This window comes from Paraburkholderia youngii (assembly GCF_013366925.1).
Lineage (GTDB): Bacteria > Pseudomonadota > Gammaproteobacteria > Burkholderiales > Burkholderiaceae > Paraburkholderia > Paraburkholderia youngii.
Genome location: NZ_JAALDK010000001.1, coordinates 6,587,332 through 6,643,130, shown reverse-complemented (window position 1 = coordinate 6,643,130; position 55,799 = coordinate 6,587,332). Strand labels below are relative to the sequence as shown.

Sequence of the window (55,799 nt, the reverse complement as noted above, 5' to 3'; positions counted from 1 at the left end):
TCATCTGCGGCCCCGCGCCGATGATGGACGCGGCCGAGGCGGCGCTGAAGGCCGCCGGCGTGCCGCCCGCGAAGGTGCACGTCGAGCGCTTCGGCACGCCGCTGCCGCAGGCGGGCGTGCCGCCCGTCGAGATCACCGCGGACACCCCGGCGGCCGACCTCGAGATCGTGCTCGACGGCAAGCGGCGCAGGCTGCGCCTGCCGTATCAGGGCGTGAGCGTGCTCGACGTCGGGCTGCGCGCCGGTCTCGCGCTGCCGTACGCGTGCAAGGGCGGCGTGTGCTGCACGTGCCGCGCGAAGGTGCTCGAGGGCGAAGTGAAGATGGAAAAGAACTACACGCTCGAAGAACACGAGGTCCGCGACGGGTTCGTGCTGACGTGTCAGTGTCATCCGGTGAGCGAGAAGGTCGTCGTCAGTTACGACGAACGTTGAGTCGGGAGCTTTCGTGGCCTGGGTGTGGAGTCGCTTCGTGTAACGGCCGCCGCCGCTTTCGGCCGTTTCGCGATCCGCTTACACTAGGGGCCGCTCATCGATCGGGACATCGGTTTCCAGTCGGCGAGCGGCCTCTTTTTGTTACAGCTGCAAGCGTCACAGCAAGCCCTTGCCCATGAGCACGATTCATCTCACCAACGGCGACGTCGCCGCCGAGTCGCTACGTACCGCGCTGGCCCAGGCGGGCCGCGACGACCGCGTGCAGCCGTTGCGCGACGATCTGGCGGTCGGCCCGCTACGCGGCGTCGACGACGCTCCGTACGTGCGCGCCGACTTCTGGGAACGCGTCAACGCCGACACGCGACGCGACTTCGTGCGCGAGTTCCGCGAACAGGCCGCAGTGCTCGACGGCCTCTCGAACGACACCGCGAATCTCGTTGTGTGGCACGCCGAAAGCGCGTCCGATCAGCTGATGCTGCGCCGTGTCTGCTACCTGGTGCGCAACAGCCCGCAGCGTTTGAACGAAGTGCGTCTGTCGATCGCCGACCTCGCCGATCCGCAAGCGTGGGCGCATACGCGCAAGGACCGCGCGACATCGGTCGGCATGTTTGCGCCGGACGGATTGCAGGCACATCTGCCGGACGCCGCGCCGATTTCCGTGCTGCGCATCAGCCGGCTTGCGCTCGAATGGCAGGAGGTCAAGCAGGCGAACGGCGAGACGCGGCGCTGGCGTGACAATACCTTCACGAACGGCAGCTTTGCCGAACTCGACACGCTGATCCTCGAACGCGCAAGCGACGACTGGCAGCCCGCCGCGCGCGTCGCCGCCTATGTTATGACCTCCGAACTGTGGTTTCTCGCCAGCGACAGCATCGTGCTGTGGCGCATGCGCGAACTCGCGACGCAACGACGCATCCACCTGCGTGGCGACGCGAACGAATGGCGCTCGCTCGAACTGCGCGCGGCGTCCGCTTCCAGCTCACCCCAATAAGATAAAACAGACAACTATGGCCCGCACCCGAGCCCCCGACCACGAAACCCAGCGCGAGCAGATTCTCGAACTGGCCGCCGCGAAGTTTGCGCAGACCAGCTACCCAAGCACGTCGATGGCCGATCTCGCCGCGGCGAGCGGCACCTCGAAGGCGCGCCTCTATCACTATTACGAGAGCAAGGAAGCCATCCTGTTCGACCTTCTCGATCGCTACACGAAGCGGCTGATGCTGATCATCGCCGAGGTGGAAGGGTCGAGCCAGCGGCGCGAACTGAGCGAGCGCGAAACCTTCGCGGAGCTGATCCGCGCGTTCCTGTCCGAGTATGAGACGTCGCACAGCCGGCACGTCGCGCTGTTGAACGATGTCAAGTATCTGGTCGATTCGCAGCGCGAGATCATCCTGAACCGCCAGCGCGACGTGGTCGCCGCGTTCGCGCGGCAGCTCGCGCGCGCCTACCCCGAACGAGCGACGCGCGACAACCAGACCGCGCTGACGATGATGGTGTTCGGCATGATCAACTGGACCTTCACGTGGCTCAAGCCGGACGGCCGCATGGGTTATAGCGAGTTCGCCGAACAGGTGGTCGGCATGGTCGACCATGGTCTCGGCACCGCGCCGGTCAAGTGAGACGATGGTCCGAACCGGCGCCTTGGATGATGCAAAGCAACAACATTCATACGAAATATATCAGCTCCGGCATGCATGCGGCATCGTGTCCCGAACGTGCGTTCGTTTTTTATTTCCTTTAAAAATCAATTAACTAAATTTAGGGCTCCAGCGTTCCAGGTAATCACCTCAGATTTTGATACGGGTTTTCCCTAGTGAATGGCTTGGGTTTCCGCTAAAATCGGTTTTGCGGTGCACAACACCGCCTGATTAAAAGGAGAACCCGACCATGAACACGCTGAGCCTTCGCACCACCGAGCCGATCGCGCCGAACGACCGCGCGTCGCTGTCTCTTGGACGCGCGCACGTTCTGGTCCGAGAACTCACCGCGATCGATCGCGAACGCCTGCTCACGCACTTCCTCGCGCTCGACGAAGAAGACCGACTGCTGCGCTTCGGCCAGGTTGTGCCGAACCACGTAATCGAAAACTACGTGCGCACGATCGACTTCACGCGCGACACCGTGTTCGGCGTGTTCAACAGCAAGCTGGAACTGAGCGGCGTCGGCCATCTGGCCTACCTGCCGGCCGAAGGCAACAAGCGCACCGCCGAATTCGGCGTCTCGGTGCTCGAAAGCGCGCGTGGCATCGGTATCGGCTCGAAGCTGTTCGAGCGCGCCGCGATCCGCAGCCGCAACACGCATGTGACGACGCTCTACATCCACTGCCTGGCGCGCAACTCGACCATGATGCACATCGCCAAAAAGGCCGGCATGAAGATCGAATACGCGTACGGCGAAGCCGACGCCTATCTGACGCTGTCGCCGGCAGATCAGTCGAGCATCCTGGCGGAAATGCTGCAGGAGCAGGCCGCCGTGTTCGACTACGCACTCAAGCGCCACGCGCGCCAGGCATCGCGACTGTTCGAGTCGTTCATGCCGGTGGCTGTCGCTGCCTGAATAATCGCTACGGGGAAATGAGACTGGGGCGGCCGCAGGGTCGCCCTTTTTCTATCTGTACCAAATCAACGCCATGCGCAGGGCGTGACGCGTGAAGCCTACAAAATGGGCAGCGCTGTCGTTTCCTTGATCTTTTCGAGCGAAAAGCTCGATTTCACATCGATCACCGATGGATGCCGCAGCAATTGATCCTGCACGAAGCGCGAAAAGTGCGCCATGTCCTCGACCTGGACGCGCAGCAGGTAATCCATCTCACCCGTCATCGCGTGACACGCGACCACTTCGGGCCACGTCTGCACGGCCGCGCCGAACAGATCGGCGTGGGTGGCATCGCCATGCGGACTGAACGCGCGACCGCCGCCCTTCTCCAGCCGCACGTTGACATACGCAAGCAGGTCGAGTCCGAGACGCTGCGCGTCGAGTAGCGCGACGTAGCCGCGAATCACGCCGCTTTCCTCGAGCCGGCGAATCCGCCGCAGGCACGGACTCGGCGACAGATTGATCCGCTCCGCTATCTCCTGATTCGACAGCCGGCCATTTTCCTGAAGGATCGCCAGAATGCGTCGATCGATCGCATCTATCTCGCTATTAGCCATGTTCTGCCACGTCTCGCTCGAATCGAGCCATAAAGTAGCTCGAGAATAGCGACGCGCGATTAAGTTCGCAAGTTCTTGCCTCCATCGCAGTTCTACACTTGCCCTATCCGGTCGCGCTCAGCCGACCGTCCCGCGCGCTCACCGCCAGCGCGCCTCGGCAACCCCCTTCCATGGGATTGGAGACAGACAATGCAGGTTTCTACTTGGGAAAATCCGGTCGGCACCGACGGCTTCGAATTCATCGAATACACGGCGCCGGATCCGAAAGCGCTCGGCAAACTGTTCGAACGGATGGGTTTCACCGCCGTCGCGCGACATCGTCACAAGGACGTGACGCTGTATCGTCAGGGCGGCATCAATTTCATCGTCAACGCGGAGAAGCATTCGTTCGCGCAGCGCTTCGCGCGCTTGCATGGCCCGTCGATCTGCGCGATTGCGTTTCGCGTGCAGGACGCCGCGAAGGCTTACGCTCAAGCGCTCGAAAAAGGCGCGTGGGGATTCGACAACAAGACCGGCCCGATGGAGCTGAACATCCCGGCGATCAAAGGCATAGGCGATTCGCTGATCTATTTCGTCGACCGCTGGCGCGGCAAGAACGGCGCGGCACCGAACAGCATCGGTGACATCGACATTTACGACGTCGACTTCGAACCGCTTCCCGGCGCGAACTCCAATCCGGTCGGCCACGGCCTGACCTATATCGATCACCTGACGCACAACGTGCATCGCGGCCGCATGCAGGAATGGGCCGAGTTCTACGAGCGCCTGTTCAACTTCCGCGAGGTGCGCTACTTCGACATCGAGGGCAAGGTGACGGGCGTGAAGTCGAAGGCGATGACTTCGCCGTGCGGCAAGATCCGCATTCCGATCAACGAGGAGGGCTCGGACACGGCCGGCCAGATCCAGGAATATCTGGACGCGTACCACGGCGAAGGCATCCAGCACATCGCGCTCGGCACCAGCGACATCTACCGCACCGTCGACGGCCTGCGCGCGTCGAACATTGCGCTGCTCGACACGATCGACACCTACTACGAACTCGTCGACCGGCGCGTGCCGAATCATGGCGAGCCGCTCGAGGAACTGCGCAAGCGCAAGATTCTGATCGACGGCGCGCCGGACGATCTGCTGCTGCAGATCTTCACCGAAAACCAGATCGGCCCGATCTTCTTCGAAATCATCCAGCGCAAGGGCAATCAGGGCTTCGGCGAGGGCAACTTCAAGGCGCTGTTCGAATCGATCGAACTCGACCAGATTCGCCGTGGCGTTGTGCAGGACAAGACCTGATCGCGGTGACTCGCGCCTGATCGGCGCGCAGAAGAAAAAAGGGCGAGGATTGCAGGATCCTCGCCCTTTCACGTTGCACGCCGCCGCTCTCTTCGAAACGGCGGCCGGTTGTCACAAGACGCGCGCGATGCGGCGCGTCACGAATTCTGCCTGTACTCATTGCTGCCGGTCGCATCGTCGATCGTTCCGACCTGCGCCGGCGCTACCTGCGCCGTGCGAATGATCGCGTTCGACAGCGCCCCCGTACTGCCCGGATTCGAGTGCATCGGCGCGCTCATCGCGAAGAAAGCGGCGGAAACCATCAGGAACGTCTGGATGTTTCTTGTGTTCATGCGTACTCCTTTTCTAACTGCCCTGCTGTCCAGAAGCTGTGCAAAATGCGCAGCGATCGGCATCGCTCGCAGGTCGGGGATTAGACAGTGGTTTTCACTGCGGTTCCGCACATTTGTAGGTTTTACAGCTTGTTACATGCGCAAGCACAACCCAACTCGATTCCGCGGAAAATCCGCGCCAACTGCTGACAACGCGCGGCCAACTCGCAGCGAATCCATCTGAAATCAGACCTCGGCGCGGGCGCTTTCTGATCTGCTGCGGCGGGTTTCCACCAGTGCTACCATCGCTTGAAACCCGTCAATATGACGACCCCGGCCCCAGCATTCACGAGATGCCGGGGGCCAGAAAAGTTTTGGTGATCCCAAGCTGAAGTGGAGGAGTACACATAATGAATGCCCCGCTAGACGCAGGTCAGCGAGCCTCGCTCGAAGCCGCGTTGTCTTCCGTCACGCTCGACGACAAATACACCCTCGATCGCGGCCGCGCTTACATGAGCGGCATCCAGGCGCTGGTGCGTCTGCCGATGCTGCAGCAGGAACGCGACCGCGCCGCTGGCCTCAATACGGCCGGCTTCATCTCCGGCTACCGCGGGTCCCCGCTCGGCGGACTCGACCAGTCGCTGTGGAAAGCCAAAAGGCATCTGTCCGCGCATCAGGTCGTGTTCCAGCCCGGCGTCAACGAAGACCTCGCGGCCACAGCCGTGTGGGGTTCGCAGCAGGTCAACCTGTACCCGAGCGCCAAATACGACGGCGTGTTCTCGATGTGGTACGGCAAGGGCCCCGGCGTCGACCGCTCCGGTGACGTCTTCAAGCACGGCAACTCGGCCGGCTCGTCGCGGCACGGCGGCGTTCTGGTGCTCGCCGGCGACGATCACGCGGCCAAATCCTCGACACTCGCGCACCAGTCCGAACATATCTTCAAGGCATGCGGGCTGCCGGTGCTGTTTCCGTCAAACGTGCAGGAATATCTGGACTTCGGCCTGCACGGCTGGGCGATGAGCCGCTATTCGGGCCTCTGGGTCGCGATGAAGTGCGTGACCGACGTGGTCGAATCGTCCGCATCGGTCGATATCGACCCGCACCGCACCAGCATCATCCTGCCGGAAGACTTCCTGATGCCCGACGGCGGGCTGAACATCCGCTGGCCCGATCCGCCGCTCGTGCAGGAAGCGCGTCTGCTCGACTACAAGTGGTACGCGGGCCTCGCCTACGTGCGCGCGAACAAGCTCGACCGTGTCGAAATCGATTCGCCGCACGCGCGCTTCGGCATCATGACCGGCGGCAAGGCCTATCTCGACGTGCGTCAGGCGCTGACCGACCTCGGTCTCGACGACGAAACCTGCTCGCGCATCGGCATCCGGTTGTACAAGGTCGGCTGCGTGTGGCCGCTCGAAGCGCAAGGCGCGCAGGCCTTCGCGCGCGGTCTCGACGAAATTCTCGTGGTCGAGGAAAAGCGCCAGATCCTCGAATACGCGATCAAGGAAGAGCTGTACAACTGGCCCGACGCGCAGCGCCCGCGCGTGTTCGGCAAGTTCGACGAAAAAGACGGCGCCGGCGGCGAATGGTCGGTGCCGATGGGCAACTGGCTGCTGCCGGCGCACTACGAGCTGTCGCCCGCGATCATCGCGAAGGCAATCGCCACGCGGCTGGACAAGTTCGATCTGCCGTCGGACGTGCGCGCCCGCATCGCCGCGCGCATCGCGGTCATCGAGGCGAAGGAAAAAGCGCTCGCGCGGCCGCGCGTCGAAGTCGAGCGTAAGCCGTGGTTCTGCTCGGGCTGCCCGCACAACACGTCGACCAATGTGCCGGAAGGCTCGCGCGCGATGGCCGGCATCGGCTGTCATTACATGACGGTCTGGATGGACCGCAGCACCAGCACGTTCAGTCAGATGGGCGGCGAAGGCGTCGCGTGGATCGGCCAGGCGCCGTTCACGAACGACAAGCACGTGTTCGCCAATCTCGGCGACGGCACCTACTTCCACTCGGGGCTGCTCGCGATTCGCGCGGCGATCGCGTCGAAGGCGAATATCACCTACAAGCTGCTGTACAACGACGCGGTCGCGATGACGGGCGGCCAGCCGGTCGACGGCGTGCTGACCGTGCCGCAGATCACGCACCAGCTCGCCGCTGAAGGCGCGGCGAAAATTGTTATCGTCACCGATGAGCCGGAGAAATACGCGGCGAACGTCGGCCTCGCGCCCGGCGTCGACATTCATCACCGCGACCAGCTCGACGACGTGCAGCGCCAGTTGCGCGAGATTCCCGGCACCACGATCCTGATCTACGACCAGACCTGCGCGACCGAAAAGCGCCGTCGCCGCAAGCGCGGCGCGTATCCCGATCCGGCACGGCGCGTCGTGATCAACGAGGCGGTGTGCGAAGGCTGCGGCGACTGCTCGGTGAAGTCGAACTGCCTGTCGGTCGAACCGCTCGACACCGAGTACGGCACGAAGCGCCAGATCAACCAGTCGACCTGCAACAAGGACTTCTCGTGCGTGAACGGCTTCTGCCCGAGCTTCGTCTCCGTTGAAGGCGGCCAGTTGCGCAAGCCGAAGGCGGCGTCGGGCGCCGGCGCCGAAATGCCGCCGGTGCCGGACCCCGAGTTACCGTCCATCGAGCGTCCGTACGGCGTGCTGGTGACGGGCGTCGGCGGCACCGGCGTCGTCACGATCGGCGCGCTGCTCGGCATGGCCGCGCATCTCGAGAGCAAGGGCGTCACCGTGCTCGACGTCACCGGCCTCGCGCAGAAAGGCGGCGCCGTGATGAGCCACGTGCAGATCGCGAACCAGCCGGCCGACATCCATGCGACTCGCATCGCGATGGGCGAAGCGAGCCTCGTGATCGGCTGCGACGCGATCGTGACCGCCAGCGACGAATGCGTGTCGCGGATGCATGCGGATCGCACGCGCGTCGTCCTGAACAGCGCGCACACGCCGACCGCCGAGCTGATCAAGAATCCGAACTGGCGCTTCCCCGGCAGCAGCACCGAAGCCGACGTGCGTGCCGCAGCGGGGGACGACAACGTCTCGGCCGTCGACGCGAACCACTTTGCGGTCGCGCTGCTCGGCGACGCGATCTACACGAACCCGTTCGTGCTCGGCTACGCGTGGCAGCGCGGCTGGGTGCCGCTCACGCACGAGTCGCTGATTCGCGCGATCGAGCTGAACGACGTGCAGGTGGAGAAAAACCGCGCCGCGTTCGAATGGGGCCGGCGTGCCGCGCACGATCTGCCCGCGGTACGCAAGCTCGCGCAATCGCAGGGACGCGGCGAGACGGCCGACAACGCAAGCGGCAAGATCATCGCACTGCATACGCCGAAGGCGCTCGACACGCTGATCGACAAGCGCGCCGACTATCTGACCGCCTGGCAGAACCGTGCGTATGCGGACCGTTATCGCGCGCTGGTGTCGCAGGTGCGGGCCGCGGAAGAAGCGCTCGATTCCGCCGACGGCCAAATGCCGCTGACCGAAACGATCGCCAAGAACTTGCACAAGCTGATGGCGTACAAGGACGAATACGAAGTCGCGCGTTTGTACAGCGACCCGGCGTTCATCGAAAAGCTGAACGCGACGTTCGAAGGCGACTGGAAGCTGCATCTGCATCTCGCGCCGCCGACGCTATCGAAGAAGGACGCGCACGGCCATCTGGTGAAGAAGAAGTATGGTCCGTGGATGTTCCGCGCGATGCACGTGCTCGCAAAGCTCAAATTCCTGCGCGGCACCGCGCTCGACGTGTTCGGCAACACCGAGGAGCGACGCACCGAGCGCGCGCTGATCGGCGAATACGAGGCATTGGTGCGTGAATTGATCGGCGGGCTGACTGCGCAGAAGCGCGATCTCGCGGTCGAGCTCGCGAACCTGCCCGACGGCATCCGCGGTTATGGGCACGTGAAGGAGAACAACCTGAAAGGCGTGCGCATCAAGTGGAACGAGCTGCTCACGCGTTGGCGTTCGTCCGATGCAGGCAAGACGACGCAGCACGCGGCCTGATCGACTCTGGCAGTTGAACTGAAATGCGGCGGTCTTCACGGACCGCCGCTTTTTTTCGGGCGCAAAAAAGCGCCACGGAACCGCAATTCCGTAGCGCCTTTACCGAAGCCGTCGCGCGCGCGTAACTGCCTCCCCCGCTTCAACCCCGCGCGATGCACGTTACTTCGCGTTCACCGACTTGCGCGCGTTAGCCGAAGCGACCGCCGTCATGTTGATGATCCGGCGCACGGTCGCGGCCGGCGTCAGGATATGCACCGGCTTTTCCGCGCCGAGCAGGAACGGCCCGACCGTCACGCCCTCGCCGCCCACCACCTTCAGCAGGTTGTACGCGATGTTCGCCGCTTCGACGTTCGGCATGATCAGCAGGTTCGCTTCGCCGGCGAGCGTCGTGCCCGGGAACGCGGCCTTGCGGATGGTCTCCGACAGCGCCGCATCGCCGTGCATTTCACCGTCGATTTCGAGCGACGGCGCGCGTTGCGTGATCAGCTTGCGCGCCGCGGCCATGCGCTGCGACGACGACGACGGCGCGCTGCCAAAGTTCGAGTTCGACAGCAGCGCGACCTTCGGCGTGATACCGAACTTCTCGATTTCGCGCGCGGCGAGCATCGTCATGTCGGCGAGCTGCTCGGCGGTCGGCACTTCGTTCACGTACGTGTCGCAGATGAACAGGTTGCGACCCGGCAGCATCAGCAGGTTCATCGCGGCGAAGTTATCGACGTTGTCGGCCTTGCCGAGCACCTGCTCGATGAAGTTCAGGTGCGTGTGGTACTGGCCGATCATGCCGCAGATCATGCCGTCCGCATCCCCGAGATGCACGAGGATCGCGCCGATCAGCGTGTTGAACTTGCGCATCGCGGCCTTCGCGACGTCGGGCGTCACGCCTTCGCGCGCGCCGATTTCGTGATACGCCTGCCAGCTCTTGTGATAGCGCGGATCGTCTTCCGGATCGACGATTTCGACGTCTTCGCCGCACTTGAGCTTCGAGCCCATCTTCTTCAGACGCATCTCGATCACCGACGGACGGCCGACCAGGATCGGCTTCGCGATCTTTTCAAGTAGCACGAACTGCGCGGCGCGCAGCACGCGCTCGTCTTCGCCTTCCGCGAACACGATGCGCGCCGGTGCCGACTTCGCCGCCGCGAAGACCGGCCGCATCACCATGCCCGAGCGATAGACGGTCGCGCCGAGCTGTTCGCGGTACGCGTCCATGTCCTGGATCGGACGGGTCGCGACGCCCGAATCCATCGCGGCCTGCGCGACGGCCGGCGCGATCTTGATGATCAGACGCGGATCGAACGGCTTCGGAATCAGGTATTCGGGACCGAATTCGAGCGAGTGGCCTTCGTAGGCCTTCGCGACCTCATCGCCCTGGTCGGTTTCCTCGGCCAGTTGGGCGATCGCGCGCACGCACGCGAGCTTCATTTCTTCGGTGATCGTCGTCGCGCCGACGTCGAGCGCGCCGCGGAAGATGAATGGGAAGCACAGCACGTTGTTGACCTGGTTCGGATAGTCCGAACGGCCGGTCGCGATGATGCAGTCCGGGCGGACCTTGCGCGCTTCTTCCGGACGGATCTCCGGCTCGGGGTTCGCGAGCGCGAGAATCAGCGGCTGCGAGCCCATTTCGGCGACCATCTCCGGCTTCAGCACGCCGGCGCTCGAGCAGCCGAGGAACACGTCGGCGCCACGGATCGCGTCGGCGAGCGAGCGCGCTTCGGTGTGCGCCGCATAGCGTTCCTTCGACGGATCGAGGTTGCCGCGCCCTTCGTAGATCACGCCCTTCGAGTCGGCGACGATAATGTTCTTCTTCGACAGACCGAGATTGACGAGCAGATCCAGGCACGCAATGGCGGCGGCGCCCGCGCCAGAACAGACCAGCTTCACTTCGTCGAGCTTCTTGCCGACCACTTTGAGGCCGTTCAGGATCGCCGCCGACGCGATGATCGCGGTGCCGTGCTGATCGTCGTGGAAGACCGGAATCTTCATACGTTCGCGCAGCTTCTTCTCGATGTAGAAGCACTCGGGCGCCTTGATGTCCTCGAGGTTGATGCCGCCGAGCGTGGGCTCGAGCATCGCGATCGCCTCGACGAGCTTGTCCGGATCGGATTCGGAGAGCTCGATGTCGAACACGTCGATGCCGGCGAACTTCTTGAACAGACACCCCTTGCCTTCCATCACCGGCTTCGCGGCGAGCGGGCCGATATTGCCGAGGCCGAGCACCGCTGTACCGTTCGTGATCACGCCGACCAGGTTGCCGCGCGAGGTGTACTTCTGCGCGTCGAGCGGTTCCTCGTGAATCGCCATACAGGCTGCAGCCACGCCCGGCGAATACGCGAGCGACAAATCCAGCTGGTTCGACAGCGGCTTGGTGGGTGTCACCGAAATCTTGCCAGGTTTCGGATTCTGGTGATATGCGAGAGCGCTTTGCTTGAGTTGTTCGTCCATTTCTAGGCCTGCGAGACGTAAGTGATTGGACCCGGCGCCCCACACCGTTGCGGCGTTTTCATCTGTCGAATGGATAGCCGACCGAGGCGGTTTTCGCACGCGCCCGGCAAGGCGCGATGACTTACCTCGACGAAGACGGGACGATGCGGAGTGCTTCGCGGGTCGATCAGTGTACACCCCGGAAGTGTCGATGCACTGAGTGGTTAACAGAACTCGCCATTGGCGAACCAGCCGCTATAAATGCGGAGTCGCTGCACCTGACAGTGTTTTTCCGCCAATTGGCGGCGGGTCGCTCAGTCGAGCTCGGCGCCGCGTCGCTCAGGAATCAGAAGTAGTGTCGCGAAGATGTCGAGCAGGTAAATCGACGCGAGCAGTGCGAGCGCCGCGCCGAACGAGTAGCGCGCCGCCAGCGCGCCCACCGCCACCGGCCCAAAGCCGCCCACCGCGCGGCCGGCGTTGAACAGCACGTTTTGCGCGGTGGCGCGCGCATCGGTTGGATAGAGCTCCGAAATCAGCGCGCCATAGCCGCCGATCATGCCGTTCACGAACACCCCCATCGCCGCGCCGCCGATCAGCAACGCCATCGGCGTCGTCAGTTGCGCATATACGAACACCATCACGACTGCGCCCGCCTGGTAGAACAGGAACGTCGGCTTGCGGCCGAAGCGGTCAGCGGCGATGCCGAATAGCCAGATGCCGGCCGCCATGCCGAGAATCGTCGCGGCAGTCCATAGCCCCGATTTGGTCAGCGAATAGCCGAAGGTCTTCGACAGATAGCTCGGCAGCCAGATCATCAGCCCGTAATAGCCGAAGTTCTGCACCGAGCACAGGATCGTGACGCCGAGGCTCGCGCGCGTCGTGCGCGCATCGACGAACAGCAGTTTCAGCGGCAGCTTGCGCATGCCGCGCGCGACGCGTTGGTTGAAAAGCGCCGGCTCCTCGACGCGGCGCCGCACGAAGAACGACACGACCGCCGGCAACAGCCCGAGCGCGAACATGCCGCGCCAGCCGATCACCGGCAGCAGGAGCGGCGTCAGCAACGCGGCCGCCAGCACGCCGAGCTGCCAGCCAAGACCGACATACGACGACACCCGCGCCCGCTGCGACGCCGGCCACGCTTCGGCGACCAGCGTCATGCCGATGCCGAATTCGCCGCCCAAGCCGATGCCGGCGATGGTCCGGTAGACCAGCAGGTCCGTGTAGCCCTGCGCGAGCGCGCACAGGCCGGTGAACACCGCGAAGATCAGGATCGTCCACGTCAGCATGCGCACGCGGCCGAAATAATCGCTGAGCACGCCGAACAGCACGCCGCCCGCGACCGCGCCGATCAGCGTCCATGTAACCAGCGCGCCGGCCTGCGACGAGCTCAGATGCAGGTCGGCGGCGATCACCGGCAGCATGAAGCCGAGGATCAGCAGATCGAAGCCGTCCATCGCGTAGCCCAGCACCGACGCGAGCAGTGCGCGGCCGGCATGGCCCGGTTTGACGGCCGGTCGGGTTTCGGTGGCGGAGGCTGAGGCGGATGGAGCGGCGTTCATTGAAAGCATTCCGTTGGTCTGGAGGCGGCTGCGTGGGTTGCCACCCGGGAAAGTCGCGTGAGTGTAAAGGCGGCCTCAGTCGGTCACAAGACGATGCGCGCGCCGAAGCGCCCACCGGGGGCGGCGGCGCGTACGACGGCCTCCTCGGTGCGACCCATTTCAGGTAAAATAACGGCCCACGCGCGCAGCAAAAGCCGGTCTTTGCTCTTCCCCCGGCCGCGTATCCCGCCCAGCATGGCGCGGCATACCCCGCTTGCTGCGCCACCGGGCCCGGCGCCCGCTTCTCCCCCGCTCACTCCGAAGGATCCGCCCATGACAGGCTTCGATCGCCAGACGATCTCCGACACCACCGCCAAAATGCTGCTCGAAGTGCAAGCAGTGCATTTCAACGCGGAGAAACCGTATATTTTCACGTCCGGCTGGGCGAGCCCGGTGTATATCGACTGCCGCAAGCTGATCTCGTATCCGCGCGTGCGCCGCGGCCTGATGGAAATGGCCGAAGCGACGATCCTGCGCGACGTCGGCTATGAGCAGATCGACGCGGTCGCCGGCGGCGAAACCGCGGGTATCCCGTTCGCGGCATGGCTGTCCGACCGCCTGATGGTGCCGATGCAGTACGTGCGCAAGAAGCCGAAGGGTTTCGGCCGTAACGCGCAGATCGAAGGTCTGCTGACCGAAGGCCAGCGCGTGCTGCTCGTCGAAGACCTGACGACCGACAGCCGCAGCAAGATCAACTTCATCAACGCACTGCGCACCGCCGGCGCGACGGTGAACCACTGCTTCGTGCTGTTCCACTACAACATCTTCAAGGAAAGCGTGTCGGTGCTGAAAGACATCGACGTCGATCTGCACGCGCTCGCCACGTGGTGGGACGTGCTGCGCGTTGCGAAGCAAAACAACTACTTCGACACGAAGACAATCGACGAAGTGGAGAAATTCCTGCACGCGCCTGCCGAATGGTCCGCGGCCCATGGTGGTGCGACGTCTGCGCCGCAATAAAGCCATCGCGGTAAAGCAGTGACAATAAAAACGTAGCCGCTTTATGCGAATTGAATAAGAAAGCCGCCTGTTGCGAAACAGGCGGCTTTTTTTATCGCCGATTGCATATTGCCGATTACCTTTCGCCGATTACGCGGCGGACGAAACGAGGCGCGATATCAGGAATCGTTCGCGATGTTCCTGGCCGCGTTCGACGACAGATTCAGCAAACCATTGCTCTGTGCATACTGGAATAGTTGGGAGTCTCGATCGATTCCGAGCTTGCGCATGGCTGCATTTTTCTGCGTGCTGATCGTCTTGATGCTGCGATTCAAACGCTCCGAAATTTCCTTGATCGTCATACCCGATACGAACAGCCGCACGACTTCGAGTTCGCGCCTCGACAGCTTCGAGTCGTCGCGCTTGCCGGCCGAATTGACCCGCAACCCTTCGAGCACCGCCTTCACCGACGGACTCATATAGGTCATGCGACGGCCGACGTGCTGTACCGCAAGCGCAATATGGCTTAGATCGTCCGACTTGTTCACGACCGACGTCACGCCAAGCTCCTTGAGCCGTTTCAGTAAGGCGGCGTTCTCGAGCATGGTGAGCACGACAATGGGCAGGTTCGGAAAATTGCGGCGTAAATAGTCGATCAGTTGCAAGCCATCGCCGTACTGACCGCCCGGCATGGCCAGGTCGGTGACGAGCACGTCGCATCCGGTGGATTGCAACAATTTGATGAGTTCAGTCGACTGTCTTGCGCGCCCAACGACTTGCATACCGGGAAATTTGTGAAGCGCATTTTCGGCACCAAACAGAATAACCGGATGATCGTCTGCCACCACGACCCTGAGTGCAATTTGCATCGTCCTCCTCTGGACGGATAAACCGGTCTCCACAACTTCTAACACTTCTTTCGACGCTCGCTATTTAAACGAGATAAATACAGCCAGGGTCGCCCGATAATCCTCTTACTATAGCTGATTTCCTATCTGCTAATTCCGCGGGAAGCGAACAGATTGCGTCGCAGAGCTAATCAGCGCTGGTGTTAGACTTTATTCGACCTTGGGGCACAATTCAGGACAACGACCATCGCGAGGACCCGCGCCTCGCGCCCTGACAGGAGAACCGGCATATGCGCGTGCGTTGCCTGGTTGTTTCGTTGGCTTCATCCCGGTGGCATCGATCGCTCGCCGTCGGTGCGATGCTCGCACTATTGGCGGCGCATAGTGCCGGTGCCCGCGCCGACGAGCCGTTCACGCTGACGAGCGCGAGCGTGCGCGCGGGCGGCGCCGTGCAGAATGCGCAGGTGTTCGACCAGAGCGACTGCAAGGGCGGCAACCGATCACCGCAGCTCTCATGGCGCGCCGCGCCGGCCGGCACGCGCGGCTTCGCGATCACGATGTTCGACGAGGACGCGCCTGGGCGCGGCTGGTGGCACTGGGCGGTCGCGGGCATCCCGGCCACGGTCGACAGCCTGCCCGAGAATGCCAGTTCGTCCGGTTTCCTGCGCAAGCTCGGCGCGGTCGAAGCGCGCAACGACTTCGATACGGACGGCTATGGCGGCCCGTGCCCGCCGCCCGGCAAACCGCATCGCTATATCATCACCGTGTACGCGTTGAACTCGGCCGATCTGCGTCTCGCGCAAGGGCGTCCCGCGTTGATGTTCGATCACGAGATCGGCACGGCCGCGATCGGCAGCGCGAAGCTGGTGGTCAATTACGGGCGCTAGTGGCGGCCAGCGCGGTCGTCATGGCGCGCCGCCGCGCCGCATCGCGTTTCGTCTCCCATCACCTTCCGGGTCGCCTTGCTGGAGCAGTCCATGTCGAAGATCGTCATCGTTTATCACAGCGGCTACGGCCATACGAAGAAGGTCGCCGAAGCCGTGCTCGCGGGCGCGCTCGAAGCCGGTGCGCACGCGAAGTTGACGCCGGTGGGCGACCTCGACGACGCCTCGTGGGACGAACTCGCCGCGGCCGACGCGCTGATCTTCGGCGCGCCGACCTACATGGGCGGCCCGTCGGCCGACTTCAAGAAGTTCGCCGATGCGAGTTCGAAACCGTGGTTCGCGCAGGCGTGGAAAGACAAGATCGCGGCCGGCTTCACGAACTCGGCGACGATGAACGGCGACAAGTTCTCGACGATCCAGTACTTCGTCACGCTGGCGATGCAGCACAGCATGATCTGGGCGGGCACCGGCATGATGCCGTCGAACACGAAGGCCGCGACGCGCAACGATCTGAACTTCGTCGGCGGCTTTACCGGCCTGCTCACGCAATCGGCGGCCGATGCGTCGCCCGACGAAGCGCCGCCGCCGGGCGATCTCGAAACCGCGCGCCTGTTCGGCGCGCGCATCGCGGGCGTCACCGCGCGCTGGATCGCGGCGCGCGCTTGATGGCCAGCGGCCTGAACGGCGCCGAAGGGGCGTCGCGCCGCATCTGTAGTGCATCTTCGGTCATCAGCCCGCATTTGCCGCACAACGGGTCACGCCGATGTCCCGTTGCGCCGGCATCGTCGTTTTTTCGCGCTGCACCGCACGGTCGCGGCGATGACGTCTTAAAATAACGTTCCGGCGCGGCGTCGCGCCCCGTTTCCAGCGAGTGAGAGTGAGATGAGCACGAAAGTTTTTGTCGACGGACAGGAAGGCACGACCGGCCTGAAGATTTTTGAATACCTGTCGCAGCGCGCCGACGTCGAAATCCTGCGTATCGAAGAAGCGAAGCGCAAGGACCTGGACGAGCGCCGTCGTCTCATCAACGCATCGGACGTCTCGTTCCTGTGTCTGCCCGACGTCGCCTCGCGCGAATCCGCTTCGCTCGTCGAGAACGACCGCACAGTGCTGATCGACGCGAGCACCGCATTCCGTACCTCGCCCGACTGGGCCTACGGCCTGCCTGAGTTGGCCCGTTCGCAGCGCGAGAGGCTGCGCACCGCCAAACGCATCGCCGTGCCGGGCTGCCACGCCTCGGCGTTCGTGCTCGCGATGCGCCCGCTCGTCGAAGGCGGCGTCGTCGCGCCCGAGTTCGCCGCGCACGCCTACTCGATCACCGGCTACAGCGGCGGCGGCAAGAAGATGATTGCCGACTACGAAGCCGGCGGCAACGACAGGCTCAAGAGCCCGCGCCCGTACGCGCTCGGCCTCACGCACAAGCATCTGCCGGAAATGGCCGCGCATACGGGCCTGAAGTCGGCGCCGATCTTCACGCCGATCGTTGGCGACTTCTACAAGGGCCTCGCGGTCACCACGTACTTCTCGCCGGGCCAGCTCGCGAAGAAGACGACACCGCAGGACGTGCAGGCTCTGTTCGCCGAGTACTACGCAGGCGAAGCATTCGTGCACGTCGCACCGTTCGACGCCGACGCGAACCTCGACAATGGCTTCTTCGACGTGCAGGCGAACAACGACACCAATCGTGTCGATCTATTCGTGTTCGGCAATGAGGAGCGCTTCGTAACCGTCGCGCGTCTGGACAATCTCGGCAAGGGCGCGTCGGGCGCGGCGATCCAGTGCATGAATCTCGCGATCGGCGCGACCGAAGACAGCGGTTTGAAACGCTAAGCGAGTCGACCCGCGAGCCTCGCTGCGAGCCTACGAAAAAGCCAGCCGGTCTACAAAGACCGGCTTTTTTCGTTTTAATACCGCGAACCTGGTCACTTCCTTCGTGGCCGCGTCGTATAAGTTCTGAGCTTGATTTACCGCGGTCGCGGCGGTGGCGCTTTGCGCACACGCGGCGAATTCCGGGCAAAAAAAAGCCCGCCTAGGTTGGCGGGCTGAATCCATATCAGAGGAGACATGGAGGAGACAAGACGTACTATAGCAAACCGCTTGGTGCGTTGCAACATGCAAATTAGGGTTGACCCTCGATGTTGCAAACATACAACGGTCACACAAATACGCTTCAGTTTCCCCTTGTCTGCGAGCAGGCGCGGTGCTCAGTGCCGCAACAGCGCCATCATCGCGCCGAAACCCACGAATACACCGCCCGTCAGCCGGTTGAACATCCGCGCGACGCTGCGGCTCTTCAGCTTCGCGCCGATGCGTGTACCAAAACCCGCGTACACCAGATACCAGCTGACCTCGATCAACGCGAACGTCGCGAGCAGCACGCCGAACTGCGGCAACTTCGGTTCGGTGGCATCGATGAATTGCGGCAGCAGCGCGGCCGCGAACAGAATCGCCTTCGGATTGCTGCTCGCGACCAGAAAGCCGTTGCGAAACAGCGCGAAGCGCGAGCGCGCGGGCCTGACCGCCAGGTCGTCAACGGTTTGCGCGGCGGCTTCGTCGGCCGGCGCGCGCCATGCCTTGATGCCCAGATACACGAGGTAGGCCGCGCCGATCATGCGCAGTGCGTTGAACATGGTCGGCCATGCCGCCAGAAACACGCCGAGTCCCGCCGCCGAGACCGCCAGCATCAGCACCAGCGCCGACAGACAGCCGGCCATCGTCGCGCTCGCGCGGCGCAGACCGTGCTGGGCGCCGTGCGTCATCACGAGCAGCATGTTGGGACCGGGAATCGCGGAAACGACGAAAACGGTGGCGACGAACAGCCACCAGGTATGCAGAGTCATCGAGGTCGGGTGTAGGGAAATCGGGCGGCCATTATGCCTTGCCGCCCAGCGTGACTCCATGCGGTCACATTGGGTCGATCGCTCGCGTGCGGCGATCGACGGCCACGATCAACGGCCGGCGCGCCGTGCGGCCACCTGGCCCAGCACCGCGAAATCCTTCTCGCCGTCGCCGTGCGCGATCGCCTCGATCAGGCTGTCGCGCACCACGCTTGCGACCGGCATCGGCGTCGTCACCGCATCGGCGGCGGCGAGCGCGAGGCGCACGTCCTTCAGTCCCAGACGCGCCTTGAACAGCGCCGGTTCGAAGCGCTGCTCGGCGATCAGCTTGCCGTAGCCCGAGTACACCGGCCCCGGGAACAGGCCGCTCGTGATCACATCGAGGAAGTCCTGCATTCCGACGCCGTGGCCCGTCACGAGCGCGGCCGCTTCGCCGAGCGACTCGATCGCCGCGCCGAGCATGAAGTTCGCGGCCAGCTTCATCACGTTCGCCTGCTGCGGCAGCGAGCCGATGCGCCAGGTCTTCTGGCCGAGCACGTCGAAAATCGGCTGGATCCGGTCGATCGATTCGGCCGGGCCGCCCGCGACGATCGTCAGCTTGCCCGCGGCCGCTACGTCGGGCCGCCCGAGCACCGGCGCGGCCACATAGTGCACGCCGCGCGACGCGTGCGCGGTCGCCAGTTCCTCGGCGAGCGCCACGGAAATCGTCGCCATGTTCGCGTGGATCAGCCCGCGCGGCGCATGTTCGAGCAGCGACGCGGTGATGACTTCGCGCAGCGCGGCATCGTCGGCGAGCATCGAGAACACGGCGTCGCCCGCAAACGCTTCAGCCGGCGTGGCGACCACTTGCGCGCCCAGCGCGGCCAGCGGCTGAGCCTTCTCCGGCGAGCGGTTCCACACGCGCACCTGGTGCCCGGCTTTCAGAATGTTTGCAACCATCGCGGCGCCCATCTCGCCGAGACCGATAAAACCGATGTCCATCTATCGCTCCGTCTTCTAAAGAAACCGAAGTAAAGCACACTCATGCGACACGCGCAGGACAACACGCCGCCCCGGCGGTGCGATACTGCGGGCATGGTCACCGCGACATTCCGCTTCTACGAGGAGCTGAACGACTTCATCGCCCGGCCGCTGCGCCGGCGCGCGTTCACCTGCGTCTGCGCGCGCGACGCGACGACCAAGCACATGATCGAAGTGCTCGGTGTGCCGCATACCGAGGTCGAGCTGATCCTCGTGAACGGCGAGTCGGTCGGTTTCGATTATCCGCTCGCCGACGGCGACCGCGTCGCGGTCTATCCAAAGTTCGAGGCGCTCGACATCCAGCCGCTGCTGCGTGTGCGCGAGCGTCCGTTGCGCGTGATGCGCTTCATCGCCGACGCGCATCTCGGCGGCCTCGCGCCACTATTGCGGCTCGCGGGCTTCGATACGCTGTACGACAACCACTTTCCCGACGCCGATATCGAGGCGCTCGCCGCCGCGCAACAGCGCATCGTGCTAACGCGCGACCGCGAGCTGCTCAAACGCCGCAACATCACGCATGGCTGCTATGTGCGCGCGCTGCGGCCGCGCGAGCAGTTACGCGAAGTGTTCGAGCGGCTCGATCTCGCGCGCAGCGCGCAACCGTTCCGGCTATGCCTGGTATGCAACGCGCCGCTGCGGCGAATCGGGCGCGAGGAAGCCGGCCCGCGTGTGCCGCACGGCGTGCTGCAGCGGCATAGCCGCTTCGTCACCTGCGATGTATGCGGGCGGGTTTTCTGGGAAGGCACGCATTGGCAGAGGATGCGCGCGTTGATGGACAGCGTCTCCGTCAGCGCGCCGGAGCGAGTCGGCTGACGTCGCGCGCTTGCGTACAATGCGGGTTGATCTATTTGGCAGAGGCCTTTCCGATGGCGATGAAAAAAACCGACCTTGAAAAGAACAAGGCGCTGAAACTGGGCAACGCGATGAAGCAGGCGGCCGCGAACCGCGGCGGCAAGAACGCGGCGACCGAGCCGAAAGTCGACCGGCGCGAACAGCGCAAGCTCGATCAGGCGCAAGGCCTCGTCCCGTTTGCGTGCAAGCTCAATAGCGGGCTGGTGGAAGAATTGAAAACGCGCGCCGCCACGCATCCGGACGGCCTGAACGGGCTGCTCGATGAAGTGATCCGGCGCGGGCTCGCGGGCTGATCTTCCCGCGCGCAATACTCGCCGCAAAAGCAAAAAGGCCAGAGCTCGCGCTCTGGCCTTTTTGCTTGCAACGCATCCGCCTTCACCGGCTGCATCGACCGGCAAGCGGCCCGGTGCAGCGGTATGGCACGCCCGACGAGCGGGCGTCGGCTCAGTTCTGCGTGCCCTTGTCGTTCGTGCCAGCGGCCGAAGCGGCAGCGGAAACGTGTGCCTTCTTGCCGTGGGTCTTCAGTTGCTTGATGTGGTGCTTCTTCGGTGCGCTTGCTGCTTCCGTAGCTGCGGCATCCGATGCCTGTGCGAAAGCCTGAACGGAAACGAGTGCGATCGAAGCGGCTGCGAGCGAGACGATAACTTTCTTCATGTGTTGATCCCCAAACCAGACGACTTAGTCAATGTGAATGAATACAACAGCTGCACGGTAGAGCGGGCCGGACTTCGAGGCGCCTTGTGCTCCCCGCGGGAGAGTATTACCCAAGCGTAGGCGGTTTGTCATGCGCAAAACTCGATATGTATTTTCCGGGAGACAGCCTGCTTTCAGCGTGCTTGCATCGACCTGCAAGTTGCACCAGGGACACTACCAACTCCCCCGTGAAGCCACCTGCCGCGCGCCTCGCCGACCGCTTCGCCGCGCTCAAACAAGGTTCCGCAGCAGGCTCGCGGTCTCCTGCAGCGCCGGCAAAACGCGGTGCAGCGCGGCGTTCGCCGACTCCTCGCCGATCGGCATGCTGACGCTGATCGCCGCGACCACCGTACCGTGCCGGTCGCGCAGCGGCACCGCGACGCCGCGCACCCCGATCTCGAGCTGCTGGTCGGTGACCACGTAGCCGTTGCGGCGGATTTCGCCGAGCACTTCCCTGAGCCGGTCGACCGTCGAATAGGTGTACGGCGTAAAAACCTTGATCGGATACGACGCGAGCCACGGGTCGATGCTGTCGGGCGGCTGAAACGCGAGCAGCACAAGCCCCGCCGACGACAACGGCGCCGGCGCGCGCGAGCCGGTCACGAAGCCGACCGCCATCGCCCGATTCACGCCGTTGCGCGCGACGTAGACGACGTCGTGTTCGTCGAGAATTGCAACCAGCGCGGTTTCCTGCACGGTCGCGGTGATCCGCTGCAGGAACGGCTGCACCGTGCGCGGCAGCCGCGCCGAATCGAGGTAAGACTGGCCGAGCCGCAGCACGCGGGGTGCTAGCCAGAACAGCTTGCCGTCGGTGTCGACGTAGCCGAGCTCGCGCAGCGTCAGCAGATAGCGGCGTGCGGCCGTCCGTGACAGGCCGGCGCGCGCGGCGACCATCGTCGGCGTCATGCGCGCGTGTTCTTCGTCGAATGCTTCGATGATCGCGAGCGCCTTCGCGGCGCCCGCGATCCAGTCCTTGTCGTCCATTTCGTTTGCTCGTGGAAGGAGCCAGTAATCGCGGTCCGGTTTGCAAGTCGCGTGATCACACCGGTCCGCACGGCGGCGACCGCGCCCGTTGCGCGATTATCGCGCGGCTCGCGGGCTTTGCCTGCCCGGCGCGCGAGGCCCGCGTATCATGTGAGCGATTCCTTACGGGCTGCGCACCGCGTGGCGCGCCCTTGCGGCTTCCCAGCCCGATCCACACGACAAAACAGAACAAACCTTGAATCCCGACACCCGCCAACACCTGCGCGCGAACGTGCTGATGCTGATCGCCGCGATGATCTGGGGCTCCGCGTTCGTCGCGCAGCGACTGAGCCTCGATACGATCGGCCCGTTCCTGTTCACCGGCTTGCGCTTTTTGCTCGGCGCGCTCGTCGTGCTGACGATGATCGTCTGCGTGCGTCGCCCGGCGCTCGCCGAACTGACGAAGCGCGCGCCTGGCGGCGCCCGCGAACTGCTTGGCGCGGGCGGGCTGCTCGGTGTCGTGCTGGCCGTGTCGATCTCGCTGCAGCAGATCGGCCTGCAGTACACGAAGATCGCGAACGCGGGCTTCATCAGTTCGCTGTATGTGGTGATCGTGCCGCTGCTCGGCGTGCTGTTTCGCCACCGGACCGGCCTCGGTACATGGCTTGGCGCGCTGCTCGCGGCCGTTGGCATGTACTTCCTGAGCGTCGACGAGCACTTCTCGATGCTGTATGGCGACTGGTATCAGCTCGCCGGGGCGCTGGTGATTTCCGCGCAGATGATGCTGGTCGGCCGCTTCGCGGCGCGCCACGACACGCTGATGCTCGCGCTCGTGCAGTTCGTGACCTGTGGGCTCGTGTGTCTGTCGATTGGCCTCGTCGTCGAGCCCGTTAGCGCCGCGGTCATTGTGCGAGCCGCGCCGACGATCGCGTACGGCGGTGCATTATCGGTGGGTGTCGCGTATACGATCCAGGTGGTCGCGCAGCGCTATGCGGCGCCTTCGCACGCGGCGGTGATTTTCAGCATGGAAGGCGTGTTCGCGGCGTTCGCGGGATGGCTCGTGCTCGGTGAGACGCTGACGGCTCGCGCATTGTTCGGCTGTGCGCTGATGCTCGCGGGATTGTTCGTGTGTCAGGTACTGCCGGGCTGGAAACGCGCCCGGCAGCATGCTCCGCAGGGGTTGTGACTGACAGCGGTTAAAACGATTCGACGCCGACGCTCGGTGCGCGACGCGCACCGGCAGGCGTCTTGCCCATTCGCCCAACTATGCCGCGCGCGGATGAGCGAAAAGGCTCGGCGTATCGGCGGTCGGCGGAAACACACACCAGCAGCCGTCGTCGTGCCGAAAGAAGAACAAACCGCGCGCGCCCTCTTCCGACGAAGTTTCCACCCGCACATAACGCCGCCCGCCGGTGCGCGTGCGGCTGAACTCCGTCACGTGAACCGGCTCCGCCGGCGATGGCGAAAGCCACTTGTCGACCAGAAACCGCAACGACTGTTCGCTCGCGGTTCTCATGATCTGCTCCGGAACAGCTTGTCGCGCTGCGCATTGCGCGTGGACTCGGGACCGTCGTCGTCGCGAGCGGTGTCGCCGTTCTCGGCAGCCTCGGCGGCTGCCAGCGCCATCATCCGATTGGTTGCGGCCGCCCGCAACGATCTGCAATGGGCCGCATGTCGAAGGTCCGACAGAAGACGGACTAGCTGTCCTGCTGATCTGCGTTTCATACATCCCCCGCACTGCACCAGAAACCTCACAAAGCACTTTAACTCTATGCCGGATTGTTCGCTGGGCAAATGGTTTTTGACGAAATAGCAACAGTTGCGCTTGCAATAAGAAGGCGCGCAATCTTCGTACCGCGTCATCAATGTGCGCGTTCGGTGGCCGAAACTCTGTGCGTTGGCGTGCGCTTCGCATCGCGCGAAGCGCACGTGCGGGCAACGGCAAACGTATTTCAGAGGCGATGGTTATCCACAGCGACCTCTGAATAACTTCGGGATAGCACGACGAACAGCCTGTGCGCGAAATCTTGATAAAGGTGGGGGTCGGTTAACGCGTGTTCGAACTTATCCCAGTTATGTAGTTTTTCTACCGACGTGTTCCGCAGGGTTATCGATTTCGCATGATGTTGAAGCGGCGGGACATTTGCGACTTATCCACAGAATCGGTTAACCCTTGTTAACTACTACTACGTATGTATACGTATCAAGTAAACACCATAAGGTGAATCTGGCTGCGCGCCTGAATCAAAGGCTGATCGGATCTTGATCAGCCTCGATGCGAAAGCCGCTGCGCCGCTGTCACGGCACCAGAGACGCCGTGCCGCTCGCGGGTTCGATCGCAGCGGCCTGGCCAATCGGGTCGGTTGGTTGGACCGCAGAGGTTGGCGACGGCGTCGTTAACGGAACCGGTGCGGGCGCGGTTAACTGCACTGAGGCGGGCGCTGATTGGACAGCTTGAACCGCAGATGGCTGCGTCGCCTGAACCGACACTGCAGGCGTCGCCTGAACGGCAGCGGGAGTCGTCGCCGGTACCGGCTCGGGGACCGGATCAGGAATCGTCAGCTGGAGCGGCGTGGCTACCTGCATTGGCAGCGTGCGCGTTTCGATCGAGCTGCTCGTCACCGGCTGCGTACGCACGACGGTCTGCAAGTAATGATCGACGAGGCTGAAAAAGCGGTCGTAGAACTTCCCAGACGGGATCGTTTCGCTCGAGATCTTCACCATCGCGTCGCTATTCGAGCGAATCGGCAGCGACAGCGAACCGAGCACGCTGAGCCCGACGCTCGCCGACGTATCGCTCTTCTTCAACGCGAAGCCGTTCCGTACCGCGTTCACATAAACGATGCTGGTATTGGCCGCCTCTTCGCCGGGCGTGCAGACGACGTGAAATTCGACGACCACGTGTGAATCGCCGGTCGGCTGAAAATTCTTCGTGCCGTCGACGGTATCGGGGCGCGACATCGTCGTCAGATAGCCTTGACTCAGCAGTGCGCGGCGCGCGGCTTCGCAGCTATCGCCGGTACTCGAATTGAAATTGCGCGCGTACGGGCTTGCGCCGGTTTCGAACAGTTCCTGCGTGAACTTGGGTTGCGGCGTGCTGCTGCATGCCGTGAGCGCGAGCAGCCCGAACAGGGCCGCGGCGGTGGTGCGGGAGAAGGGGGTCTGCATGATCAGGTGCAAGAAGCGCCTCGTGAGCGCGAATGGGAATGCATTGTAGATCGGGCAGCGCTATGTGCGTAAAAAGCGTGCAAGTCGGAGCCCGAACCCCATTACGTCATGTAACACGGCACATCAACTGGATGCACGCCGCCCGACCTTCGCAGCACGTACGGCGAAAACGGGAGTAGAAACCGCGCCGGCGCGCCTAGTTCGATGTCGTGCGCGTCGAGCCAGCTGTCGCGGCCGAACTCGACCCAGAGGCCGCGGTGGCCCCGCTCGCCGCAGGTGCCACAGGTGTAGTAAGCGCCGCCGGTAGGCTGAACGCGTCGGCCCACGGGTTCTCACCGGCGCAACGATCCGCCTCGCACGACGCGGCCCGCCCGGCGGCTCCTGAAGCGCCGTCCGCGGGCGTCGCAACCGCCGCGAAATCTTCGACGCGCAGATTCACCTTCTGCGCATAGGCCTTCGAGCCGCCATAGCTCTTCAGTGCCATATTCAGATCGCCGTTCGCCGAGCGCATGTAGCCGTATAGGATCGCCGAACCGGCTTCGATGTTCGCACCCGGTTCGGTCAGGTCCTTTACGTTGCGCAGCAGCCCGCGGTGCGCCTGCGGCACGACCTGCATCAGCCCTGTCGCGCCATTGGCGCCGCGGGCCTTTTCCTTGAAGCGGGATTCGATCGAGATGATGGCGAGCAGCAGCGCCGGAGGGAGGGAGTATTTGTTGGCGGCGGATTGCACCGCGTCGGAGATTTTTTGAGCTTTTTCTTTGCCCACACCGAATTTCTGCGTCAGGTACGCCGATATTCGGTCGGTGTTTTCGTCGGCCACCGCGGTTTGCGCGAGGCCGAGCGAAAGCACGATCAGACAAAGTAACCGGCTCATGGTGGACGTCGGGGGAAGCAAAGATCCGCGCATTATAGCTCCGCGGTGCACTACGGAGCCTTTCTTCGACAGTTTTTGTCTTTTAAATCAATGGTGACCAGAACTCTTCGCATTTTTGGATCCGCTTGTTTGACCGCTTCGGTCTTCAGGTCATAGCCGTCGGTCAGCGTTGCGAGGAACGCGGTGAAGAGCGGATGGGCTCCGTTCACGCCCGGCTGGTCGATATGACAGGACGCGCAATTGCCGCCGGCGGGGTCGTCGAACAGCTTTTGCTTCGCAACTCTTGTGCAGTTAGTTGCACTTTTCTGTCGAGGTAGCAATCGAACTTGCTCGTGTACGGATGAGAGCTCGGGTCTTCGCGCTCGAAGCGCTCGATCGCGTGGCGAGGGGGCCGCTCGCTTCATCGTTCGCGCGGATTTGAGACAATGCACGTCGGCCGTGCGTATCGCGTTGCGCACCGCCTCGATGAACAACCGATGTTTTCAGCTATGAGCAAGACCGCGTTTATTCCCAGCGTCCCGGGCACATCGGACGACGACTTCGAGATTTCGACGAGCGCGAAGATGGCCGGCTACCGGCGCTTCTTCGGCGTGTTGAAGGTCGTGCGCACGACCGACGGCCGCGTGCTGTTTCCGTTCGACGGCGCGCCCGAACTCGGCCCGCATCCGAGCCGCGTCGAAGCACTCGCGGCCGCGCAGGTGTATGGCGAACACATCGTCGCGAGCGATCTGGCGCGGCCGGAGTTGTAGGCCGAGACACCCTCGAACCGGGGCCATTCCAACGAACGGCGAGGTCTCCGTCAGCGCGCCCGCACCCGGCGCGCAGCCCCGGCTCCCGAGCGTGCCGCGAGCACACCGCCGATCACGCCGCCGACATGGCTCTGCCACGACACATCGGGATAGATCGGCAGCACACCGAACAGCAGACTCAGACCGTAGCTGCCGACCACGACTAGAGCCACGAGGATCGATACCAGATTGCGCGTGAAGTAGCCGCGTGCGACCAGGTAACCCGCATAGCCGAACACCAGTCCACTCGCGCCGATATGCACCGAATACGGCGCGCCGAACAGCCACGCGCAAAGACCGGCGCCGAGCATCGCGCCGATGGTCGCGCGCCAGAAGCCGCCGATGTGCGGCCACGTACACAGCCAGCCCAGCACGACGAGCCCACTCGTGTTGGCCGCGATATGCCCGACGCTCGCATGCAGCCACGGTGCGAACAGAATCCCTTGCAAGCCGCCGAACGTACGCGGCACGACACCGTGTTCGTCCAGATGCAGGAACGGCAACGCAACCGACAGAAAGAACACGGCCCACATCGAACCGACGAACAGCGCGATCAGTACGACTCGCGACTTGAGCTTCTCGGTGAGCGTGTTGGAAGATGAGGTGTTCATGGTGACGTGGCCACGGGATGTCGACAGAGGGTAGTCGATGTGGCGTCGTCACGTCGAGGCATCGTGGAACGACAGATGCCGATTTGAGCGGTGGATGTTTCGTCAGCCGCACCGCACCGAATGGCGGCGCGGCTGATTTGGCGGGAGCCGGCGGCCCGGTTCGTCGACGCCGCCGTCGTTACGTCTTCTGCTTCGTCGTCACTCCACCGTCACCGACTTCGCCAGATTGCGCGGCTTATCCACATCTGTGCCACGCGCACACGCGGTGTGATACGCGAGCAACTGCAGTGGCACCACGTGCAGGATCGGCGACAGCAAGCCATAGTGCTCCGGCATCCGGATCACATGCAGCCCTTCGCCGTTGACGATCTTCGTATCCGCATCGGCGAACACATACAGCTCGCCGCCGCGCGCGCGCACTTCCTGGATGTTCGACTTCAGCTTTTCGAGTAGCGCGTCATTCGGCGCAACCGTCACCACCGGCATCGCTTCGGTCACGAGCGCCAACGGCCCGTGCTTCAGCTCGCCAGCCGGATACGCCTCAGCGTGGATATACGAAATTTCCTTGAGCTTCAGCGCGCCTTCGAGCGCGATCGGATAATGCATGCCGCGTCCGAGGAACAATGCGTGTTCCTTGCGCGAAAACTCCTCCGACCAGGCGATGATCTGCGGCTCCAGCGCGAGCACGCTGTTCAGCGCGGCCGGCAGGTGGCGCAACTGCTTCAGGTAACTCGCTTCCTGCTCGTCGCTCAAACGTCCGCGCAGCTTCGCGAGCGTTGCCGCCAGCGTGAACAGCGCGACCAGCTGCGTCGTGAATGCCTTGGTCGACGCGACGCCGATCTCGCGGCCCGCATGCGTGAGGAACGACAACTCGGTCTGCCGCACCATCGCGCTCGTGCCGACGTTGCAGATCGCGAGCGTGTGCTGGTGGCCGAGTTCCTGCGCGTGCTTGAGCGCCGCGAGCGTGTCGGCGGTTTCGCCCGACTGCGAGATCACCACCACCAGCGACTTCGGATTCGGCACCGACTCGCGATAGCGATACTCGCTCGCGATCTCGACCTGAGTCGGAATCTTCGCGACCGATTCGAGCCAGTACTTGGCGGTGAGTCCCGAGTAGTAGCTCGTGCCGCACGCGAGAATCAGCAGGCTGTCGATGTCCGCGAACACCTGGCGCGCGCCTTCGCCGAAGATCGACGCATCGAACGCGTCCGCTTGCGGAATCGTGTCGGTGATCGCGCGCGGCTGCTCGAAGATTTCCTTCTGCATGAAGTGGCGATACGGGCCGAGTTCGACCGCACCGCCATAGGCTGCGACCTGACGCACCTCGCGTTGCGCGATCTCGCCCTGGCGATCGGCGATGCGCACGCCATCGAGCGACAGTTCGCAGACGTCGCCTTCCTCGAGGAAGATGAAGCGCTCGGTGCTGCCGGCGAGCGCGAGCGCGTCCGAGGCCAGGAAGTTTTCACCGTCGCCGAGTCCGACCACGAGCGGCGAGCCCTGGCGGGCGCCGACCACCGTATGCGGCTGGTCCTTATGCAGCACCGCGATCGCATACGCGCCGTGCAGTTCTGCGATCGCCTCGCGCACCGCGGCGAACAGGTCGCCGCGATACAGGCTATGGATCAGGTGAGCAATAACCTCGGTGTCGGTTTGCGACACGAACTCATAACCCTTGCCACGAAGCATTTCGCGCAAGGTCTCGTAGTTCTCGATGATTCCATTGTGTACCAACGCCAGCGCGTCGCGCGAGAAGATCGGGTGCGCGTTGTCGGTGACCGGCGCGCCATGCGTGGCCCAGCGTGTATGCGCGATGCCCGTCACGCCTTCGAGGTGACCGTCGCGCACCTGAGCGTCGAGGTCGGCGACGCGCGCGACGCTGCGTGCGCGGCTCGGCCCGCGAGCGCCAAGCACGGCGACGCCGCACGAATCGTAGCCGCGATATTCGAGACGTCGCAGTCCTTCGATCAGGACGGGAACGATATTACGTTGCGCAACCGCGCCGACAATGCCGCACATGGTGTATTCCTTTTCAGTGCCGAATTCAGTGAGCGCGCCTCGTGGGCGCGCCATATCGATCAGCTTTTCTTTTTGACTGGGCGCACGTAGCCCGTCTTGCTCGTCTGGGTTTTATCGTTCAACACCAGCGCATTCGCGGCGACGTCTTTCCACACCGTGGTGCCGGCCGCGATCGTCGCGCCGCGCTGCACGCGCACCGGTGCGACCAGTTGCGTGTCCGAGCCGACGAACACGTCGTCCTCGATCACGGTGCGGAATTTATTGGCGCCGTCGTAGTTGCAGGTGATCGTGCCCGCGCCGATATTCACGCGCGCGCCGACATCCGCGTCGCCGATGTAGCTGAGGTGGTTGGCTTTCGAGCCATGACCGAGCACAGCGTTCTTGATCTCGACGAAGTTCCCTACATGAGACTCGTCTTGCAGCGCCGCGCCTGTGCGCAAGCGCGCATACGGACCGACAACGGCTTTCGCGCCGACTTCCGCGCCTTCGATGTGCGTGAACGCATCGACCCGCGTACCCGCGCCGATTCGCGCGTTGCGAATCACGCAGTTCGGCCCGATGCTGACGTTGTCAGCGAGCCACACGCTGCCTTCGAACACGCAGTTGACGTCGATCGAGACGTCGCGGCCGCATTCGAGCGTGCCGCGCACGTCGACGCGCGCGGGGTCGGCGAGCGTCACGCCCGCGACGAGCAGCGCGTCGGCGACGTTGCGCTGATGAATCCGCTCGAGTTCGGCGAGCTGCTGCTTGCTGTTGACGCCGAGCGTTTCCCACTCGTCGTCGGGCTGCGTGGTGACGACTTCGAGGCCGGCTTCGATCGCCATCTCGACCGCGTCGGTCAGATAGAACTCGCCTTGCGCGTTGTCGTTCTTGAGCGCCGCGAGCCAGCCGGCAAGGCGCGCGGTCGGCGCGACGATGATGCCGGTGTTGATTTCAGCGATCTTCAGCTGCTCCGGATTTGCGTCCTTCTGCTCGACGATGCGCTGCACGTTGCCATGCTGATCGCGCACGATGCGGCCGTAGCCGTTCGGGTCGTCGAGCGTGACGGTGAGTACGCCGTAACCGTCCTGCCCGGCGCGCTCTGTCAGTGCGCGCAGCGTTAGCGCGCGCGTGAGCGGCACGTCGCCATAGAGCACCAGCGTGGGCAACGAAGGATCGAGCAGCGGCAGCGCCTGCTGCACCGCGTGGCCGGTGCCGAGCTGTTGCTCCTGCACCGCGAACTGGATATCGGGCGCCGCGACGGCTTCGCGCACGGCTTCGGCGCCGTGGCCGATCACGACGATCAGGCGCGCGGGCTTCAGCGCGCGGGCGGTGTCGATGACATGAGCGAGGAGCGGCCGGCCGGCCAGAGGATGGAGCACCTTGGGAAGCGCGGACCGCATGCGCTTGCCGGTACCTGCCGCCAAAATGACGATGTTCATGGCGTCGGCAAATAGACGAGTTTGGAGCGCACGATTCTATCATGCTGCACCTGCAAAAAAGGCCGCAGACGCGGCCTCGGCAGGGCGTGCAAGCCAGCGGAAAACCGCCCGAATGCCGCCAAAACAAGCAATTTTCGCTCTCTACAGGTCGTCGAACTGGACCAGCGGAATAGTCTTCGCGCCGGTGAGCGGTGCACCTTCGTCGCCGCTCGAGCACGGTTCTTCGTCGAACGCGATGTCGCCTTGCGGGTCGGCCTCGCCGGTCGCGCGCAACCCCGCGAACGGAAACAGCTGGTGATCCATCAGATGCGACGGCACTACGTTCGACAGCGCGTTGAACATGTTCTCGATGCGGCCGGGGAAACGCTTCTCCCAGTCGCGGACCAGCGCCTTCATTTCCGCGCGCTTCAGGTTTGGTTGGCTACCGCACAGATTGCACGGAATGATTGGGAATTCGCGCAGCTCCGCGTACTTCTCCAGATCGGTTTCCTTCACGTAGGCAAGCGGCCGGATCACGATGTTCTTGCCGTCGTCCGATTGCAGCTTGGGCGGCATGCCCTTCAGCTTGCCGCCGTAGAACAGATTCAGCAGCAGCGTCTGCAGGATGTCGTCGCGATGATGGCCGAGCGCGATCTTGGTCGCGCCGAGCTCGCCGGCGACGCGATACAGGATGCCGCGCCGCAGCCGCGAGCACAGCGAGCAGGTGGTCTTGCCCTCCGGCACGAGCCGCTTGACGATGCTGTAGGTGTCCTGGTTCTCGATGTGGAACGGGATGTCGAGCTGGGTCAGATACTCGGGCAGCACGTGCTCGGGGAAGCCCGGCTGCTTCTGGTCGAGGTTGACCGCGACGATGTCGAAATTGATCGGGGCGCGCTCGCGCAGCCGCATCAGGATGTCGAGCATCGCGTAGCTGTCTTTGCCGCCCGACAGGCACACCATCACCTTGTCGCCGTCCTCGATCATGTTGTAGTCGCCGATCGCCTGGCCGACCTGGCGCGCGAGGCGCTTGAACAGCTTGTTGTTCTCGTACGCTTCTTTCTGCTCGCGGCGCGTGAGCGGCGATTTCGGGGCGCGCGCGGCGTTCGGGGCCGTGGTGGCCTCGGCGGCCTGGTTGCCTGCGTTCAGCATTTCCGGTGCATTCATCGCTCAGTCCTCCTTGATGCGGAAGACTTCGACGCCGACCGCATCGCAGTCCGGATATACGTCCGGCTTCTCGGTCGACACGCGCGCGCCGCGCACCTGCGGATGTTCGAGCATCACGCGCACGAGGTCGTCGCACAGCGTTTCCTGCAGATGAATATGGCCTTGCGACACGCGCTTGGCGATCGTCGAGCGCATGAAATCGTAGTCGACGACTTCGGTGAGCTTGTCGTGCACCGGCGTGGACATCGCGAGCGGCACGAACAGTTCGACGTTGATCACGACGCGCTGCTCGCCGCGCTTTTCGAAGTCGTGCACGCCGATGTTGATATGCACTTCGTAATTGCGCAGAAACAGCCGGCGGCAATCGGCGAGCCGGGGGTGCGAAAGAGCGGCAAACATGTTCGTTCCAATCAAAAAAGCGTGCGGGCACGCAAAGGGGCGCTGCGCCACTCGCGACGGCCGCATCGAAGGCTGGCCGCGCGCGCGTGTCAGGCGCCCGTCAAAAACATTACGTCGCGCGGCAGCGGCACGAGATGCTGCCCGCCGTCGACCACCAGCGTCGTTCCGGTGACGCCGGCTGCATCCGCGAGATACAGCGCGGCGGCGACGATATCCTCGGGCCGCGACGCACGGCCGAGAGGCGTCATACGGTGGGCGGCCTCGAACCCGTGCTGGGTCTGGTCGCCCGATTGCATGGTCAGGCCAGGCGCGAGCCCGACCACCCGGACCTTCGGCGCGAGCGCCTGGGCGAGCGCGACCGTCGCGGTCTGCAGCGCCGCCTTCGACAGCGTGTACGACAGATAGTCCGGGTTCATGTTGTACAGCTTCTGATCCAGCACATTGATGACCACGCTGCGCTGGCTTTCGTCGCGCAACGCGGCATCGGGCGTCGCGTCGTAAAGCATGCGCGCGAGCACCAGCGGGGCGCCGACATTCATCGCGGTCAGCTTCAGCAGCAGATCGTAGCCGACGTCGCGTGCCGTATCTTCCTCGAAGCGCGACGCGTTGTTGACGATGCACGACGGCCGCCCGAGGGCGGCAGTACAGTCCGGCAGCAGCCGCGCGACCTGTGCCTCGTCGCCGAGCTCGGCGTGCAGCGCGACCGCGCGGCGGCCCAGCGCGACGATCTGTGCGACCACTTCGTCGGCATCCTCACGCGAGGCGCCATAGTGCACGGCCACGTCCCAGCCGCGTGCGGCAAAGCCGAGCGCGAGCGCACGCCCGATGCGGCGCGCGGCGCCGGTAATCAGCACGACGCGGGGCGGTTCAGTCGGCGCTTCGGCCGCGCGGGCAGCGATGTCCGGAGAAACGGTCATTTACAATGCGGGGATGAATCCGAAAGCTCACCAACCCGATAGTTTACCTGCTCCCGGCCCGAGCGCGCTCGCGCAGTCCGACGCGCTCGTCGCCGAGATCCGCGCCCAGCTCGACGCGGCCGGCGGCTGGCTGCCGTTCGACCGCTACATGGAGCGCGCTTTGTACGCGCCGGGGCTCGGCTACTACAGCGGCGGTGCACGCAAATTCGGCCTGCGCGCCGACGACGGCAGCGACTTCGTCACCGCGCCGGAATTGTCACCGCTGTTCGCCGCGACGCTCGCGCGCCCGGTCGCGGAAGCGTTGGAGGCGAGCGGCACGCGCGAGGTGATGGAGTTCGGCGCCGGCACCGGCAAGCTCGCCGCGGGGCTGCTCAATGCGCTCGACACCCTCGGCGCCGAATTCGACAGCTATTCGATCGTCGATCTGTCGGGTGAGCTGCGCGAGCGGCAGCGCGAAACGATCGCGGCGGCCGCGCCCGCGCTGCTCGCCAAAGTGCGCTGGCTCGACGCATTGCCGGAGCGCTTCGAAGGCGTGGTGATCGGCAATGAGGTGCTCGATGCGATGCCGGTGCGGCTCTTCGCGCAAAACGGCGGTGTCTGGCACGAGCGCGGCGTGGTCTGGCGCGACGGCGCATTCGCATTCGACGACCGCCCCGTCGCGGCCGCCGCGGACCGCGCGCTGCTGACCGAAATCGATACTGATCGCGAGAATGCCGGCGACGGCTATGTGACCGAAACGCACGAAGCCGCCCGCGGTTTCACGCGCACCATCTGCACGATGCTCGCGCGCGGCGCGATCTTGCTGATCGACTACGGCTTTCCGCGCCACGAGTACTACCACGACCAGCGCTCGCAGGGCACGCTGATGTGCCACTACCGGCATCGCGCGCACGGCGACCCGTTCCTGTACCCCGGTCTGCAGGACATCACCGCGCACGTCGAATTCACTGGCATCGCCGAGGCGGGCGTCGACACCGGCGCGGATCTGCTCGGCTTCACTTCGCAAGCGCGCTTCCTGCTGAACGCGGGCGTCACCGAGGTGCTCGGCGAAATCGATCCCGCCGACACCAGGCGTTTTCTGCCCGCAGCCAACGCGGTACAGAAGCTGCTGTCCGAGGCGGAGATGGGCGAACTCTTCAAGGTGATCGCGTTTTCACGCGGACTCGACGATACGCTGCGCGCCTTTTCGAGCGGCGACCGCTCGCATACGCTGTGATTGTGAAACTGCTCCGGTTCGAGGACTCGCGATGATTCGCTGGCTGTTGACTACCTTCGTCGCCGTCGCGGTGCTGTCGTCGTGCTGGCCGTGGCTGCGGAAGCTCGGCATCGGCCGGATGCCCGGCGACGTGACCTTGCGGCTGTTCGGCCGCGAGTATCCGTTTCCGTTCATGTCGACGCTGGTGCTGTCGATTCTGTTGTCGCTGTTGGCGCGGGTGTTGTAGGCACCGCGCGCCGCTTCACGTTAGCACCGCTTCAGGCAAGCGCCGCTTGCACCGCGCGCACCCGCTCCTCATGCACGGCGTCCTTGATGCCGGCCGGTGCATCGGCGAGCCGCTTGGCCACCGCTCCCGCATCCACGCCTCGCGCGGCCACCAACGCCACCCTCAGCCGCTCGGCCTGCGGGTACTCGCTCATCTCGAGGCCGAGCCGCCCGCGCGCATCGGACTCGCAGGCCTGCAGCGCCTCGGCGAAGCGCGCCGGCTTCCTGATCGCGTCGCTGCGCTCGAGCAGGCGCACCAGCGCCGCCGCCCCCATCTCCATCACGCGATGAATGTTGCCGTGCTCGCGCGCGACCAGCATCGCCAGATCGCGGCATTCATTTGGCACGCGCAGCCGCTCGCACAGCGGCTTCAGCAGATCGACGCTGCGGCCCTCGTGGCCGATGTGCCGCGGCAGTTGCTCCTCGGGCGTGGTCGCCTTGCCGAGGTCGTGTGTCAGCGCCGCGAAGCGCACCGGCAGCGTGTAGCCCTGCTGCGCGGCATGGTCCAGCACCATCATCACGTGAACACCGGTATCGACTTCGGGGTGATAGTCGGCGCGCTGCGGCACGCCGAACAACGCATCGATCTCCGGCAGAATCCGCGCGAGCGCGCCGCAGTCGCGCAGCACGTCGAACATCCGCGACGGCTTCTTCTCCATCAGTCCGCGCGATACTTCCTGCCACACGCGCTCGGCCACCAGTGCATCGGCTTCACCGTCGGCGACCATCTCGCGCATCAGCGCCAGCGTTTCCGGCGCGACCATGAAATCGACGAAGCGCGCCGCGAAACGCGCGATGCGCAGAATCCGCACCGGATCTTCGAGGAACGCATCGCTGACATGGCGAAAGAGCCGCGCTTGCAAGTCCGCCTGGCCGTTGAACGGATCGATGACGGGGCCGGTCAGCGCACCGTCCGGGCGCACCTCGCGCGCCATCGCGTTGATCGTCAGATCGCGGCGCGCAAGGTCTTCTTCGAGCGTCACGTCGGGCGCATAAAAAAACTGGAAGCCGTGATAACCGGCCGCCGTCTTGCGCTCGGTGCGCGCGAGCGCGTACTCCTCGTGCGTCTGCGGATGCAGGAATACCGGAAAGTCCTTGCCCACCGGCCGATAGCCCTGCGCGACCATCTGCTCGGGCGTCGCGCCCACCACCACATAGTCGCGGTCCTGCACCGGTACGCCGAGCAGCTCGTCGCGGACCGCGCCACCTACTGCATAGATATTCATGGGCATTCGTCTTGATAGGCGATCGCGTGCGTTTCACGGCGCGAGGCATCGATCCATGCGTTGACCGCGGGCAGCTTGGTAAGCCGCTTGACATAGGCGACCGAGGTCTCCGACAACGCCGGCTTCCACGTGTTGAAGCGCATTGCGACGGGCGCGTACATCGCGTCGGCAATGCCGAATTCGCCGAACAGAAACGGACCGCCGTAGGTGTCGAGGCAGTCGCGCCAGATCGTCTCGATCCGCGCGATGTCGGCGAGCGCGCCCGGCGTCGCGTTCTTGCCCGGGAACGACGCACGGATGTTCATCCACATCTTCGAGCGCAATTCGCCGAAGCCCGAATGCATCTCGGCGCTGACGCTGCGCGCATGCGCGCGCGCCGCCGCGTCACGCGGCCACAGCGCGTGTTGGGCAAAGCGCTCGGCGAGCGTTTCGGCGATCGCGAGCGAATCCCACACGGCCTGCCCCGCGTCGTCGATCAGGCACGGCACCTTGCCCGGTCCGCGCGGTGCCTGAGCGTGGATCTTCGCATTCGTGTCCGCTTCGTTTAGCAGGATCAGTTCCTCGTCGAACGGAATGCCGAAGTGCGTGAGCAGCAGCCACGGACGCATCGACCACGACGAATAGTTCTTGTCACCAATCAGCAGTTTCATGCTTGTTATCAGGGAGTGTGAGATGGGATTGAGCGAGGATTCAGCGCCCCGCGCTGGCGCGGAACGTGTCGAGTCGCGAACCCGAGGCCGCGCCGGTCAGATACGTCGGCACGATCGCTTCGATGCTGACCGGTTCGAGTCCGAGCTCCGGCGCAAGCGGCCCGCTCAGAATATTGGCGACCTTCATCGAATCGAGATTGTCGCGCGAAATCACCGGTTCGCCCGGCGCCAATTCGAAGCTCAGCGCCTGCAGCCGCGCGAGCGGCTCGGGCAGACGGATGATGCGCGCATGCTTGCCGATCACGTCGCCGCAATACGACACCAGGTCTTCGAGCGTATAGACGGTCGGGCCGCCGAGCTCGTAGGTGCGGCCGCCCGCGCCATCCATATCGAGCACGTTGACGATCGCCTTCGCGACGTCGCCGACATAGACCGGCTGGAATTGCGCGTCCGGCATCGCGAGCGGGATGACCGGAAACACGCGCTGCAAAAACGCGAACTTGTTCAGAAACGCGTCCTCGGGACCGAACACGACGGACGGCCGGAAGATCGTCCACGCGACATTCGCCGCATGCACCGCCTTCTCGCCGTCACCCTTCGAGCGCGCATACATGCTCGGGCCGCTCGGATTGGCGCCGAGCGCGCTCAGATGAATCAGCCGATGCACGCCCTTGCCTTCGCAGGCGGCGACGATGCGCGTCGGCAACTCGACGTGCGCATGCGCGAACTCCCGTCCATAGGGCTTGCCGCGTTTGCCGTTCAGGATACCGACGAGGTTGATCACGCAATCCGCGCCTTCGACGAAGCGCGCGAGCTGCACCGGATCGAACACGTCGGTTTCGAGAACGTCGATCGGCAGCATGGTCAGATGGCGCGCGTTGTAGCGTCGCCGCGTGGCGACGCGCACATCCTTGCCCATTTCGACGAGCGAGTTGACGAGGTAGCTGCCGATGAACCCGGAGCCGCCGATGACCGCGATAGCTTGATGTCGCATTTTTCGACTCCCTGATGGAAGCCGCGGCAACGGCTGGCGAAGCGCGCCGCAACCTCGAAACGAGATTGCGGCGGCAAGGCGCTTACGGTGCGATGTAACCCAGGCGCGCCTTCAGCGATTGCGGACGGCCTTCAAACAATGCCGCGTAGTAGACCGTGTTGGACAGCACATTCTTGACGTAGTCGCGAGTTTCCTGGAACGGAATCGCCTCGGCGAACACCGCGCCTTCGACCGGGCGCTGCAGCGACTGCCGCCAGTTGCGCGGACGGCCCGGACCTGCGTTGTAGCCAGCGGTGGCCAGCACGGCGGACCCGTCGAACTGATTGTAGATCATCGCCAGGTAGTTCGTACCGAGCAGGATATTGGTGTTGATGTCGTTCATCTGCTCGCGCGAGAGCGGGCCCAGACCGATTTTCTTCGCGACCAGTTGCGCGGTGGCGGGCATCAGCTGCATCAGTCCGCCCGCGCCGACATCCGAGCGCGCGTTGATGATGAAGCGCGACTCCTGGCGAATCAGCCCGTACGCCCACTCGACGTCGAGCCCGCTCGACTGCGCGTCCTGCTCGACGATGTTGCGGAACGGCGATAGATAGCGCAGCGAAAAATCATGCTCGCTCTTCGTGCGGTCCGCAGTGTTGACGGTGCGGTCGTACAGCTCGATGCGGCGCGCGTACTCGGCGGCCGCCAGCAGTTGCCGGTCGGTCATGCCGCGCAGCGGCCAGTTCCACTCGCGATTGCCTTCGAGCCGCAGATTCAGCGCATAGAAGCGCTGCGCCAGATCGAAACCCGGCGTGGTGCCGGCCTGCTGCACTTCGGCGTCGGTGACCGTGGTTTTCGGCGGCACGGTGATCTTCTGGCCGAGCTCTTCCAGCGCAAGCTGGCCGTAGAAGTTGAAGTTCGACGCGATCGACTGGAATTCCTGGTTGGCCGTGGCGGTGTCGCCGGCCTGCTTCAGCGCGCGCGCGTGCCAATACACCCACGACGGCTGCTTGCGCAGCGACTCGGGCATCTGCTCGATCGACCAGCGCACCATGTTCCAGTCGCCGGCAAGCAGTGCACTGCGGGTGCGCCATTCATACGCGGGATTCGACAGCGGCGCGTTCGCCGACAGCCGGAACCAGTCGACCGCGGCAGGCATCTGCTTGAGCGCCCCCTGATAGCCGATCGTGCCCCAGCCGATCGCGCGCTCCGGCGAATTCAGCGACGGCGCGACCGATGCGAACGTCGCCGCGGCCATGGCCGGATCGTTGCGCGCCATGCGCGTGATCGCGAGCAGCGCCAGCTGATGCGATTGCGCATCCGGTCCGACGCTGCGCGCGAGCAGCAGCGGCGGCGTATCGACCGCCTGGCCGAACAGCACCGGGTCGGGCGGCGGGTCGCCGAGCGCGTCGACGAGCTTGCTGCCCGTGCTCGTGTAGTTCTGCTCGTACGCGAGACGGATTTGCGCCCAGATGTCGTCGGCGCTGAACTGGCGGTTCACGCCGAGCACCGTGATCAGATCGACGCAGCCGTCGCCGTACCACTTCGGCTCGACGAGCAGCGCGCGCGCCGCGTCCGCGACGTTCTCGCCGCGCGACGCGCGCGATTCGAGCGCGTAGCACTTGACCTGAGTGTCGTCGTCGAGCACGAACTTCGCGTACTGCTGGTCGAAGTTGCGCCAGTCGTGACGCGTGCCGAGCACGGTCAGATAGTCGTTGCGCATGCGATCGGCGATCGCCTGGCCGTCGTACTTCTGCAGGAACGCGAGCACCGGCGCGTCCGGCGCGTCGATGCGCGCATGGCCGGTCGAATCGAACAGCTGCGGCTTGATCTGGAAGTACTCCAGATACGAGGGCGCCGGATAATCCGGGATCATGCTCGCGAGCTGGGCTGCGCGCGCCGCGTCGTTAGTGCGCGCGGCTTCGCGAAGCTGGACGAAAATCTGGTCGTCGTTCGTGAGTTGGGAGATCGGGAGAGGCTTGACGGCCGAGGCAGTACTGCAGGCCACGAGTGCCGCTGCGGCCAGCGCGATACCGGCCGCGCGATATACTCGAAAAAGGCGTTTTGACATCGTTGTTTCTGGAGCGCGAATTGGACCCAAGCATAGCATGCAACCCTGTCCCCGCAACCAAAAAGGCGCTGCGCCGGATGTTGCTGGAAAGCCGTCTGCAAGCGGCTTCCGAGCCATCGAAGAATGCCGCGCTCGGGCGTCGAATGCTCGACGCGCTGAAGCACTACGCGGTACGCAGCGCCGGATTCTACTGGCCGCTCGCCGGCGAGTTCGACGCGCGCGGCGCGATCGGGATCTGGCTCGCCGCGGATTCGCATCACGAAGCCAGTCTGCCAATCATTAAAGAACGTGGCATGGCACTCGAATTCCATGCGTGGACGCCCGCGACGCCGATGAAAATCGGCCATCACAAGATTGCCGAGCCCACTTCGGGGCGCGTCGTGCTGCCCGAGCTGCTGTTCGTGCCCTGCGTGGGTTTCGACTCGGACGGCTATCGCCTCGGCTACGGCGGCGGCTATTACGACCGCACGCTGGCCGGCTGGCCGGCCGCGCACAAGCCGGTCACGGTCGGCATCGCGTACGAAGCGTGCCGCACCGACACGCTGGAGCGTGAGGCGCACGACATTCCGCTCGATCTGATCGTGACCGAAGCGGGGTTTCATCCGGCGCTGCCGGACTGAACGCGCGATGCGCGGCGTGTGATGCGCGGCGTTTGCGCGCTATTTCGTCGTTACAGTGAAGCGGCCGCGCGCGCCGCCGTGTCGTACAGCCCCGACGCATTGCGCATCAACTGCGCGGCCTCGCCGATCTGCTGGTTGGTCAGGCCGCTTTCCTTGAGCGTCGAGATCAGGCAGTTCTCGCGCACCTCGCGATACTTCAGGCATAGCTCGCGGCCCGCGTCGGTGGCGGAAAAGAACACTTCCTTGCCGGTCTTTTCGCTTTTTACGTACCCTCTAGCTACGAGTTTTTTCAACGCGTAAGTCGCGACGTGCGTGTCTTCGATGTTCAGCACGAAGCAGATGTCCGCGAGTTTCTTGCGGCGCTCGCGATGGCTCACGTGGTGCAGCAGCGACACCTCGATCGCGGTCATGTCCTTGTCGCCGGCCGCCGACATGCAGCGCACCATCCAGCGGTTGAACGCATTGCCCGCCATGATCAGCGCGTATTCGAGCTCGGACAGCTCCGCGCTGCTCTCGGAGACGAGGTGTTCCGACGAAACGATCTTGGTGGGATGACGCGTCATACGAGGTTCCCGTGACGAAAATGGGCTGGAAAAGTGTCGCAAGTGTACGACGATGCCCAGTCGCCGACGAGCCTGGCGAAAACGCTTATTGGTAAATCGTCGATATTTTATTGATAATGTATTCTCCAAACGTCGCCGACTCCGTGCCGGACATGCGCCAACGCGCCGCGCTGTCCGGCTCCTTTTCCGACTCGATCCGGGCCGTCCAGCCATGAGCCAACCACGAATCTTTCCCCTCGGCGATGCCGCGCTCGTCTGCGAAGCGCCCCCGCCCGCCACGCTGGAGTGCCAGCAGCGCGTGTGGGCCGCCGCTGAAGCCGCGCGCGACTGGCCGCAGGTGCTCGAGGTCGTGCCCGGCATGAACAATCTGACACTCGTGTTCGACCCCCTCGCGACGGACGCCGACGCGCTCGGCGAGCAGTTGCTGACGGCCTGGAACGCAGCGGAAGAAACCGCCGCAGCAACACGCGACGTCGATATTCCGGTGCAGTACGGCGGCGCATTCGGCCCCGATCTGCAGGCGGTCGCCGAACATACGGGCTTGAGCGCGCGAGAGGTCGTCGAGCGTCATGCGGGCGGCGCCTACGTGGTGTTCTTTCTCGGCTTTCAGCCCGGCTTCGCCTATATGGGCGGGCTCGACGCGGCGCTGCACACGCCGCGCCGCGCGTCGCCACGGCTCGAAGTGCCGGCGGGCTCGGTCGGCATCGGCGGCGAGCAGACCGGCATCTATCCGGCGGTGTCGCCGGGCGGCTGGCAGCTGATCGGCCGCACCGAGGTGCCGCTGTTCGACCCGGCGCGCCGCCCGCCCACCCTGCTGCAGCCCGGCGACCGGGTGCGCTTCACGATCGCGGGGATGCACGCATGATCGACGTGATCCGCGCGGGTCTCCAGACCACGATCCAGGACCTCGGCCGCCACGGCTACCGGCATCTCGGTGTCGCGATGAGTGGTGCGCTCGACCGGTTGTCGCTCGAAGTCGGCAACCGGCTGGTCGGCAATCGCCCCGATGCGGCCGGCCTCGAAATCACCTTCGGCCCGACCGTGCTGCGCTTTCTGCGCGCAACGCGCGTCGCGATCGCCGGCCCCGACTTCGGCTCGACGCTGGACGGCAAGCCGGTCTTTTCATGGTGGAGCCTGCCCGTGCAGGCCGGCCAGGAACTCGTGCTGAACGCGGCGAAGCGCGGCATGCGCGGTTATGTGTGCGTGGCGGGCGGCATCGACGTACTGCCGATGCTCGGCTCGCGCAGCACCGATCTCGCCGGTCGTTTCGGCGGACTCGGCGGCCGCGCGCTCAACGATGGCGACCGTCTGCCGGTCGGCGCGCCGCCGCAGCGCGGCCAACTCGGCTTCGCGCCGGAGGCGCCCGCGTTCGGCGTGAAGGCGCCCACATGGTGCAAGTTCGTGCTGGTCCCCGAGCCGCTGCGGCGCGGCCGACATCCGTCGGGCGTGCCGTGGGCGGTTCCGATCCGCGTGCTGCGCGGCCCCGAATACGACAGCTTCACCACGGATGCGCAGCAGTCGTTCTGGTCCGACGAGTGGCTCGTCACGCCGAACAGCAACCGCATGGGCTACCGCCTCGCCGGCACGGAACTGAAACGCACGCACAAGACCGATCTGCTGTCGCACGCCGTGCTGCCCGGCACGATCCAGGTGCCGCCGAACGGTCAGCCGATCGTGCTGATGAGCGATGCGCAGACCACCGGCGGCTATCCGAAGATCGGCGCGGTGATCCAGGCCGATCTGTGGAAGCTCGCGCAGGTGCGCCTGAACGCGGCGGTCCGTTTCATCCCGACGACGCCCTACGAGGCGCGCCAGGCTTTGCTGGAAGAACGCACGTATCTGCGGCAGATCGATGCCGCGATCGCGATGCATGAAGAGCGTTGCACGCGCCAGGCGGCGCTCGCGGCGCTGTAACGGTGAGAAAAGGAATCCCCATGGAAATCGATCTGAACGCCGATCTCGGCGAAGGCTGCGGCTCCGACGAGGCGCTGCTCGACCTCGTGAGCTCGGCCAACATCGCATGCGGCTGGCATGCGGGCGGACCCAACGCGATGCGCGACTGCGTGCGCTGGGCCGTGCAGAAAGGCGTGTCCATCGGCGCGCATCCGAGCTTCAACGATCCGGAGAATTTCGGCCGCAAGGAAATGGATCTGCCGGCGGGCGAGATCTACGCGGGCGTGCTGTATCAGCTCGGTGCGCTGTCGGCGATCGCGCAGGCCGAGGGCGGACGCATCGCGCATGTGAAGCCGCACGGCGCGCTGTACAACCAGGCCGCGCGCGACGCGAAGATCGCCGACGCGATCGTCTCCGCGGTGCACGACTTCGATCCGTCGGTGGCGGTGTTCGCGCTCGCCAACAGCGGGCTCGTCAGCGCCGCGCGCAATGCGGGCCTGACCGCGATCGAGGAAGTGTTCGCCGACCGCGGCTATCGCGCCGACGGCTCGCTCGTGCCGCGCAAGGAGCCGGGCGCGCTGCTCGACGACGAGGACGAAGTGCTCGCGCGCACGCTTACGATGATCCGCGAGCAACGCGTGAAGGCCGTCGACGGACAGTGGGTGCCATTGAAGGCGCAAACCATCTGCCTGCACGGCGACGGCCCGCACGCGCTCGCGTTCGCGCGACGCATTCGCGCCGCGCTCGCCGACGCCGGCATCGAAGTGCACCCGGCGGGCGTCGCGCGCGTCTGAGCGTTCGCATCGCCACCGTGCACGCTCGCGCGGTGATGCCCGCTGCAAACCCGCCGATGCCGACGCACACGCATCCGCGGGGCAGGTAAAGAGAGTTCGACGCGGCCGCAGAGCCGCGGCAGCACGCCGGCGCATGGGGCCGCATGCACCGGTTCACGTCAGCCGCCACCCGCGGCGAAGTTGTAACCTCTTTGGAGACCCTGATGCAGACAACTGTCAGTCTTTGGCCGCTCATCGGCGTGGCGGTCATCATCGTTGGCTTTCTGTTGCGCTTCAATCCGATGCTGATCGTGGCCGTCGCCGCGATCGTCACCGGTTTCGCCGCGCACTTCCCGCCGGAAAAAATCCTCGCGCTGATCGGCACCGGCTTCATCAAGACGCGCAACATCCCGCTGATCATCCTGCTGCCGCTCGCGGTGATCGGCCTGCTCGAACGACATGGCCTGCGCGAGCGTGCGCAGGCATGGATCAGCGGCATCAAGGCGGCGACCGCCGGGCGTCTGTTGATCGTCTATCTGGCCGTGCGCGAGCTGACCGCCGCGGTCGGCCTGACCGGGCTCGGCGGCCATCCGCAGATGGTGCGTCCGCTGATCGCGCCGATGGCCGAGGGCGCGACCGAGAACCGCTTCGGCAAGATCAGCGACGCGGTGCGTTTCCGGCTGCGCGCGTTCTCGGCCGCAACCGACAACGTCGGCCTCTTTTTCGGTGAGGACATCTTCGTCGCGTTCGGAGCGATCGTGCTGATGACGACCTTCCTGAAGGAAGCGGGCATCGTCGTGGAGCCGATTCACGTGGCGGTGTGGGGCATTCCGACCGCGATCAGCGCGTTCATCGTGCATGGCTTCCGGCTCTGGCTGCTCGACCGGTGGCTCGAGCGTGAATTGCGCGGCAAGGTGTCGGGCGGTACTTCGAGCGCGAAAGCGACTGCCGCATCGAAACCGTCGTCGGCCACACGTGCTACCGGAGATGAAGCATGACCTTCACGATCACCTATCTGTTCTGGTTGCTCGGCATCGTGCTGCTGATCGTCGGCGGCATGATCGTTACGGACCGCCAGCATCCGCGCCGCTTCACCGCGGGCGGCTTCTGGATTCTTTACGCGCTGATCTTCCTGATCGGCGACCGGCTGCCGCCGGCCGTGGTCGGCGTCGCGGTGATCGCGATGGCGCTGATCGCGGGCTTCGGCGGCGTCACCGCGGGCAAGCCGAAGACGCTGTCGCTCGAAGCGCGTCAAGCGAGCGCCGCGCGACTGCGCAACAAGCTGTTCGTGCCCGCGCTGACGATTCCGGTCGTCACCGTGATCATCACGCTCGCGGCCAGCCATCTCGTGTTCGGCGGCGTGCCGTTGATCGAGAAGGCCAACGTCACGCTGATCGGCTTCGGCATCGGCTGCGTGATCGCACTCGCGATCGCCTGCGTGATCACGCGCGACACGGTCGGTCAGTCGATGAAGGAGGCGCGCCGCCTCGTCGATGCGCTGTCGTGGGCCGCGGTGCTGCCGCAGATGCTCGGCATGCTCGGCCTCGTGTTCTCGGACGCGGGCGTCGGCAAGGCGGTCGCGCACGTGACCACGTCGTATATCAGCCTCGACTACCGCTTCGTCGCGGTGGCCGTGTACTGCATCGGCATGGCGCTGTTCACGATGGTGATGGGCAACGGCTTCGCGGCGTTTCCGGTGATGACGGGCGGCGTCGGGGTGCCGATCCTCGTCGGCGTATTCCACGGCAACCCGGCCGTGATGGCCGCGATCGGCATGTTCTCCGGCTACTGCGGCACGCTGATGACGCCGATGGCCGCAAACTTCAACATGGTGCCGGTCGCACTGCTCGAATTACCCGACAAGAATGCGGTGATCAAGGCGCAGATTCCGACGGCGTTGACGCTGCTGGTGATCAATATCTTTCTGTTGAATTTCTTGATGTTTCTGTAGCGCTGCTGACAAGCGCGTCGCTCAGAGAAGCGGCGCGTGAAAAGACGCGAGCGGTCTTGCGCCGCTCAGCCCGCCTCCACTACGAAGCCGTGCTGCCGCAACAGCTGCAGCACGCCCTTCGGTCCACCCAGATGCAGCGCGCCGATCGCGACGAACAGCGGCTTGTTCGGCGCGGCGAGCTGCAGCATCTTCGCGACGAAGCGGCGATTGCGCTCGTAGACGATCCGGTTGTCGATCGAATCGGAGATGCGGGGATCGCGCGCGAGCTTCTCGGATTTGGCGGCCTGCCACGCGGCGATCGCATCGGCATCGCCGACCTGCCATAGCCGATGCAGCGTGCGCACGTCCTGGACGTTCTGCGCCGGCGTCTGCACCAGGTCCTGTGCGAGCATCTCACGCTGCTGCGCGGCCGACAGTCCGGTGAACGAACGCATCTGCTGCGCGAGCGTTTCGAGTCCGACGATCTTGCCGCGCGTCTTCAGATACACGTTCTGCAATTGCGCTTCGGTACCGTACTCAGTTTGCAGACCCGCTGACAGCGAGTCGTAGGTCTCGACCACCAGCGACGCAAGCCACGGCCGCATCTTCTTGATCGCATCGAGCGCGGCCGGGTTGCCGCGCAGCCGCAGCGCGAGCTTGTGCCACAACGGCTCGGGCAGCAGGCCCGGCAGGCAGTCGTGCTTGCACACGCCGTACTTGGAGACGTCGTCCTGCGACACCAGCAGTTCGTCGGGCGACAGTTCGAGCGCGAGTGTCGGCGACGCGGCGAGCGCCGCGAGGATCGGCGCGCGGAACGGCTGCGCCGCCGGATAGTCGGCCGGATCGCCGACGTGCAGCGTGCCGAGCACATAGATGGTGATATTGCCGCGTGTCGCGACATAGAACGGCATGCGCGCCGGTTGCTGACGCACCGGTCCGCTCGCGGTGGTGCCGGGGACCGGGGGCGGCGCAATCGACGGCGGTGGCGTGGTTGGCACATTAACCGCTGGCCGGGCCGCCTGGGCCGCGGGGGCTGGCGTATTGGCCGCCGCGCCGGCTGCGTCGGCGATGCCGGGCACGGCCGCGCCGACCGACAGCGCGCAGCCTACGCGCAAAAAAGCGGACAGCGAAGCGTGAAGAACTACGGAGCAAAAGGCGCGCGCGAGCGCATCGACAACCGCGCAGAAAAACGTGCGAAAAAACTCGCTGAAGAAGCTTCCAGCAAATGCGCCGCAGGGCGCGGCGCCCACCGGCGCACGCGCCCCGCGGCGCCGCACGAAGGCGGCTATCCCGCCGCCCTCACACAAGCGGCGCGCAAGACGACGCGCCGCCACCCCATCAGGCATCCACGTCCCCCACCTCTTCGGCGCGGTGACACGAGACGAGGCGCCCATCCACTTCACGCAGCTTCGGCACCTCGCTGCGGCAACGATCGATCACGTACGGGCAGCGCTGATGGAACGTGCAGCCCGACGGCGGATTCAGCGGCGACGGCATTTCGCCTTGCAGCTTGATCTTGATCGTGCGGTCCGCCTCGAAGATCGACGGGGTCGCCGACATCAGCGCGCGCGTGTACGGATGGCGCGGCTTCGAGAAGATGCGCTTCTTGTCGCCGAGCTCGGCGACGCCGCCGAAGTACATGACCATCACGTCGTCGGCGATATGCTCCACCACCGACAGGTTGTGCGAGATGAACACGTAGCTCGTCTTGAACTCATCCTGCAGGTCCATGAACAGGTTCAGGATCTGCGCCTGGATCGACACGTCGAGCGCGGACACCGGTTCGTCGGCGACGACGATCTGCGGATCGAGGATCATCGCGCGCGCGATCGCGACCCGCTGACGCTGGCCGCCGGAGAACATGTGCGGATAGCGCTTCGCGTGCTCGGGCCGCAGGCCGACCGTGCGCATCATCTGCGCGATGCGCTCGGCGCGCTCGGTCGCGCTCATCTGCGTGTTGATCGCGAGCGGTTCGCCGAGGGTTTGCTCGACGGTCTTGCGCGGATTGAGCGACGCAAACGGGTTCTGGAACACCATCTGCACGCGCCGCCTGAGCGCGGCGATTTTCTCGTGATTCGCGCCGGCCACGTCCTCGCCATCGATCAGCAGGCGGCCCGCGCTCGGCGTTTCGATCATCGTCAGCTGACGTGCGAGCGTCGACTTGCCGCAGCCGGACTCGCCGACCACCGCCAGCGTCTTGCCGCGTTCGAGCGCGAACGACACGCCGTTCAGCGCCTTCACCGTGCCGTGCGCGAACATGCCGCGCTTGACCGTGTAGTAGCGCGCGAGCTGATCGGCGACGAGCACGTGATCGCCAGGACGATCCGACTGGCGACGGGTTTCGGGTACTGCGCTCATCGGGCGCCTCCTTGCGTGTGAACGTTGGCGTCCTTCTCGAGGTTCAGCGGCTTGATGCAGCGCACGCGCGTGAATTCCGCATGGGCGGGCAGCGCGGCGAGCGCGGGGCGCGCCTTCATGCAGTCGTCGACCACGTACTTGCAGCGCGGCGCGAACAGGCAGCCCTTGGGCCGGTCGTCGCGGCCCGGCACCATGCCCGGCAGCGCTGCGAGCCGCACCGCGCCCACGTTGTGCTCGGGAATCGCGGCCAGCAGCGCTTCCGTGTACGGATGATGAGGCGCGGCAAAGATGTCGGGCACCTTGTTCGTCTCGATCACCTCGCCCGCGTACATCACGGCGACGCGCTGCGCGACCTCGGACACCACCGCCAGATCGTGCGAAATCAGCACGAGCGCCATGCCGCGTTCCTTCTGCAGGCGCATCAGCAGTTCCATGATCTGCGCCTGGATGGTCACGTCGAGCGCGGTGGTCGGCTCGTCGGCGATCAGCAGCTTCGGGTTGCAGGCGATCGCCATCGCGATCATCACGCGCTGGTTCATGCCGCCCGACATCTGATGCGGAAACGCGCCGATGCGGTTCTTCGCATCGGGAATGCCGACCTGATCGAGCAGTTCGAGTGCGCGTTTGTCCAGCGCGCTGCCGCGCAAGCCTTCGTGCAGCTTCAGCACTTCCTTGATCTGATAGCCGACCGTGTAGCTCGGGTTCAGGCTCGTCAGCGCGTCCTGGAACACCATCGCGATGTCCTTGCCGATGATCTTGCGGCGTTCCTTCGCGGAGGCGTTCAGCAGGTTCTTGCCGTCGAACTTGATTTCGTCGGCGGTGACCTTGCCGGGCGCGTCGATCAGGCCCATCAGCGCCATCATCGTCACGCTCTTGCCCGAGCCCGATTCGCCGACCACGCCGAGCACTTCGCCCGGTGCGATGTCCAGATTGATGCGGTCGACCGCGGGCAGGCCGCCGAAGTTGACCGCGAGATTGCGGATGGTCAGTAGATTGCTCATGTTCAGGCCATCCGTTTCAGTTTGGGGTCGAGCGCGTCACGCAGCCCGTCGCCGAGCAGGTTGATCGCAAGCACCGAGATCAGGATGGACAGGCCAGGCATCGTGACGATCCACCATGCGCTGTCGATGTAATCGCGCGCCGACGCGAGCATCGCGCCCCACTCCGCCGACGGCGGCTGCACGCCAAGGCCGAGAAACCCGAGCGCGGCGGCATCGAGAATCGCCGACGAAAAGCCTAGAGTGGCCTGCACGATCAGCGGCGCGGTGCAGTTCGGCAACACCTGCGAGAACATCAGCCGCAACGTGCCCGCACCGGCAACGCGCGAGGCGGTTACGTACTCCTTCTGCAATTCGCCTTGCGCGGACGCGCGCGTCAGACGCACATAGCCCGGCAGCGCGACGATCGCGATCGCGAGCATTGTGTTGACGAGACCCGGACCGATGATCGCGACCACCGCGACCGCGAGCAGCAGCGACGGCAGCGCGAGCAGCACGTCCATGATGCGCATGATCGGCGTGTCGGCCCATTTCTCGAAGAACGCGGCGATCAGCCCGAGCACGACGCCCGGAATCAGCGCGAGCACTACCGACACGAAGCCGATCCAGAACGACAGCCGCGCGCCGTACATCAGACGCGAGAGGATGTCGCGGCCCGCTTCGTCGGTGCCGAGAATGAACTTCCAGTTGCCGCCGTCGAGCCACGCGGGCGGAATCTTGACGGAGTCACGATACTGCTCGATCGGGCTGTGCGGCGCGATCAGCGGCGCGAAGATCGCGATGAAGATCAGCACCAGCACGATGATGCCCGCGCCGACCGCGCCGCGGTTGCGCGAGAAGTTCACCCAGAATTCGCGCGCCGCGATGGCGCGGCCGCTCGGCGGGGTGACCGCCTGGGGGACGGTGTTTTGAATGTCAGCCATAGTGATTTACCTCGTATGGCGAATGCGCGGGTTGAGCACGCCGTACAGCAGATCGACGACGAGGTTCACGACGATCACCAGCGTCGCGATCAGCAGGATACCGCCCTGCACGACCGGATAATCGCGCCGGCCGATCGCGTCGATCAGCCACTTGCCGATGCCCGGCCATGAAAACAGCGTTTCGGTCAGCACCGCGCCCGCAAGCAGCGTACCGACTTGCAGGCCGATCACGGTGACGACCGGAATCAGCGCATTGCGCAGCGCATGCACGACGATCACGCGTCCCGGCGACAGCCCCTTCGCGCGCGCGGTGCGGATGTAGTCCTCGCGCAGCACTTCGAGCATCGACGAGCGCGTCATGCGCGCGACGACCGCGAGCGGAATCGTGCCGAGCACGATCGCGGGGAGGATCAGGTGACTGAGCGCGGACGTGAACGCGCCTTCGTCGGTGGACATCAGCGAGTCGATCAGCATGAAGCCGGTCACGTGCGGAATGTCGTATTCGACCGCGATGCGGCCCGACACCGGCGTCAAGCCGAGCTTGACCGAGAACACCATGATGAGGATCAAGCCCCACCAGAAGATCGGCATCGAGTAGCCGGTCAGCGCGGTGCCCATCACGCCGTGATCGACCACCGTGCCGCGCCTCAGCGCCGCGAACACGCCCGCCGGCAGGCCGACGATCAGCGCGAACAGCATTGCGCAGAACGACAGTTCGACCGTGGCGGGAAAGCGCGCGAGGAATTCGCCCATCACGCTGGTGTTGGTGATGATCGAGGTGCCGAGGTTGCCGTGCAGGGCGCGGCCGATGTAGTGGAAGTACTGGATTGGCAGGGGCTCGTCGAGCCCGAGGCGGTGCATCGCGGCCGCGTGCATGGCCGGATCGACGCCGCGCTCGCCCATCATCACTTCGATGGGGTCGCCCGGGATCAGGTGAATCAGCGCGAACGCGAGGATGGTGATGCCGATGAACGTCGGTATCACCATGCCGATGCGGCGCAAAACGAAGCGGAACATGGTTCGCTCCTATGGTACTGGTGATGAAAAAACGCAACCGGCGACGAGGGCTCGTGACCCCGGTCGCCGGACCATTTCGACCAGTTTTCTAACCGTGCGAAAGCGTACTCTACTGCGGCGTACTGTGCGAACTTTACGAATTACTTGATGCTGACGCCGTCGAAGCGCGCGTAGCCAAGCGGTTCGATGCGCATGTCGACCACCTTCTTGCTGACCGGCTGATAGACGGTCGAGTGGGCGACCGGCGAGAACGGCAGTTGCTGCGCGAAGATATGCTGCGCGTCGCCGTAGATCTTCGTGCGCGTCGCCACGTCCGAGGTCGTGCGGCCCTTCTGGATCAGCTCGTCGAACGGCTTGTAGCACCACTTCGAGAAGTTGTTGCCGTTGATCGCCTCGCAGCCGAGCAGCGTGCCGAGCCAGTTGTCCGGATCGCCGTTGTCGCCGGTCCAGCCGATCAGCATCGAGTCCTGTTCGCCCGCGTGCGCGCGCTTGATGTACTCACCCCACTCGTACGTGACGATCTTCGCCTTCACGCCGATCTTCGCCCAGTCTGCCTGGATCATTTCCGCCATCAGGCGCGCGTTCGGGTTGTACGCGCGCTGCACGGGCATCGCCCACAGCGTGATGTCGAAGCCGTTCGGGTAGCCGGCCTTCGTGAGCAGATCCTTCGCTTTGGCCGAATCGTACGAGGCGGCCGGCAGGTTCTTGACGAACGACCATTGCGTCGGCGGCATCGGGTTCGTCGCGAGCTGGCCCGCGCCCTGGTAGACCGAGTCGATGATCGCCTTCTTGTTGATCGCCATGTCGAGCGCCTGACGCACTTCGAGCTTGTCGACCGGCTTGTGCGTCACGTTGTACGCGAGGTAGCCGAGGTTGAAGCCCGGCTGCGACGGCATGTCGATGTTCGGCTCGGCCTTCAGCGGCGCGATATCGGCCGGGCGCGGATAGCTCATCACCTGGCATTCGTCGCGCTTGATCTTCTGCACGCGCACGCCGGCGTCCGGCGTGATCGAGAAGATCAGCTTCGAGATCTTCACCGCGTTCGGCTTCCAGTATTCCGGATTGCCGTCGAAGCGGATCGTCGCGTCCTTCGTGTAGCTGCGGAAGATGAACGGACCGGTGCCGGCCGGGAACTGATTGATATCGGCGGCCTTGCCTGCCTTCAGCAGTTGATCCGCATATTCGGCCGACAGGATCGACGCGTATTCCATCGCCAGATTCTGGATGAACGGCGCGTTGACTTCCTTCAGCGTGAACTTGACCGTGTACGGGTCGACCTTCTCGACGCTCGTGATCAGCTTGTCGAGGCCCATGTCGGTGAAGTACGGGAACTGCACCGGATACGCCTTGCGGAACGGCTGGTTCGGGTCGAGCATGCGCTGGAACGAGAACACCACGTCGTCCGCGTTGAATTCGCGCGTCGGCTTGAAGAACGAGGTGGTCTGGAACTTCACGCCGTGACGCAGATGGAACGTGTAGGTCTTGCCATCGGGCGACACGTCCCACTTCTCGGCGAGGCCGGGCTCGACCTTGGTGCCGCCGCGCTCGAATTCGACGAGGCGGTTATAGACGGTGAACGTGTTGGCCGTGAAGTCGACGCCCGTCGTGTATTGGGCCGGATCGAAACCCGCGGGACTGCCTTCCGAGCAGTAAACGAGGGTTTTGTTCGGAATCCCAGCGGCCTGCGCGCTCGTGACGCCAAGCAGGGATGCCGCTGCGGCAGCGACGAGCGTAGACACACGCGCGACGCGCAACAGATTGTTTTGCTTCATGTTTCCTCCAGGTTCAGGGCCGGCTTGCGCCGGCGTAGCGGGATATTACTTGAGCTTGGGCCGGCCACCAAGCGGAGCAAAATCCCTCTGTTGACGATAGGAAACACTTCGTGCAAACGTTTTGCCACGGTACTGTCGCGGTCCGGACGGCCCATTCGAGCCGCCCGGCGTCGAAAGCGGCGCAAAAAGCGCGCCGCGCCCGCTTACTTCACCCCGACCTCCAGGAATTGCGTCGGTCCGAACGGATCGATCTTGAAGCCCGTCACGTTCTTGCTGATCGGCTGATACACGGTCGAATGCGCGATCGGCGTGAACGGCACCTGGTCCTTGAAGATTTCCTGAGCCTGGGTGTAGGCCTTCAGCCGATCGGGCATCTTAGTGGTGCTGCGGCCCTGCTTGATCAGGTCGTCGTAAGGCTTGTAGCACCACTTCGAGAAGTTGCTGCCGTTGACCGCGTCGCAGCCGAGCAACACGCCGAGCCAGTTGTCGGGGTCGCCGTAGTCGCCGGTCCAGCCGATCAGCATCGCCTGATGCTCGCCGGCGTGCGCGCGGCGGATGTACTCGCCCCACTCGTACGTGGCGATATTCACCTTGACGCCGATCTTCGCCCAGTCAGACTGCAGCATTTCGGCCATCAGGCGCGCGTTCGGGTTATACGGGCGCTGCACCGGCATCGCCCACAGCGTCAGCTCGAAGCCGTCGGGGTAGCCGGCCTCCTTCAGCAGCGCTTTCGCTTTGTCGACGTCGTACGGTGCGTCCTTCAGGCTCTTGTCGTAGCCCCATTGCGTCGGCGGCATCGGGTTGGTCGCGAGCTGGCCCGCACCCTGGTAGACCGCTTCGATGATCGCCTTCTTGTTGACCGACATGTCGAGCGCGCGGCGCACGAGCACGTTGTCGAGCGGCTTTTTGCTCGTGTTGTACGCGATATAGCCGAGGTTGAAGCCCACTTCGCTCGGCATCGCGAGCGAGCCATCGGCCTTCACGGTCGGAATGTCGGCCGGGCGCGGATACGACATCACCTGACATTCGCCGCGCTTCAGCTTTTGCAGGCGCACGGCCGGATCGACGGTGATCGCGAAGATCAGCTTGCCGACCTTCGCGACGCCCGGCTTCCAGTAGTCGGGATTGCCGTCGAAGCGGATCGTGTCGTCCTTCGTATAGCTGCGGAAGATGAACGGACCGGTGCCGACCGGGTACTGGTTGATGTCGGACGCCTTGCCCGCCTTCAGCAGCTGATCCGTGTATTCAGCCGACAGGATCGACGCGAACGGCATTGCGATCTGCTGCAGGAACGGTGCGTCGACTTCCTTCAGCGTGAAGCGCACCGTGTACGGATCGACCTTCTCGATTTTGGCGATGTTCTTCGCGAGACCGAGGTCGTTGAAGTACGGAAAATTGACCGGATACGCCTTGCGGAACGGATTCTCGGGATCGAGCATGCGCTCGAAGGTGAACACGACGTCGTCCGCGTTGAATTCGCGGGTCGGCTTGAAATACGACGTGGTCTGGAATTTGACGCCGCGGCGCAGATGGAACGTATAGGTGAGGCCGTCGGGCGACACGTCCCACTTTTCGGCAAGTCCCGGCTCGATGTCCGTGCTGCCATGCGCAAATTCGACCAGCCGGTTATAGACCGTGTACGAGCCGGCGCTGAACTCGACGCTGGTCGTGTATTGCGCGGTATCGAAGCCCGCCGGGCTGCCTTCGGAGCAGAAAATCAGCGTCTTGTCGGGCAGCGAGGCCGCCTGCGACGCGGCGGGCGCGAGGCCGCTGGTGGCGACCGCGAGCGCGGCGAGAGCCGGCAGGCAGAACTGGTGAAGCGCGAACAGTCGGTGTGCCGCAGTCATTCTTGTCACTGTCATATCGTCCTCCGCACAGCAGCCGGGGTAGCTGCTTTTCGATGATAGACAGCCCAAAAATGAGCTTCAACAGGGACTTACCACGCTATTTGGGACAAATTCGAGACCCGCGCCGGGGTGGCGGGGACCGCGCGGCCTTTGCAGCCGCGCGGGCATAGCCGTTAAACGGCGAGCCGTTCGCAGATCGCCTTGGTCGACGTGGCCGCGTTCAGCGTATAGAAGTGCAGACCCGGCACCTTCGCGTCGACGAGCCGTTGACACAGATCCGTCACCACGTCGAGCCCGAACGCGCGGATCGACTCGCGGTCATCGCCGAAGCTCTCGAGCCGGCGCGCGATCCAGCGCGGCACTTCGGCGCCGCACATTTCGGAGAAGCGCATCAGCTGCGAGAAGTTCGTGATCGGCATGATGCCGGGCACGATCGGCACGTCGACGCCGAGCTGGCGCGCATCGTCGACGAAACGGAAGTACGCGTCCGCGTTGAAGAAGTACTGCGTGATCGCCGAGTTCGCGCCGGCCTTTACCTTGCGCGCGAAATTCTCCAGATCGTGTCGCGGCGAGCGCGACTGCGGATGGTATTCCGGATAGCCGGCCACCTCGATCCAGAACCAGTCGCCGAACTCGGCACGGATGAAGCTGACGAGCTCCGATGCATAGCGCAGCTCGCCGACCGCGCCCATGCCCGAGGGCAGATCGCCGCGCAGCGCGACGATATGGCGGATGCCGTGCGCGCGGTACTCGTTAAGAATCGCGCGCAGGCTTTCCTTCGACGAGCCGATGCACGACAGGTGCGGCGCCGCCTCGAGCCCTTCCTTCGCCATGTCGATGACGGTATCGAGCGTGCCTTGCTGGGTCGAGCCGCCGGCGCCGAACGTGACGGACACGAACTTCGGCTTTAGCGACACGAGTTGCGCGCGGGTCGCGCGCAGTTTGTCGATGCCTTCCTGCGTTTTCGGCGGGAAGAATTCGAATGAGAGTTCGATCGGATTCATAGTCAATAAGGTCAACCGAGACTGCGGTTGCCGAAAATGAGCGCGGACAGCAGCCACGACACGATGCTGTACAGGATCGAGCCGAAGAACGCCGACCAGAAGCCCGACACCTCGAAGC

54 protein-coding genes and 1 pseudogene (2 of these 55 only partly in view) are annotated in these 55,799 nt (G+C 64.5%); 22 read left to right on the top strand and 33 right to left on the bottom strand.

Translation table 11 applies throughout. The annotated features are described in order from the left end of the window. From paaE to G5S42_RS30265, 4 genes are all read left to right on the top strand, one after another. On the top strand, positions 1–431 hold the 3' end of the coding sequence (gene paaE / locus G5S42_RS30280) for a 1,2-phenylacetyl-CoA epoxidase subunit PaaE (RefSeq protein ID WP_176110086.1). It extends 658 nt beyond the left edge of the window; only the last 431 of its 1,089 coding nucleotides appear in the window; its start codon lies beyond the left edge, outside the window; its stop codon occupies positions 429–431. 175 nt (positions 432–606) lie between these two features. Then, the gene (locus tag G5S42_RS30275; RefSeq protein WP_176110085.1) at positions 607–1,422 is read left to right on the top strand and encodes a DUF1835 domain-containing protein; all 816 of its coding nucleotides are present in this window, start codon (positions 607–609) and stop codon (positions 1,420–1,422) included. Between the two features lie 16 nt (positions 1,423–1,438). Next, positions 1,439–2,050, top strand: coding sequence for a TetR/AcrR family transcriptional regulator (locus G5S42_RS30270; RefSeq protein ID WP_176110084.1), 612 nt, complete (start codon positions 1,439–1,441; stop codon positions 2,048–2,050). A 268-nt stretch (positions 2,051–2,318) separates the two neighbouring features. Then, entirely contained in the window at positions 2,319–2,987 is a 669-nt protein-coding gene (locus tag G5S42_RS30265) for a GNAT family N-acetyltransferase (RefSeq protein WP_176110083.1), read from the top strand. Between the two features lie 98 nt (positions 2,988–3,085). On the opposite strand, the gene G5S42_RS30260 is transcribed toward G5S42_RS30265, so the two are convergent. Beyond that, a complete protein-coding gene (locus tag G5S42_RS30260; protein WP_176110082.1) occupies positions 3,086–3,583 on the bottom strand; it encodes an Lrp/AsnC family transcriptional regulator in 498 nt (165 codons plus the stop codon). 189 nt (positions 3,584–3,772) lie between these two features. Between G5S42_RS30260 and hppD the strand changes: the two genes are divergently transcribed. Next, positions 3,773–4,870 (top strand): 4-hydroxyphenylpyruvate dioxygenase, encoded by a 1,098-nt coding sequence (gene hppD / locus G5S42_RS30255; RefSeq protein WP_176110081.1) that lies wholly within the window; start codon positions 3,773–3,775, stop codon positions 4,868–4,870. A 137-nt stretch (positions 4,871–5,007) separates the two neighbouring features. Here hppD and G5S42_RS30250 read toward each other — a convergent pair whose 3' ends face one another. Beyond that, the gene (locus tag G5S42_RS30250) at positions 5,008–5,202 is read right to left on the bottom strand and encodes a hypothetical protein (protein WP_176110080.1); all 195 of its coding nucleotides are present in this window, start codon (positions 5,200–5,202) and stop codon (positions 5,008–5,010) included. Between the two features lie 389 nt (positions 5,203–5,591). On the opposite strand from G5S42_RS30250, the gene G5S42_RS30245 reads away from it, so the two are divergent. After that, a complete protein-coding gene (locus tag G5S42_RS30245) occupies positions 5,592–9,191 on the top strand; it encodes an indolepyruvate ferredoxin oxidoreductase family protein (RefSeq protein WP_176110079.1) in 3,600 nt (1,199 codons plus the stop codon). Positions 9,192–9,350: 159 nt separating this feature from the next. On the opposite strand, the gene G5S42_RS30240 is transcribed toward G5S42_RS30245, so the two are convergent. After that, entirely contained in the window at positions 9,351–11,633 is a 2,283-nt protein-coding gene (locus tag G5S42_RS30240) for an NADP-dependent malic enzyme (protein WP_176110078.1), read from the bottom strand. A 293-nt stretch (positions 11,634–11,926) separates the two neighbouring features. Further along, positions 11,927–13,171, bottom strand: coding sequence for an MFS transporter (locus G5S42_RS30235; protein ID WP_176110077.1), 1,245 nt, complete (start codon positions 13,169–13,171; stop codon positions 11,927–11,929). 312 nt (positions 13,172–13,483) lie between these two features. Here G5S42_RS30235 and G5S42_RS30230 point away from each other — a divergent pair, with 312 nt between their 5' ends. Beyond that, positions 13,484–14,170, top strand: a complete 687-nt coding sequence (locus G5S42_RS30230; RefSeq protein ID WP_013090785.1) for an orotate phosphoribosyltransferase — start codon at positions 13,484–13,486, stop codon at positions 14,168–14,170. A 158-nt stretch (positions 14,171–14,328) separates the two neighbouring features. Here G5S42_RS30230 and G5S42_RS30225 read toward each other — a convergent pair whose 3' ends face one another. Beyond that, complete coding sequence (locus G5S42_RS30225) at positions 14,329–15,018, bottom strand: response regulator (RefSeq protein WP_176110076.1); 690 nt, start codon at positions 15,016–15,018, stop codon at positions 14,329–14,331. A gap of 269 nt (positions 15,019–15,287) precedes the next feature. Here G5S42_RS30225 and G5S42_RS30220 point away from each other — a divergent pair, with 269 nt between their 5' ends. From G5S42_RS30220 to argC, 3 genes are all read left to right on the top strand, one after another. Further along, the gene (locus tag G5S42_RS30220) at positions 15,288–15,884 is read left to right on the top strand and encodes a YbhB/YbcL family Raf kinase inhibitor-like protein (RefSeq protein ID WP_176110075.1); all 597 of its coding nucleotides are present in this window, start codon (positions 15,288–15,290) and stop codon (positions 15,882–15,884) included. Between the two features lie 90 nt (positions 15,885–15,974). Further along, positions 15,975–16,547, top strand: coding sequence for a flavodoxin family protein (locus G5S42_RS30215; protein ID WP_176110074.1), 573 nt, complete (start codon positions 15,975–15,977; stop codon positions 16,545–16,547). Between the two features lie 216 nt (positions 16,548–16,763). Next, entirely contained in the window at positions 16,764–17,711 is a 948-nt protein-coding gene (gene argC, locus G5S42_RS30210; protein ID WP_176110073.1) for an N-acetyl-gamma-glutamyl-phosphate reductase, read from the top strand. Positions 17,712–18,085: 374 nt separating this feature from the next. On the opposite strand, the gene G5S42_RS30205 is transcribed toward argC, so the two are convergent. Together G5S42_RS30205 and G5S42_RS30200 are read right to left on the bottom strand one after the other, a co-directional pair. After that, the gene (locus G5S42_RS30205; protein ID WP_176110072.1) at positions 18,086–18,721 is read right to left on the bottom strand and encodes a LysE family translocator; all 636 of its coding nucleotides are present in this window, start codon (positions 18,719–18,721) and stop codon (positions 18,086–18,088) included. A gap of 108 nt (positions 18,722–18,829) precedes the next feature. Then, positions 18,830–19,699, bottom strand: a complete 870-nt coding sequence (locus G5S42_RS30200) for an NAD(P)-dependent oxidoreductase (protein WP_176110071.1) — start codon at positions 19,697–19,699, stop codon at positions 18,830–18,832. A gap of 93 nt (positions 19,700–19,792) precedes the next feature. On the opposite strand from G5S42_RS30200, the gene G5S42_RS30195 reads away from it, so the two are divergent. Continuing rightward, on the top strand, positions 19,793–20,551 hold the full coding sequence (locus tag G5S42_RS30195; protein WP_176110070.1) for a Mut7-C RNAse domain-containing protein: 759 nt from the start codon (positions 19,793–19,795) through the stop codon (positions 20,549–20,551). Positions 20,552–20,604: 53 nt separating this feature from the next. Further along, entirely contained in the window at positions 20,605–20,883 is a 279-nt protein-coding gene (locus G5S42_RS30190; RefSeq protein ID WP_176110069.1) for a hypothetical protein, read from the top strand. Positions 20,884–21,034: 151 nt separating this feature from the next. Here G5S42_RS30190 and G5S42_RS30185 read toward each other — a convergent pair whose 3' ends face one another. Together G5S42_RS30185 and G5S42_RS30180 are read right to left on the bottom strand one after the other, a co-directional pair. Next, positions 21,035–21,244 (bottom strand): hypothetical protein, encoded by a 210-nt coding sequence (locus G5S42_RS30185; RefSeq protein ID WP_018432578.1) that lies wholly within the window; start codon positions 21,242–21,244, stop codon positions 21,035–21,037. Positions 21,245–21,514: 270 nt separating this feature from the next. Next, positions 21,515–22,267, bottom strand: coding sequence for an IclR family transcriptional regulator domain-containing protein (locus tag G5S42_RS30180; RefSeq protein WP_176110068.1), 753 nt, complete (start codon positions 22,265–22,267; stop codon positions 21,515–21,517). A gap of 235 nt (positions 22,268–22,502) precedes the next feature. On the opposite strand from G5S42_RS30180, the gene G5S42_RS30175 reads away from it, so the two are divergent. Continuing rightward, complete coding sequence (locus tag G5S42_RS30175) at positions 22,503–23,432, top strand: DMT family transporter (RefSeq protein ID WP_176110067.1); 930 nt, start codon at positions 22,503–22,505, stop codon at positions 23,430–23,432. Between the two features lie 78 nt (positions 23,433–23,510). On the opposite strand, the gene G5S42_RS30170 is transcribed toward G5S42_RS30175, so the two are convergent. The 4 genes and pseudogenes from G5S42_RS30170 to G5S42_RS30155 all read right to left on the bottom strand — a co-directional run. Next, the gene (locus G5S42_RS30170; RefSeq protein WP_176110066.1) at positions 23,511–23,762 is read right to left on the bottom strand and encodes a hypothetical protein; all 252 of its coding nucleotides are present in this window, start codon (positions 23,760–23,762) and stop codon (positions 23,511–23,513) included. Positions 23,763–24,544: 782 nt separating this feature from the next. Beyond that, entirely contained in the window at positions 24,545–25,414 is an 870-nt protein-coding gene (locus tag G5S42_RS30165; protein ID WP_176110065.1) for a DUF2242 domain-containing protein, read from the bottom strand. Between the two features lie 196 nt (positions 25,415–25,610). Then, positions 25,611–26,288, bottom strand: coding sequence for a lytic transglycosylase domain-containing protein (locus tag G5S42_RS30160; RefSeq protein WP_176110064.1), 678 nt, complete (start codon positions 26,286–26,288; stop codon positions 25,611–25,613). 176 nt (positions 26,289–26,464) lie between these two features. Beyond that, positions 26,465–26,667, bottom strand: a pseudogene (locus G5S42_RS30155) (cytochrome-c peroxidase); the annotation flags it as partial. Between the two features lie 109 nt (positions 26,668–26,776). Here G5S42_RS30155 and G5S42_RS30150 point away from each other — a divergent pair. Beyond that, on the top strand, positions 26,777–27,037 hold the full coding sequence (locus G5S42_RS30150) for a DUF6723 family protein (RefSeq protein ID WP_176110063.1): 261 nt from the start codon (positions 26,777–26,779) through the stop codon (positions 27,035–27,037). 50 nt (positions 27,038–27,087) lie between these two features. Here G5S42_RS30150 and G5S42_RS30145 read toward each other — a convergent pair whose 3' ends face one another. From G5S42_RS30145 to G5S42_RS30120, 6 genes are all read right to left on the bottom strand, one after another. Beyond that, positions 27,088–27,687 carry a rhomboid family intramembrane serine protease gene (locus G5S42_RS30145; RefSeq protein WP_176110062.1) on the bottom strand — a complete coding sequence of 200 codons (600 nt, stop codon included), beginning with the start codon at positions 27,685–27,687 and terminating at the stop codon, positions 27,088–27,090. 198 nt (positions 27,688–27,885) lie between these two features. Then, positions 27,886–29,703 carry a glutamine--fructose-6-phosphate transaminase (isomerizing) gene (gene glmS / locus G5S42_RS30140; protein ID WP_176110061.1) on the bottom strand — a complete coding sequence of 606 codons (1,818 nt, stop codon included), beginning with the start codon at positions 29,701–29,703 and terminating at the stop codon, positions 27,886–27,888. A 59-nt stretch (positions 29,704–29,762) separates the two neighbouring features. Then, positions 29,763–31,124, bottom strand: coding sequence for a bifunctional UDP-N-acetylglucosamine diphosphorylase/glucosamine-1-phosphate N-acetyltransferase GlmU (gene glmU / locus G5S42_RS30135; RefSeq protein WP_176110059.1), 1,362 nt, complete (start codon positions 31,122–31,124; stop codon positions 29,763–29,765). 141 nt (positions 31,125–31,265) lie between these two features. Then, complete coding sequence (gene ttcA / locus G5S42_RS30130; protein WP_176110058.1) at positions 31,266–32,267, bottom strand: tRNA 2-thiocytidine(32) synthetase TtcA; 1,002 nt, start codon at positions 32,265–32,267, stop codon at positions 31,266–31,268. Positions 32,268–32,270: 3 nt separating this feature from the next. Continuing rightward, on the bottom strand, positions 32,271–32,666 hold the full coding sequence (locus G5S42_RS30125; RefSeq protein WP_013090805.1) for a dihydroneopterin aldolase: 396 nt from the start codon (positions 32,664–32,666) through the stop codon (positions 32,271–32,273). Positions 32,667–32,755: 89 nt separating this feature from the next. Continuing rightward, complete coding sequence (locus G5S42_RS30120; RefSeq protein ID WP_176110056.1) at positions 32,756–33,583, bottom strand: SDR family oxidoreductase; 828 nt, start codon at positions 33,581–33,583, stop codon at positions 32,756–32,758. 13 nt (positions 33,584–33,596) lie between these two features. Here G5S42_RS30120 and G5S42_RS30115 point away from each other — a divergent pair, with 13 nt between their 5' ends. Both G5S42_RS30115 and G5S42_RS30110 read left to right on the top strand, forming a co-directional pair. Then, positions 33,597–34,799: a class I SAM-dependent methyltransferase gene (locus tag G5S42_RS30115; RefSeq protein ID WP_176110054.1), complete on the top strand. Its 1,203-nt coding sequence runs from the start codon at positions 33,597–33,599 to the stop codon at positions 34,797–34,799. A gap of 31 nt (positions 34,800–34,830) precedes the next feature. Next, positions 34,831–35,025, top strand: coding sequence for a DUF2905 domain-containing protein (locus tag G5S42_RS30110; protein WP_013090808.1), 195 nt, complete (start codon positions 34,831–34,833; stop codon positions 35,023–35,025). 31 nt (positions 35,026–35,056) lie between these two features. On the opposite strand, the gene G5S42_RS30105 is transcribed toward G5S42_RS30110, so the two are convergent. The 4 genes from G5S42_RS30105 to G5S42_RS30090 form a co-directional block, all read right to left on the bottom strand. Beyond that, positions 35,057–36,289, bottom strand: a complete 1,233-nt coding sequence (locus tag G5S42_RS30105; RefSeq protein WP_176110053.1) for a multifunctional CCA addition/repair protein — start codon at positions 36,287–36,289, stop codon at positions 35,057–35,059. Beyond that, positions 36,286–36,939 (bottom strand): glutathione S-transferase family protein, encoded by a 654-nt coding sequence (locus G5S42_RS30100; protein WP_176110051.1) that lies wholly within the window; start codon positions 36,937–36,939, stop codon positions 36,286–36,288. Before G5S42_RS30100 ends, G5S42_RS30105 begins: the two co-directional genes overlap by 4 nt. A gap of 40 nt (positions 36,940–36,979) precedes the next feature. Then, complete coding sequence (locus tag G5S42_RS30095; protein ID WP_176110050.1) at positions 36,980–37,933, bottom strand: complex I NDUFA9 subunit family protein; 954 nt, start codon at positions 37,931–37,933, stop codon at positions 36,980–36,982. Between the two features lie 82 nt (positions 37,934–38,015). Then, the gene (locus tag G5S42_RS30090) at positions 38,016–39,983 is read right to left on the bottom strand and encodes a lytic transglycosylase domain-containing protein (protein WP_176110049.1); all 1,968 of its coding nucleotides are present in this window, start codon (positions 39,981–39,983) and stop codon (positions 38,016–38,018) included. A 77-nt stretch (positions 39,984–40,060) separates the two neighbouring features. Between G5S42_RS30090 and G5S42_RS30085 the strand changes: the two genes are divergently transcribed. Continuing rightward, on the top strand, positions 40,061–40,603 hold the full coding sequence (locus G5S42_RS30085) for a 5-formyltetrahydrofolate cyclo-ligase (RefSeq protein WP_246392102.1): 543 nt from the start codon (positions 40,061–40,063) through the stop codon (positions 40,601–40,603). A gap of 50 nt (positions 40,604–40,653) precedes the next feature. Here G5S42_RS30085 and G5S42_RS30080 read toward each other — a convergent pair whose 3' ends face one another. Then, positions 40,654–41,166, bottom strand: a complete 513-nt coding sequence (locus tag G5S42_RS30080) for a winged helix DNA-binding protein (RefSeq protein WP_018418717.1) — start codon at positions 41,164–41,166, stop codon at positions 40,654–40,656. A 211-nt stretch (positions 41,167–41,377) separates the two neighbouring features. Between G5S42_RS30080 and pxpB the strand changes: the two genes are divergently transcribed. The 5 genes from pxpB to G5S42_RS30055 all read left to right on the top strand — a co-directional run bounded on the left by pxpB (position 41,378) and on the right by G5S42_RS30055 (position 45,783). Continuing rightward, positions 41,378–42,031 (top strand): 5-oxoprolinase subunit PxpB, encoded by a 654-nt coding sequence (gene pxpB, locus G5S42_RS30075; protein WP_176110048.1) that lies wholly within the window; start codon positions 41,378–41,380, stop codon positions 42,029–42,031. Beyond that, the gene (locus tag G5S42_RS30070; RefSeq protein WP_176110045.1) at positions 42,028–43,080 is read left to right on the top strand and encodes a 5-oxoprolinase subunit C family protein; all 1,053 of its coding nucleotides are present in this window, start codon (positions 42,028–42,030) and stop codon (positions 43,078–43,080) included. The genes pxpB and G5S42_RS30070 overlap by 4 nt, the downstream gene beginning before the upstream one ends. A gap of 20 nt (positions 43,081–43,100) precedes the next feature. After that, positions 43,101–43,853: a 5-oxoprolinase subunit PxpA gene (gene pxpA / locus G5S42_RS30065; protein WP_176110044.1), complete on the top strand. Its 753-nt coding sequence runs from the start codon at positions 43,101–43,103 to the stop codon at positions 43,851–43,853. A gap of 203 nt (positions 43,854–44,056) precedes the next feature. After that, positions 44,057–44,830 carry a DUF969 domain-containing protein gene (locus G5S42_RS30060; RefSeq protein ID WP_176110043.1) on the top strand — a complete coding sequence of 258 codons (774 nt, stop codon included), beginning with the start codon at positions 44,057–44,059 and terminating at the stop codon, positions 44,828–44,830. Beyond that, positions 44,827–45,783, top strand: a complete 957-nt coding sequence (locus tag G5S42_RS30055) for a DUF979 domain-containing protein (RefSeq protein ID WP_176110042.1) — start codon at positions 44,827–44,829, stop codon at positions 45,781–45,783. The genes G5S42_RS30060 and G5S42_RS30055 overlap by 4 nt, the downstream gene beginning before the upstream one ends. Positions 45,784–45,848: 65 nt before the next feature. Here G5S42_RS30055 and G5S42_RS30050 read toward each other — a convergent pair whose 3' ends face one another. The 9 genes from G5S42_RS30050 to G5S42_RS30010 form a co-directional block, all read right to left on the bottom strand. Next, positions 45,849–47,108: a TraB/GumN family protein gene (locus G5S42_RS30050; protein ID WP_176110041.1), complete on the bottom strand. Its 1,260-nt coding sequence runs from the start codon at positions 47,106–47,108 to the stop codon at positions 45,849–45,851. Continuing rightward, positions 47,101–48,120, bottom strand: coding sequence for a peptide ABC transporter ATP-binding protein (locus tag G5S42_RS30045; protein ID WP_176110040.1), 1,020 nt, complete (start codon positions 48,118–48,120; stop codon positions 47,101–47,103). The genes G5S42_RS30050 and G5S42_RS30045 overlap by 8 nt, the downstream gene beginning before the upstream one ends. Further along, a complete protein-coding gene (locus G5S42_RS30040) occupies positions 48,117–49,121 on the bottom strand; it encodes an ABC transporter ATP-binding protein (protein ID WP_176110039.1) in 1,005 nt (334 codons plus the stop codon). Before G5S42_RS30040 ends, G5S42_RS30045 begins: the two co-directional genes overlap by 4 nt. A gap of 2 nt (positions 49,122–49,123) precedes the next feature. Then, positions 49,124–50,041: an ABC transporter permease subunit gene (locus G5S42_RS30035; protein ID WP_176110038.1), complete on the bottom strand. Its 918-nt coding sequence runs from the start codon at positions 50,039–50,041 to the stop codon at positions 49,124–49,126. A 6-nt stretch (positions 50,042–50,047) separates the two neighbouring features. Next, positions 50,048–51,058 (bottom strand): ABC transporter permease subunit, encoded by a 1,011-nt coding sequence (locus G5S42_RS30030; RefSeq protein ID WP_176110037.1) that lies wholly within the window; start codon positions 51,056–51,058, stop codon positions 50,048–50,050. A gap of 140 nt (positions 51,059–51,198) precedes the next feature. After that, positions 51,199–52,830 (bottom strand): ABC transporter substrate-binding protein, encoded by a 1,632-nt coding sequence (locus tag G5S42_RS30025; RefSeq protein WP_176110036.1) that lies wholly within the window; start codon positions 52,828–52,830, stop codon positions 51,199–51,201. A gap of 203 nt (positions 52,831–53,033) precedes the next feature. Continuing rightward, positions 53,034–54,677, bottom strand: a complete 1,644-nt coding sequence (locus tag G5S42_RS30020; protein ID WP_176110678.1) for an ABC transporter substrate-binding protein — start codon at positions 54,675–54,677, stop codon at positions 53,034–53,036. Positions 54,678–54,850: 173 nt separating this feature from the next. Continuing rightward, positions 54,851–55,681 (bottom strand): methylenetetrahydrofolate reductase [NAD(P)H], encoded by an 831-nt coding sequence (gene metF, locus G5S42_RS30015; RefSeq protein WP_176110677.1) that lies wholly within the window; start codon positions 55,679–55,681, stop codon positions 54,851–54,853. A gap of 11 nt (positions 55,682–55,692) precedes the next feature. Beyond that, positions 55,693–55,799, bottom strand: partial view of a phage holin family protein gene (locus G5S42_RS30010; RefSeq protein ID WP_018432546.1) — the end only. It continues 247 nt past the right edge of the window; only the last 107 of its 354 coding nucleotides appear in the window; the start codon falls outside the window, past its right edge; it ends in the stop codon at positions 55,693–55,695.

Coding starts and splice junctions, on each gene's coding strand:
- G5S42_RS30275 (WP_176110085.1), top strand. CDS start 607: ATGAGCACGATTCATCTCACCAACGGCGACGTCGCCGCCGAGTCGCTA.
- G5S42_RS30270 (WP_176110084.1), top strand. CDS start 1,439: ATGGCCCGCACCCGAGCCCCCGACCACGAAACCCAGCGCGAGCAGATT.
- G5S42_RS30265 (WP_176110083.1), top strand. CDS start 2,319: ATGAACACGCTGAGCCTTCGCACCACCGAGCCGATCGCGCCGAACGAC.
- G5S42_RS30260 (WP_176110082.1), bottom strand. CDS start 3,583: ATGGCTAATAGCGAGATAGATGCGATCGATCGACGCATTCTGGCGATC.
- hppD (WP_176110081.1), top strand. CDS start 3,773: ATGCAGGTTTCTACTTGGGAAAATCCGGTCGGCACCGACGGCTTCGAA.
- G5S42_RS30250 (WP_176110080.1), bottom strand. CDS start 5,202: ATGAACACAAGAAACATCCAGACGTTCCTGATGGTTTCCGCCGCTTTC.
- G5S42_RS30245 (WP_176110079.1), top strand. CDS start 5,592: ATGAATGCCCCGCTAGACGCAGGTCAGCGAGCCTCGCTCGAAGCCGCG.
- G5S42_RS30240 (WP_176110078.1), bottom strand. CDS start 11,633: ATGGACGAACAACTCAAGCAAAGCGCTCTCGCATATCACCAGAATCCG.
- G5S42_RS30235 (WP_176110077.1), bottom strand. CDS start 13,171: ATGAACGCCGCTCCATCCGCCTCAGCCTCCGCCACCGAAACCCGACCG.
- G5S42_RS30230 (WP_013090785.1), top strand. CDS start 13,484: ATGACAGGCTTCGATCGCCAGACGATCTCCGACACCACCGCCAAAATG.
- G5S42_RS30225 (WP_176110076.1), bottom strand. CDS start 15,018: ATGCAAATTGCACTCAGGGTCGTGGTGGCAGACGATCATCCGGTTATT.
- G5S42_RS30220 (WP_176110075.1), top strand. CDS start 15,288: ATGCGCGTGCGTTGCCTGGTTGTTTCGTTGGCTTCATCCCGGTGGCAT.
- G5S42_RS30215 (WP_176110074.1), top strand. CDS start 15,975: ATGTCGAAGATCGTCATCGTTTATCACAGCGGCTACGGCCATACGAAG.
- argC (WP_176110073.1), top strand. CDS start 16,764: ATGAGCACGAAAGTTTTTGTCGACGGACAGGAAGGCACGACCGGCCTG.
- G5S42_RS30205 (WP_176110072.1), bottom strand. CDS start 18,721: ATGACTCTGCATACCTGGTGGCTGTTCGTCGCCACCGTTTTCGTCGTT.
- G5S42_RS30200 (WP_176110071.1), bottom strand. CDS start 19,699: ATGGACATCGGTTTTATCGGTCTCGGCGAGATGGGCGCCGCGATGGTT.
- G5S42_RS30195 (WP_176110070.1), top strand. CDS start 19,793: ATGGTCACCGCGACATTCCGCTTCTACGAGGAGCTGAACGACTTCATC.
- G5S42_RS30190 (WP_176110069.1), top strand. CDS start 20,605: ATGGCGATGAAAAAAACCGACCTTGAAAAGAACAAGGCGCTGAAACTG.
- G5S42_RS30185 (WP_018432578.1), bottom strand. CDS start 21,244: ATGAAGAAAGTTATCGTCTCGCTCGCAGCCGCTTCGATCGCACTCGTT.
- G5S42_RS30180 (WP_176110068.1), bottom strand. CDS start 22,267: ATGGACGACAAGGACTGGATCGCGGGCGCCGCGAAGGCGCTCGCGATC.
- G5S42_RS30170 (WP_176110066.1), bottom strand. CDS start 23,762: ATGAGAACCGCGAGCGAACAGTCGTTGCGGTTTCTGGTCGACAAGTGG.
- G5S42_RS30165 (WP_176110065.1), bottom strand. CDS start 25,414: ATGCAGACCCCCTTCTCCCGCACCACCGCCGCGGCCCTGTTCGGGCTG.
- G5S42_RS30160 (WP_176110064.1), bottom strand. CDS start 26,288: ATGAGCCGGTTACTTTGTCTGATCGTGCTTTCGCTCGGCCTCGCGCAA.
- G5S42_RS30150 (WP_176110063.1), top strand. CDS start 26,777: ATGAGCAAGACCGCGTTTATTCCCAGCGTCCCGGGCACATCGGACGAC.
- G5S42_RS30145 (WP_176110062.1), bottom strand. CDS start 27,687: ATGAACACCTCATCTTCCAACACGCTCACCGAGAAGCTCAAGTCGCGA.
- glmS (WP_176110061.1), bottom strand. CDS start 29,703: ATGTGCGGCATTGTCGGCGCGGTTGCGCAACGTAATATCGTTCCCGTC.
- glmU (WP_176110059.1), bottom strand. CDS start 31,124: ATGAACATCGTCATTTTGGCGGCAGGTACCGGCAAGCGCATGCGGTCC.
- ttcA (WP_176110058.1), bottom strand. CDS start 32,267: ATGAATGCACCGGAAATGCTGAACGCAGGCAACCAGGCCGCCGAGGCC.
- G5S42_RS30125 (WP_013090805.1), bottom strand. CDS start 32,666: ATGTTTGCCGCTCTTTCGCACCCCCGGCTCGCCGATTGCCGCCGGCTG.
- G5S42_RS30120 (WP_176110056.1), bottom strand. CDS start 33,583: ATGACCGTTTCTCCGGACATCGCTGCCCGCGCGGCCGAAGCGCCGACT.
- G5S42_RS30115 (WP_176110054.1), top strand. CDS start 33,597: ATGAATCCGAAAGCTCACCAACCCGATAGTTTACCTGCTCCCGGCCCG.
- G5S42_RS30110 (WP_013090808.1), top strand. CDS start 34,831: ATGATTCGCTGGCTGTTGACTACCTTCGTCGCCGTCGCGGTGCTGTCG.
- G5S42_RS30105 (WP_176110053.1), bottom strand. CDS start 36,289: ATGAATATCTATGCAGTAGGTGGCGCGGTCCGCGACGAGCTGCTCGGC.
- G5S42_RS30100 (WP_176110051.1), bottom strand. CDS start 36,939: ATGAAACTGCTGATTGGTGACAAGAACTATTCGTCGTGGTCGATGCGT.
- G5S42_RS30095 (WP_176110050.1), bottom strand. CDS start 37,933: ATGCGACATCAAGCTATCGCGGTCATCGGCGGCTCCGGGTTCATCGGC.
- G5S42_RS30090 (WP_176110049.1), bottom strand. CDS start 39,983: ATGTCAAAACGCCTTTTTCGAGTATATCGCGCGGCCGGTATCGCGCTG.
- G5S42_RS30085 (WP_246392102.1), top strand. CDS start 40,061: ATGTTGCTGGAAAGCCGTCTGCAAGCGGCTTCCGAGCCATCGAAGAAT.
- G5S42_RS30080 (WP_018418717.1), bottom strand. CDS start 41,166: ATGACGCGTCATCCCACCAAGATCGTTTCGTCGGAACACCTCGTCTCC.
- pxpB (WP_176110048.1), top strand. CDS start 41,378: ATGAGCCAACCACGAATCTTTCCCCTCGGCGATGCCGCGCTCGTCTGC.
- G5S42_RS30070 (WP_176110045.1), top strand. CDS start 42,028: ATGATCGACGTGATCCGCGCGGGTCTCCAGACCACGATCCAGGACCTC.
- pxpA (WP_176110044.1), top strand. CDS start 43,101: ATGGAAATCGATCTGAACGCCGATCTCGGCGAAGGCTGCGGCTCCGAC.
- G5S42_RS30060 (WP_176110043.1), top strand. CDS start 44,057: ATGCAGACAACTGTCAGTCTTTGGCCGCTCATCGGCGTGGCGGTCATC.
- G5S42_RS30055 (WP_176110042.1), top strand. CDS start 44,827: ATGACCTTCACGATCACCTATCTGTTCTGGTTGCTCGGCATCGTGCTG.
- G5S42_RS30050 (WP_176110041.1), bottom strand. CDS start 47,108: ATGCCTGATGGGGTGGCGGCGCGTCGTCTTGCGCGCCGCTTGTGTGAG.
- G5S42_RS30045 (WP_176110040.1), bottom strand. CDS start 48,120: ATGAGCGCAGTACCCGAAACCCGTCGCCAGTCGGATCGTCCTGGCGAT.
- G5S42_RS30040 (WP_176110039.1), bottom strand. CDS start 49,121: ATGAGCAATCTACTGACCATCCGCAATCTCGCGGTCAACTTCGGCGGC.
- G5S42_RS30035 (WP_176110038.1), bottom strand. CDS start 50,041: ATGGCTGACATTCAAAACACCGTCCCCCAGGCGGTCACCCCGCCGAGC.
- G5S42_RS30030 (WP_176110037.1), bottom strand. CDS start 51,058: ATGTTCCGCTTCGTTTTGCGCCGCATCGGCATGGTGATACCGACGTTC.
- G5S42_RS30025 (WP_176110036.1), bottom strand. CDS start 52,830: ATGAAGCAAAACAATCTGTTGCGCGTCGCGCGTGTGTCTACGCTCGTC.
- G5S42_RS30020 (WP_176110678.1), bottom strand. CDS start 54,677: ATGACTGCGGCACACCGACTGTTCGCGCTTCACCAGTTCTGCCTGCCG.
- metF (WP_176110677.1), bottom strand. CDS start 55,681: ATGAATCCGATCGAACTCTCATTCGAATTCTTCCCGCCGAAAACGCAG.